Below are 57671 nucleotides of genomic sequence, written 5' to 3' on the forward strand. Positions count from 1 at the left end.
GAGTAAGCGGTAAGCAGTATCTGTGTAAGCATGGGACGTCCGGGTATTTCGACAAGAAGATCGAAGGCCGCTTCGGTTCACCTTATTCAAGATCGCTCGCCGCCTCCAACCTCACTTGGCGCCAGGATCCTGTTGAAGTTCACATACAAGGCATCTCTGAAAAACGCAAATGCCTCTTCTCTTGCGTCTGGATCGTTGAAAAGGCTGTCATATGCGTCACGTCCAATCTCAAAGCCCAGTGGGTCTGACCTTGCAGGCAAGCAGATGAAAGCAATCCTGTCGCCGACAGCACCTTCAAAAAGGATTCCCATGGCCTCGCCCTTCTCAAAAGGTTCCCCGATAGGGTCGTAACTCGACAGGGAGAGGACCTTCAGGAACTCGATAATCCGATCATCAAGCCCGGCATCAAAGATCAAGACCTTTTCACGAAGCTGTTCATATCCAAAGGCAAGCCGAGATATTCTGCCGGTCTCTCTGCCCTGAACGGCCCGGGCAAGCCCCGGATACTGCATCTCGTATGAATTGAGCATATCCTTGAACCTGGCTTCTTCCTTTGCCCATTCTTGCTCGTTTCCCCAGATGGCCCACAGCCAAAGGGCCCTTTCCATGTCGTGATAGAGCAGAGTGGCTCCAACCGTAAATCTCTCTCCGCACCCAGGGCATTGCACCACATTTATTTCTTTGCCCAACAATCTTTCCTTGAGTGACGGATCCAAGGATACATTAATGGATGAATAGATCGACGCCTCAAACCGACGGCCGCATAGTACACACTCTAAATCCTCTCGGTAGATGGCAGTCATCTCTCGCACCTCCAAGACCTCTTGAGCCCCTGATGAGGACCTCACAGAGGGCGCGTTCAAAAAGGGGAAAGCCGGTCCCATCTTTTCAGTCTAGTCGAGAACGCCCATCGAGTCAAACGGACAAGGGATGCCTGATCCACCATCTCTCTTCATCCAGTCCAGGCGATTGGGCTATTGTGTCACTCCTTCGCTTTGCTCGAGGGCCCGCCCTGAACTGCGTAAAGGGGCAGGTCTGAGCAATCACTCGCAAGGGGGAGGGCGTAGAATCTCTGTCCCTCGACTAAGTGACAGAAATAAAGGCGAGATTCTTCGTCGCTTCGCCCCTCAGAATGACAAAGCGTCGTCGTTGGGTTATATTAGACCGTAAGGTGAATCCGGGTTTTACCCATGGACTGAAGGCTACCCGGCTCGGAGGGGAGAGAGGGGCTTTTCCTGTGAGAATCCTGACCGTCTCTGACCGCGTCGTTGAGGCACTCGAGGATCGTTCCGACCCTGCCTCCTTCCCGGAGGTGGACCTCGTCCTCTCCTGCGGCGATCTGCCCCCCGAGTATCTCTCGTCCCTTGCCAGGAAGTTCAGTGCTCCTCTCTTCTATGTTCGGGGGAATCACGACATCAGGCACGACGGGTACAGGCCTGCGGGATGCATCGATGCGGACATGAAGGTCGTCCTTTACAGGGGGCTCCGCATCCTCGGCCTGGAGGGGTCGCAGTGGTACAACGGAAAGCCCCATCAGTACACGGAACGCCAGATGCGGCAGAGAATCCGCAAGGCCGGCGCGGGAATCCGGCGCCACGGGGGCATAGACATCGTCATCACCCACGCGCCTCCCCGCCATGTCCATGATGGAGAGGATCAATGCCACAGGGGCTTTGAGAGCTTCCACAGGCTCATCGAGCGATACGGCCCCCGCTATCTTATTCACGGCCATATGCATCTCGATTACAGCCATCAAGAGCAGCGAATGACCGTGGTTAACCGGACAATGGTGATCAATACCTATGGATACTACTTCTTGGAGATCGAGGATAGCCAAGATACAAAATAGGATACAGAATAGGGCCGCCTCGGCCTTGAAGCGCGGGCGTACAAAACAGGGGGTCAAGAGCTTCAGGGAGAAGCTCGAGGCGGAACAACCTGTTGAGCAGAGGGATCTCGGGTTCAGGAAGGTGCCGGTGAAAAAGATCGTGGGGAGCGTGGGACGGTACCTCGACTTTGACAGCCGATTCCGGCTGAAAGGCGACCGCGAGCCCGAGAGGCTGGAGAGGATCAAGGAGGCGATGCGCAGGGGCAAATCCCTTCCGCCTGTAGAACTCTACAGGATCAAGGACGAGTACTATGTGGCAGACGGCAATCACCGGGTCTCGGCTGCCAAGCAGTTCGGTTGGCCCGAAATCGATGCCCATATCCTCGAATTCCTCCCCTCCGATGAGACCCTGGAGAACATTCTCCACCGGCAAAAGTCAGATTTCGAGAAAGAGACGGGTCTTTACGACCTGATAGAGCTCACAGAGGTGGGCAAATACTCCCGGCTCCTGGATCAAGTCAAAGAGCACCGGTCGTATCTGGAAAAGGCTACAGGAGAGCCCCCCACCCTTGCAAGTGCGGCAAAAGACTGGTATGAAACGGTCTATAGCCCACTGATCGCCATGATCGAGCGAAGCAGGCTTCTCGAGGCATTCCCGCGGCGGACGGCCGGAGACCTCTATTCGTATATCTCCTTTCACCAGTGGCAGAGGGGGAGCATACAAAGATACGGCGCCGGACTCGATCAACTCATCCACAGGAGTATGGAGAGATTTCGGGAAGAGATGATGGAGAAAAAAGGATCCGAATTTCCGGAGATGAAGAGAATGACCACGGCCTTCCTGCTTGTCAATGTCGATACCAAAAGGCAGGACAGGATCATCGAGAGGCTCTTTGCCCTTGAGGAGGTAAAGGAGATCCACATCGTCCCCGGCGAGTTCGATATCATAGCCAAGATCGGCGTGGAGAGGGACCTGCTCTCTTCCGATTCAGAAGTAATAGGCCAGTTCGTCCAGGGCCGGGTCGCACGCATCCCCGGAGTCACCAAGACCCAGACGATTATCCCTTTCTCCTCAAGGCTGAAGGCGGAACCCGAATAAAAGGACAGAAAAAAGGGGGTCAAACCTTCCCGAGGTCTGGCCCCCTTTCCCGATCCTTTTGCCTGCCCTCAACCTCCCCGCATAAATGCGCCCAGAGGGATTCGAACCCCCGACCTACGGATTCGTAGTCCGTCGCTCTATCCAGCTGAGCCATGGGCGCAGAAACGCGCTTCCGGTCATCGCTCATCTTTATAGCCCTTTTGAGGGCTCCGGTCAAGTTGCGGTCCTATATCCGAGCCTCCATCCCCCCGGTTCTTTGTCCATGGCCAGGGTGAGGCGGTGGTCCCGGCTCTATCGGGCCAGGGGGGACCGGACCTTTCCCTATTCACAGATGCTCTCTGATCCTCTCGACAGTACAGTCGATGACCTCCCTGTAATCGCCCCTGCAAAGGGCCATCGCCTTTTCCAGTATCTCCCCGAGCTCCTCCGGGGAGACCTCGATTCCGTATTTCTCCCGGGCCAACTCCACGCCCAGTTCAACTATCGCCTTCTTGTCCATCGGGCTGGGCAAGGCCAAAGCCATGGCGTATCTTCCCACCAGATTTCGAAAGGAGAGTTCCACGAGGGCCAGGGTGATCCAATCGGTCCTCCTCTCTTTCCAGACAAGGACCCTGGCCAGAAGCCGCCGGTCCTGGGGGGAACGGAAAAGATCCGCTTTGAGCAGTTTCTCCCCGATTCCGGGATCATCCCCCTTGACGAGCAGATCGACCGCCACTTCAATCGCGTAATGGGCAAAGTCAGCCGTGAGATCGGGATTCCAGAGCACCAGTTCCTGGGACTTCTCAATCACATAGCCCAAGGAAGTCTTCCCGCAATACCCCTTGTGTGCCGAATGGTCGGCACCCCACGCCTCGTTGTGTGTCAGCCATCCCCTGGCAAAGGCCTTCTGAATCGAGCCCCGCGCATAGGGCCGCAGATCGATGTAGTTGTAATGGGTGTCCTGAAAAGGAGTTTCCCAGGACGCCGTATCCGGAACGGAAAGAGCCAGGTCCGGCGCAATGCTGCCGTAGTCGAGGTCGAGCCGTTCGGTAGAGCCCGGGAAAGCCTTTTCGGCGATGAAGATATGGGTGGCAGGGTTGAAGGCACGGGAAAGGCCCGGCTGCAGGAAAAAGCCGAGAAAAACCAGTATAATGGCTCGTCTCGATATGCTTTTCATCTCTCCATGTCCTCCTTTCAGACCGCAGTTTCGAGCTCCCTTCCGGGTCTCGATCCATTCTAGCTTATCTCTTCGAAAAATCAATCAGCCCACGCACGAACCCTCCGGTATTTCGAGGACTCGCGGAGATCGATCCTCAAAGGGCACCATACACGGGGAGAGGTGGTCGAAAATCATCAAAAATCATCGAAATGGCACCGAATTTTCGGAAAGGTTCGCCTCTCTGCCAACAGCCCTCGATTTCCTGGGGTTTCTTCCCTTGCATTTCGCCTCCCTTTGTTCATAATGAGATCGGAGGCCCGTGCAGAAGGGGGACTGCCGGGGGGGCTCATGCCAGAGAAAGGAGGCTTTGCAATGAAAACCAAACCTTTGCTTTTCGCCGTATTGCTGATCTTTTTTGCCATGGCCGCAGGAGCTGCGGCCGGAGAGAATCCCAAAGCCTATGAGCTGATTCAATGGAATTCTCCCAAGCCCATCAGCCAGCGGATCGGAGGTCCCACTTACATCCTCCCCGACGGCTGGAAACAGGCTGTTGCCGGAGTGAAGAGGATCAAGGTCTCCAATTTCGGCGCTCTGAAGCACGATCCGGCCACGGTTCAGAACGCCAAGAGGTTCGAGGAGTTGACAGGGATCAAGGTGCAGCTCCTGCCGTGGGCTGAGCCGCCCATCGTGGCCAAGACCATATCCATATTCGCTGCCAAGAGCCCGGCCGTGGATGTTCTCTGTTACGACCACCCTACCACATATGCCCAGATGGTGGCGGGTGGATGGCTCCACCCGATCGATCCCCTCTGGGATGATCCGGAAGTATGGAAGCTCTATGCCGCGCCTCTGAAGCAAGGGCTCAAGGCCCCGGACGGCCACATCTACGGCTCCATAGGCCAGACCAAGACGATGATGCTCTACTACAGGCCCTCGGTGGTCCCAAATCCCCCTGAAACATGGGTCGGCCTCAGGGAGATAGCAAAGGGGGTAACAACGGACAAGATGTGGGGGTATGTATTTTCGGCCGGCGGTGAGATGGACATCATCTATCCTCTCCGGGACATGATTTACTCTCAAGGGGGGAGGCTTGTGGACGTCAAGAGGCAGAGGATCGTCATCGATTCGCCCGAGGGAAGAAACGCCTGGAAGATGCTCAGCGATATGGTTCTCGTAGACAAGTCCGCTCCCACCTCCGTGCTCGAGTACTCGTGGATGGGTGTTTCGGACATGTTTGCAATGGGCAAGGCTGCCATGATCATGACCCACACGGTCGATGCCAACCGGTATCAGGACCGGAAAAAGGCACCCGGAATCCAGGGGGATTGGGCCGTCACACTGCCGCCCAAATGGGATGATGCGAAGCCGGACAGTGATCATGCATCCTATCTCGACATAGACGGTTATATGATCAACACGTACATAAACGACCGGCAGAAGGCCGCAGGCATGCTCTTCCTGGATTTCATGAGGAGCTATGAGGCGAGTTACAGGGAGCTCATCGTCGAGGGGAACGAGGCCGCTGTTCTGTCGGTATACAACAACTCCGATGCGAGCAAGATCCCCGTGCCAAAGGCAAGACAGGCTGCCATGAGAAACGCGGTGCTTGAGACCTTCCCGCCTGCCGGAAGGGCCCTCACAGACGTCCTCATGGAATACTTCGGCGAGACTATCGGGGGAAAGATGAAGCCCATGGAGGCACTGGAAAAGTGCCAGAAAGTGCTTGACGATTACGCTGTACCTGAATGAGAACGTTTCTTGAGCAGGGGGGCCCTTCCGGGGGACCGGGGGGCCTCCTCCTCCCGGAATGCAGGATTCGACTGAATGAGACTGTCCGACCGCTGGTACGGGTTCATCCTGAACCTCCCGGGGCTGGTTATCGTTCTGCTCTGGGTCCTTTTCCCCACCTTTCTCCTGGTCTACACGAGCTTCCTCCGGTATGACAACATCCATCCGGTCATCTTCAACGGCCTGGGCAACTACACCGCCCTCTTCAAACACCGGCTCTTCTGGCTCAGCCTCCGAAAAGTCGCCCAGTTCTGCGTCGGTACCACATCCCTCACACTGTTTGGGGGGATGGCCCTCGCTCTCTCCATGGTCAAGATCACCAAGGGGGCCTGGATCTTCAGGTCCCTCATGATACTTCCCTGGGCAGTGCCGGCGGTCGTCTCGGGAATCATCTGGAAGTGGATGTTCAACCCCGACTTCGGGGTGGTCAGTGATCTGCTCATGAAGGTGGGCCTGTTAGAGAAGCCGCTGAGTATTTACGGGAACTTCGACCTGGCCATGTTGGGGGTGATCATTGCCGACAGCTGGACCCGGATCCCCTTCATGGGCATCATCCTCCTGGCTGCCCTTCTGAGCGTCCCGCAGGAACTCTATGAAGCGGCGAAGGTAGACGGTGCAGCCACTCTCCATCGATTCGCCTTTATCACCCTTCCCCTAGTCAAGGGGCCCGCCATGGTGGGTCTGCTCATTACCACCATGTTCTCCTTCCGAACCATAGACATCATCATCCCCCTGACGGCAGGGGGACCCGGAAGGGCGACCTACGTCTTCGGTTACTACATCTGGGATCAGATAATAAAGACACTCAACTTCGGAATGGCCGCCGCCGCCGGGATGGTCCTCTTCTTTATGACCAGCCTGATAGCCGCTGCTTTCGTATACGTTTCAAGGGGAGAGACCTGACAATGATGGAAAAGATCTTTGGGGGACGCGCGCTGCCGTACACGACTGCCGTGATACTTCTGGGCCTCATGATGTTGCCGGTCTACTGGACCACGGTAACCGCATTCAAGCCTGATGAGGAAACATACGTCTTCCCGCCCGTCTACTTTCCCCACAAGCCGACCATCGAACCCTTCAAGCTGCTCTTTGAAGACTACCCATTCGGTTCGTACCTGAAAAACTCGATCGTCATGACCCTGACCACCACCTTGATCGTCACGGGGATCGGCGTACTGGCCGGATACGGGCTGAGCCAGTTCAGATTCAGGTGGACCAATACCCTCCTGTGGATACTCATCTTCACACGTATCATCCCGCCCCTCTCCCTGCTTCTCCCCTTCTACCTGCTGGTGAGTTGGCTCGGGCTTGTCGATACGCTCTGGAGCATGATCCTGGCCAACGTCTACCTCACCTACCCCTTTGCCGTTCTCATCATGAAAGCCTTCTTCGACAATTTTCCCAGAGATCTCATTGATGCGGCGGTGGTCGACGGATGCTCGAGAACAGGAGCGCTCTTCAAGATAGTCATCCCGGTGAGCGCAACGGCCATCGCCTCGGCAGCGATAATCACCTATCTGTGGACCTGGAACGAGTTCATCTACGCCTTTGTTTTTACCTCGACCCCCTCGGCCCAGCCCGTAACCGTCGGCTGCTTCGATGCGATAGGCGACATATTCGTAAACTGGAACCAGATGTGTGCCGGTTCACTCGTGGCCGCCCTGCCCGGGATAATCTTCGTCTTTATCGCCCAGAGATATCTCGTCAGCGGTCTTGCGTCCGGTGCCTTGAAGTTCTGAGGGGGGGAACGTTCGAGCTGTTCGGATTGTTCAGGAAGAAACTACGACTTCCTCAGCCAAACGATTCGAACGATTTCGGCAAAGACGAGCGGCCCAACAGCTCGAACAATTCGAACGCTCCGTTCAGTAACGGGAACCCTCGCCGGCCCCCTCAAGGCCGACCTCTCTCAGCGCATTCCTGGCAGCGCTGACGAGAAAGCGCAGGTCGCTTGCAATGGCGAGGAAGCGCCACCCCTGATCGAGGCGCCGCTTTGCCTGTTCCGGGGTGAGGGTGTGGATGCCCGGTGAGACCCCATGGGTAGCCGCTGTCTCCCGCAAGTGACGGAGGGCATCGACGAACTCCCGATCATCCGAGTCCATGACAGGGGTCTTGCCCATGGACTGCAGTAGGTCATTGGGGCCGACAAAGATCGCATCGACCCCCTCGACGGAACAGATCTCCTCGGCATTGCAGACCGAGTCGATGTGCTCTGTCTGGACCGCCACGAATATCTCGCCGCTCGCCTGGGCATAGTACTCTTCCGGGTTGACCCCGAAGTTGAGGCAGTGGAGGCTCCCGCCCACGCTCCTGTTGCCGGCCGGGTGGTAGCGCGTCGCAGCCACCGCGGCCGCGGCCTCTTCGGCCGTCTTCACCATGGGCACCACGATTCCAAAGGCGCCGTTGTCGAGTGCCCTTTTGATGTTCTCGTGGGAATTGGAGGGGATCCGGGCCAGGGGAACGCACCCGGCATCGGCTATCATCGCAAACATCCATGCCGCGGTCTCCCAATTGACAGAGCTGTGCTCCATGTCGACGGTAAGCCACCTGAAGCCCGCCCGCGCCATGAAGCGAGCACTGATGGGACTGCAAAGGGTCAACCAACTGCCGATCTGTGACTGGCCCTCCCTGAGTGCGGCTTTCAGGGGATTTTTCACGGGCGGCCTCCCTTCTTTCCCCGGATCCTCACCATTCCATGATCACCTTCATGGTGTCGGAGCCCGAAGTGTCTGCGAGCCTCATGGCCTCTTCGATCCGGTCCATCTTGAACCTGTGGGTGACGAGGCGCCTCACCTTGTCCTGGTTCTTCCCGTAGAACTCAACCACTTGGGGGAAGATTCCCGCACTGTTCCGAGAAGCCACGAGCTCGAGTTCCCTCCTTAGAAAGTGATCGGGCCTCCACCTGGGAGACTCCGCTGTCCAACCAAGAAAAACCATGCGGCCGGCCGCAGAGAGGACTTGAAGCCCCAACTCCAGGGTCTCCGGGCTTCCGGCGGCCTCGATCACCACGGTGGGGTTCGAGCCGAAGAGGCGGACGACCTCCTTTTCGACATCCCCCTCTGCACGGAGGCAGAAGTCGATCCCCATCTCCCTCAAAATACCGAGGCGGGACTCGACAGTATCGAGGGCGGCGACCCTGGCCCCTCTCTCCTTGGCAACAAGAGCCGCGCAAGACCCGACAGGCCCTGCCCCGATGACCAGGACATCGTCTCCCTGCCTCACCCTTCCGCGGTCACAGGCATGGTATCCGATGCTCAGGGTCTCTACAAGGGGCGCACAGGAAGGGTCTGCTCCAGGGGCCAGCCGGTAGAGGAGCCTGCCCGGCAGGACGATCTCCTCTGCCATCCCTCCGTCGACATGGACCCCCAAGACCTTGAGGTTTTCACAGCAGTTGTACCGGCCTATCCGACAGGGATAGCAATGGCCGCACGGCAAGAGGGGTTCGACGACGACCGTCTCACCCGGAGAGAATCCCTCTCCGGATTCGATCACCTCCCAGCACAACTCGTGGCCGGGAACGACGGGATACTTCGCCAGCAGATTCGATCCTCGATAGGTGTGGACGTCACTCCCGCAGATACCCACGTAGCGGACCCTGAGCAGGGCCTGGTCTCCCTCTCTTTCAGGTTCAGGCACATCTTCTAGCAATACTCTGCGCGGTTCCGGGATGACGACTCTCCGCACAAGAAACCTCCTCTTCCCTCTCGAACCGTGGTCCCCGGTTCTCCCGGGAACTCGACAATGTTCAGGCCCCGCCGCTTCTGCACCGACTCTCTTTGACAGCCGACTCCCTATCTCTAGCACGGCAGCTCAGAGCCTGTCAACATCCGGAAATCTCAGCCCCCCTTGCCCGGGGAAATTCGTTTTCCCCGCGCCGCCTCTGCGGGTCGCCGGTACATCCTCCGGGCGTGAAGGGAACCGGGGAAACCAGGGCACGGAAAAGCGAACCTCTGCCTGCCAGACCACCGCCTCACCTCCTCCACTGCACCAGACTGACCCCGGCCATGACCGTTATCATCCCGCCAATCTGTATGGTGGTGAGGCGCTCACCCAGCATCAATGCGGCCAGGCCGAAGGTCCCTATGGGCGAGAGATTGAGGATGACGTGGAGTTCAAATGCGGCCAGGACCCTGAGGGAACGGTAGAACAACAGATAGGCAACCACCGTGTTGACGACCGCAAGCCAGAGAACGACGGCGATTCCCGGCAGAGAGAGGGTGAAAGCCCCTTCTCCGAGGAGGCCTATCAGGAGGAGGATACCCCCGCCGAAACCCAGGGGGATGGCGGTCATCTGGGTGATGCTTACATCCCCTTGTCTGGCCAGTCTCCTGCTGAAAACACCGTAGAAGGAGAAGGCAAGGACCCCCATCGATACGACACCCACGGCGAGGGGCTCCCTGGCACTGAGGCCGCGGTAAAAGAAGACACCGCTTCCCGCCAGGGCGACGAGGAAGCCCGCAACCTGCCACGGGTTCGGCTTTTCCTTGAGCCATACGATACCGAGGAGAACCACGGGAAGGGGGAGAAGGCTGAAAAGAAAAGATCCGGTGACAGCGGGAAGATACCTCAGGCCCCAGAAAAGGGCGCCGTTGCCTATGGTGTAGGCGCACAGGCCCATTACGAAAAGGATGATCCACTGATCCCGGGCCAGGGGGCGCTTCAGGTCCCCCCGGTAGGCCATGATGGGGAGAAGGAGGAGGAAGGCCGTGAAGTAACGCATGCCCGCAAGAGTTATGGGCTTCAGGTAGGCAAGCCCCATCTTGATGAAGACAAAGGAAGAGGCCCAGATGACCGTTGTGAGCACCCCTTCGGTGAGGGCCAGGGAGCGGCTCGATCTCAAAGGACAAACCTCCCCTCTCCTGACTGGGGTCCCTGCCGGGCCGGGTCCTCAGCCCCGGCATGTCTCATCCCCTCGCGGAGATCGCGTCTTGAGTCTTCATGAAACGAGCGGGCCTGCTAGACCGGGGGGAGAGGCGGATTCCGCGATCCCCGCATCCCTTTCTATGCCTCTGTCTGGCGGGCCATACGTGCTCCCTCCTCCGGCCTCACCTTCAAGAGCAGGAGCCCTCCACCGATGAAGAACACGATCAGCGAGACGACGCTGAGGCGGCTGGTGCCCGTAATCTGGCCCACTATCCCGAAGATGAGAGGGCCGAGGATGCCGGCGAATTTTGAGCTCACATCATAGAATCCAAAAAACTCCGCAGTCCTGAACCGCGGAATCATACTCCCAAAAAGGGATCGACTCAGAGCCTGGGTGCCTCCTTGTACGGTTCCCACCAGGAAAGCGAGGATCCAAAAATGAAGGGCCGTCTTCAGGAAGTAGCCGCCGATGGCGATACCCGTGTAGACCACAAGGCCCAGCAGAATCGAGTTCTTGGCGCCAAGACGCCTTGCCAGAAGCCCGTAGAGGATCGAACAGGGAAACCCGATAAACTGAACCGCCAGGATCGCCCCGATGAGAGTGGATTGCCCTATGTTCACCTCTGCGCCGAAAATCACCGCCATGACGATGATAGTCCCTATCCCATCATTGTAAAGCCAGAAAGCGATGAGAAACTTGAACGCCTCTCTGAAGCGCCTGATCTCCCTCAAGGTGGAGGCGAGCCTCTGGAAACCCGCCCGGAGGGGACTGTCGCTCTCGCCCTCTATTCGGCGAGCCGGGGGCTCTCCCACGTTCTTGAACAGAGGGATGGAGAAGAGAGCCCACCAGAGGGCTACAGAGAGAAATGAGAGACGGGACCCCCATGCCGCACCGGGGAGCCCGAAGAGCGCCGGCTTCATGATTGCGAGCAGGTTGAGCAGGAGAAGCAGTCCCCCGCCGAGATAGCCGAAAGCATACCCGTATGCCGAAACCTGATCGATCCGATCCTCGTCCGCCACATGGGGTAGAAGGGCATCATAGAAGATGTTCCCCCCTGCAAATCCGATACGCCCGAAGATGTAAAGGAGGGAGGCCATCAACCAGTCGCCTGTCCCGATCAGAACCATGAGCCCGGTCGAAAGAATCCCCAGAGACGCAAAAGTCGCCAAGTACTTCTTCCGCGCCCCACCGTGATCGGCCATGGCACCGAGAATAGGAGCGAGAACGGCCACGGTGAACATGGCGATCGTGTTCGTGTAACCCCAGTAGCTGCTGGCAGTTGTTCTGCCCAGGCCGACTCCTGCAACAGAGCTGTAGTATGCCGGAAGGACCGCGGCCATGATCGTGGTGGCAAAGGCCGAGTTGGCCCAGTCGTACATGCACCAGCTCCAGACGGCCCGTCCTCTCTCTCCTTTCATCCGGTCCTGCTCCTGTCTGGACAAGGAATAGGATGCTCCCCCTCCTCTATACCACAGATTTCCTGAATCCCCAAGGAGATTGTTCGAACTCTGGGAAACTCCCCCTTTCTCACCGGCCAGCCGGTGCATGCCATGGGACTGCTCTATTTCTCGAAGGGCGTCTTGACACAACCAACCCGTTCTTTTTAGACTCTCCCATAGAAAGGACGGCTCGGCCGTGTTTCAGTTTCGAGGGCACGGCCGGCGGTAACCGCTTCCCGGGCCGTGCAACCGTACGGAGAAAACAAGCCTGTGCGATCCAGATCGTCACGTATGCGCCTGTCGAAGGCCGCCCTCCTGGTAGTCCTGATCTCGGCGTTGTTGAGTAGTCTGCCCGGATGCACCTCTTTGTCGTTCCGCCCCAAGAACGCTCTAAGGACCCTCTTTCATGTCTCACCGAGGCCGGATTCCGCCTCGAGGGAACGGATCGAGGGCTCCATGGACAGGGTCACAGCCACCCGGCTCACCCACGGGAACCTTGTGGAATTGCTTACCAACGGCCACGGAGCGTTTCCAGAGATGCTTTCTGCCATTCATGGGGCCCGGCAGCGCGTCTCTTTGGAGACGTTTATCCTGCGGCTGGACGAGACGGGAAAGCAGTTCCTTGATGCCCTTATCGACGCTGCCAGGCGCGGAGTGGAGGTTCGCCTCCTCATCGACTCAATCGGCAGCCTCTCGGTCAATCACGGGAATCTGGCGGGGCTGCTTCGGGCGGGCGGCGAGGTACGCTTCTTCAACCCGTTCACGAGCTGGACAATCGCCCGCATCAACAATCGCGACCACCGCAAGATCCTCGTCGTAGACGGCTGGGTAGCCTTCATGGGCGGGCAGAACCTGGCAGACAACTACGACGGCGACGGTTTTTCCGGGTTCCGCGACACGGCCGTACGCGTGGAAGGACCTGCCGCTCTCGAAGCCGAAAGAATCTTCGCCCAGTCCTGGCAGCAGGGCGGCTGGGGATGGTTCGGGAAGGACCTGCCCATTGTAGGGGCAGGCTTGATCAAACGTGGCATGGACACCCCCTTCAGGCTGCTGGGACTGGGAAATGACTTCAAGCCGCCGGTATCTCGGCAAGCCACCAGCGGAGGAGTGGGAGTTCGGGCAGTGTCGTCCTCACCGGATTGGATGGCCAGCCGGCTCCTCGACATGTACCTCCTCGCCATCAACAGCGCGCGGGAGCGAATCTATATCACCAACAGCTATTTCGTCCCGCCGGCTATCCTGGTAAGGGCTCTGATCGAGGCGGCTGACCGGGGTGTGGACGTCCGCCTCCTGCTGCCGGACAAACCCGACAAACCAGTCATCGGCGAGTTGAGCAGGGCCGCCTGGGGCCCGTTGCTCGGCCACGGGGTCAGAATCTACGAGTGGCACCATTCCATGCTTCACGCCAAGACCATTGTTGTAGACGGCGAGTGGTCCTCCGTGGGAAGTTGCAATCTCAACAGCCGGGGGTTCTTTCTCAACTACGAGGCCAACTTCGCAATAACCGACCGGGCCTTTGGCGCCGCAATGGAGCGGCAGTTCCTGAAGGACATCGAACAGGCCGAGGAGATCACCTTCAGACGGTGGCAACGCCGGTCACTCTTCGAGAAGATCAAGGAAAAGCTCTTCTTAGTCTTGAAGGGGCAGTTCTGAGGCTCACCTGTCTCATTCTTCCCATGCGTTCCAGAGCTCCTTCGGGTTGAAGCCTGCCGGGCGGTCCAAACCCCTCCCGACTGCTCCGGGCTCGGTCGTCAAAGGACCCCCATCTAACGGTCGAGCTTGACGAAGACCCACCTCCTGTGGTCGATCTGGAAGCTTCTTGTGATTTCCAGACCTCTGACGCCCTCGACAGATCCTGCCCTTGAAAGAGCCAGCCTGTGCCTGGATCCGAGAAACCCCATCAATTCTTCTGCATCACGGATTACCGGAACCTTCTTTTTCATATAGAATACGGCTGCTCCGCGGATCCTTTCCGACGGTTTGTAGAGAGCGACTTCCTTCCCCCCATTGTCGATCTTCCTGTAGTATTCAAAGAGTGGTTCATATGATTCTTTCCTGTTCCTCATCGGAAGGACCACGGTATCGGCGACCAGAAACCCCACCAGCAGCAGCAAGGCTGCCGTTTGGCATAGCCTCAACACTCGAAATCCCGTCGATCCTCTCCTCTCTTCGATAATGCTTCCTGTCGCTGCAGCCACGAAAAGAGCCGCTGCCGGATACAGGGGTAGAAGATAGAGAGGCCTCTTCCCCGAGGCAGCGGAGAGGAGGACAAAGGGAGGGACGAGCCAGCACAGCATGAAAAGAGAGTTACTATCCCCTTTTCTTATTCTTTTGTAATGATACACAAGACCCAAAGGAACGAGGATCGTCCACGGCAGAAACTGGGCTGGAAATTTCGGCAGATAGAAGTAGAACGGCGCCTTGTGACCGGGATGTTCGCCCGTAAACCGGCCGAAATTGTTCAACCAGACCACATCATAGACCGCGCCCCATCCCTGTTTCTTGTACAGGAGCAAGACCCATATTCCGGCCGGAACGAGACACAGCACCGAGCCGATAAGCAGAACCGCCCAGGATTTGACACAGAATTCCCTGTTCACCACCACCCTGGAAGTCAACCAGAACAAGAGGGCTGAGGCAGGCACGACAAGGCCTATCAACCCCTTGGTCATTACGGCACATGACAGGAAAAACACGAACCCCCCGCTCCACAAAAACCCTGCCTCCACTCTCTCCTTTTCCCGGAACCGGACGGCGGCATTGTAGAAACACAGCATGGCCCCCAGTACGGAGAAACAGAGCAACATATCGAGGATGCACCTCCGCCCGATGGCCCAGTATTCTCCGGAGGTGGCCAGCATCATTCCCGAGAGAAACGCCGACATGGGTGGGAACCCCATGTTCCGGCACAGGAAAAAGATGAGGATCACTCCGCCGATGGCCGCCAGAGCCGAGGGGAGCCTGGCGGCATACGTGTTCTCGCCCAACAGATGGAAGCTCGCCGCACTTATCCAGAAGTAGAGGGGGGGTTTTTCCAGAAAAGGCTCACCGTTGAGCCTCGGAACGAGAATCTCGCCTGATCTTGCCATCTCGGCCCCGATTCCGGCAACCCTCGGTTCATCCGAACCCCAGAGATCCCGCCGGCCGAGACCGACCAGGAACAACAAGACCGCAAAAACGGCAAGGGACAAGAAATATGCCCTGGCTGTGGCCCGATAGTCCTCGACGTCCATGATGTCGAGGTAGTATAGGGACAAAACCCCTCTCTGTCAATCAAAGGGATAAGACGGTTTGTTCAAACGATGGCCATGTCATGGTTCCAGGCTTTTTCGTCTTGACACACGATGTGGTTTCTCTTATACTTGCTCGATTCAAAAGGAAGTTCCTATCGCTTTTTCCTCTTTCTTCCAGGGAAGGAAGTCGTTCCTGCCTCAGCCGAGGAAGAAAACCATATGGCATTTTCTCCTTTACATCGACGGCACCGGGAACTGGAAGCGAAATGGAATCCATGACCGAGCTTGTGTAGCGACGGTATAGCTTGCCATCGGCTGAATCGATTGCGGTCTTTGTCGAGCTTCACAACCGGCGCGGAGCGGCTTGAAGAGCAGTCCAGCCAGTAGATCAAACCACTGCTCAGTGGACAGACGGACCGAAAGATTGAGCAAAAAGAGATTCTTCCCCCACGCCCTCGCCATCCTTCTGCTCCTGCTCTGTTTCTGTGGAAGCGGGATGGCCGGGGACGACCAACCGAAAAGGGAGAACTGGGCGGTCACCCTGTACGTGACAAAGCTCAACAGCGGCACCCTCAAGGATACCTTCTTGCTGCAGGCGGAGTACCTGGATTCCTACCTCGTGGATGCCGCCCTCTCCAGGAGGATATACACATACAAGCGTTATCTTGATTTCGAAGTTGAGGCAAACGTGGCGAAGCATTTCGGTGAACAGCATCAGTGGGAGCTAAACGGGCTCATCACGGTCCGCTGGCTTCTCTTTCCCTGGAACAAGTATCTCAACACAACGGTGGCAATAGGGCAGGGTCTCTCCTATGCCACCGAAATCCCGGACCTCGAGGCACAGCTCCACGAAGAGACGTCTCAGTTGCTCGTCTTCAGTATGTATGAACTCACCCTGGCCCTGCCGAAACTCCCCCGCTGGGTTCTGGTAACTCGGATTCATCACCGCTCCGGATTCGCGGGCTTTTTCGGCGGAGTTCACGGGGCCTCCAACTCTGTCGGCATCGGGCTCCGCTACAGGTTTTGACAGACAAGAGAGGATCAGAATCGATGGGCACAGAGCCGCCCGCCACATGGAAAGAAGCCTTCCTGGCCAGCCCAGGGCCGCGATCCACCAGAGAGGCTGCCGTACTGTCTCTTAAGGGACTCTGCATGGGATCGGCAGACGTGATCCCGGGGGTTTCAGGCGGAACCATCGCCCTCATAACCGGGATCTACGAAAGACTGATTCTGGCTATCAGGTCGATCGACGGGGAGGCGGTCAAGAGGCTGGTCCTTCTCGATCCGAAGGGAGCCCTTGCCCGGGTTCATGTCAGGTTTCTTCTTCCCCTTTTTTTCGGTATCGCCCTTGCCGTGGTCAGCCTCGCCCGCCTCATGAACTATCTTCTCCATCATCACCCCGTGGAGACATGGAGCCTCTTTTTCGGTCTCATCGCCGCCTCGATCATCGTCGTGGGCAGGAGGGTGACCGGCTGGATCGGCTATGCCGGCCTGTCTTTTGCCGCAGGAGCGCTCGCCGCCACGGTCATCGTCAACCTGATACCGGTTGCCACCCCCGAGGATCTCTGGTTCATATTCCTCAGCGGGGTGGTGGCAATCTGCGCCATGATCCTGCCGGGCATAAGCGGTGCCTTTGTTCTCCTGATCCTCGGCAAGTACGAGTTCATTACCGGCACCCTCAAGAGCCCCTTCGTCCCGGAAAACCTCCTTGTCATCCTGGTCTTCTGCGGCGGATGTGCTGCGGGACTAGCCGGGTTTTCCAGGGTGCTCAACTACCTGCTCCGGCGGTTCCACAACCTCACCCTGGCATTACTGACGGGCTTGATGGCAGGTTCCATGCAGAAGATATGGCCCTGGAAGGAGGCCCTGGAGACCCGGCTCATCGGCGGAGAACCCCGCGTTCTGCGGACGCGGAACCTCATGCCTCAGGGCCTGGACATGGAGCTCTTGACGGCGGTCTCCCTGGCTGTTGCAGGCTTTGTCTTGGTGATGGTCATAGAGCGGCTGTCAAGAGAGAAGACCTGACCGGGATTTCCGATTTTTTCATCCGGTATTTTCTTGTCGCTTGAATTGAAACGAGCATTGGAAGGCAGCAAGTGAGAACGGAGCCTCAACTGCCCCCCGCCTTTGGAGAACACTCTCGGGGGGAGGCCGTCCCGGCCTTGCTCTTGAGCCGCCAGGCCACCAGCAACTCCGAGGGGTCGTCGAGCCACGGGGAACTCCTCTCCACCACCACGGAGTCGCCCTGGGCTCCTTCAGGAAGCATGGCCCGGAGACGGTCGAGGTCGCCGACAGGGAGGATGATAACCCCCCTCTCCCCTCGACTCTCCAGGAATCTCACGATCTCATCTCTTCCCGAAAGCACGGGGCTGGGCACCTGGCAGTTCATGTAGAAGATCACGTCCGTCCGACTCTCTTCGAAAAAGGCGATCTCGTCGGCCCGCCTCCCTGTCGAGGCCAGCCTCCTGGCAAAGTCCGGCGTGGTAGCGAAACACTCCAGGGTTACCTTCTGGAAGCAGAAAAACCCGCCCATCAAGAAAACCACCGTTACCATGAGAGGGGCGATCCTGCCGCGCATACCGGTAATCCTTTCGATCGGGCCGGAAAGGCGCGAATGGAACAGCCATGGAGCCAGCCCCAGGAGGCCCACGAGGCCGGTCCCTGCAATCAGGGATGCAGGCAGCTCTGTTCCCACGTACCTCTTGGCCAGGGGCCAGACAACGGGTGTAACCGCCTCGAGGGCCGCCAGACCCACGAACAGGAGACCCTGGATTCCCAGGCCCACCTGCTTCCATCTCTCTCTGCCCGGACCGGCGAGGAAGAGACCCAGAAAGAGTGCGCAGAAGGGGAGCATTGGGAGGATGTAGTAGATCCTGCGCGAACCGGAAGCGGTGAACATGACAAAGACCAGTGTCGCCGAGGCGGCAAGCCATTGGGTATGGGCTCCCAGCCTGCGCCAGCGCACGGTGAAAATCGCGCTGGTCACCCCAACGAGAAAAAGGGGCGACCAGGGAAGAAGCAGTGTGGGAAGGTGGATCAGATAGACATAGAAGGGTTCTCTGTGGTCAAAGGGTTTGAAGTAGCGCTCGATGTTCTCCCGGAAGACCAGGGCCAGGCCACTCGACTCATACCCCTCCCTGGTCAGAGCAGAATAGACAAACGGACCGAAATAGATGCAGAGCCCGATAACCAGGGCGAGCAGATGCGAGGGGCCCAGCAGGTACCGCCACCGCTTCTCCCGGAGAAGATCGGGAATCACGGCGGCAAGGGGCACGGCCACGGCGGTAAGCCCCTTCATCTGCGCACCCGTGGCTAGGATGACATAGAAGACCAGATATGTCAGGAAGCACGGCCGATCCCGGCGGCTCCAGTACCATGCGAGGGCCAACATGATCGCAGCCATGTTCTCCATGTTGGCCTGGCCGGTTCTCGCCCAGAAGAGAAAGCCATAGGAGGTGAGCAGTATCCAACCTGCCAGGCGACCCACTTCCCTGGACCAGAGCCTCCGGCCGAGGTAGACCGTGGCCCAAAGGCAGACGACCCCTGAGATCGCACTGGGCAACCTTACGGTCCACTCATCGAGCCGCCCGGTAAGGACCCTCACAAGAGCCACAAACCAGTAAGTCAGCAGGGGTTTGTCGAAATAGGGCTCTCCATTGATGGTTGGATGGAAAAACCGTCCTGTCAGGAACATCTCACGGGTGACCTCGGCCCAGCGGTCTTCCGAACCCCAGAGGCTGATGCTTCCCAGGGCCCAAAACATCAGGATGAGAGCGGCGATCCAAAAAAAGAGGTCGGAAAACTCTCTGTTCCCTCTCTTTGAAGATGAGATAACTCCGGCGTTCACGGGAGAAGACATGGCTACAAGGCTCTTCTGAGTATCTCTTCGAGTTCCGAGTCCCTCAAGGGAAGGGGATTCCCCCTCATGCTGCTCGCCTTCTGGGATCTTTCAACCACAATGGGGAAGTCCTTCTCCCTCAAGCCCAGCTCCGAAAGGCCGGGCACTTTCAGCCTGACAGTGAGATCCTTTACCCACCTCACCCCCTCACCCACCTCGGCGGTATCCCTGCCCGTGAGAATCCGGGCTATCTCTCGGTATCTCGCAAGCCCCTGGGAATCCGAACCGCGGATCTGGAGGCAACGCACATTGGCTTCCATCACGTAGGGCAAGAGCCGTGCGCATATGGCACCGTGGGGAGCACCCAGCAACCCCCCCAAAGGCCCGGCCAGGCCATGGACCGCTCCGAGTTTCGCATTTGCCAGGGCCATTCCACTAAAGAGGCTTGCCAGGGACATGTCCTCCCGTGCCCCGGTGTTGCTCCCATCTTCATAGGCTCTCTGCAAGGAGGAAGCGGCCCGTCTGAGACCCTCGCGGCATAGGGCGTCTGTAAGGGGATTGGCCTGAATCGAGACGAATGCTTCCATGAGCTGGGTGAATGCATCCAGACCGGTCGAGGCCGTCACCGCCGGCGGCATGGAACAGGTGAGTGCGGGATCCACCACGGCCAGGCGGGGCAGCATCAGGGGACTGCGCATGCTTACCTTGACTCTCTCTTCCGGCGATGTGAGCACGGCGTTCCGTGTAACTTCCGCACCCGTACCGGCAGTGGTAGGAATCGCTGTGTACGGTGCGGGCCTCTCCGCGAGCTTCTGCCCACGGCCGATCACCTCGAGGTAATCCATCAGCTCTCCACGGTTGGTGAGGAGTGCGGCGACTACCTTGCCAGTGTCGAGGACACTGCCCCCGCCGATCCCTACGACCGAGTCGCATCCCGACCGGCGGGCCAGTTCCACCCCTGCATGGGCCGTTGTTATGGTCGGTTCTCCAACCACATGATAGGTGACGGATTCTATCCCCCCCTTGTTCAACCTTTCCAGCAGCGGGGCGGCACGTTCAAGGGTACGGCCGACAACGACCAGCGCCCTCTTGCCCATCTCGGCCACAAGGGGAACGACTTCTTCCATCGTACCTGGGCCAAAAACGATGCGTGTGGAGGTTGCGAATTCAAATCGCATGGTTCTCCTCTTGCGAATCCAATGGGGTATCCCTCCATCTTACCGGGCCGAGCAGCCATCAGGCCCGGATCACTCGGTCGGGTTCCTCCCGCGGCGCCCCTCAAGCCGGGACCGCTTGCCTCTGTCCCGCACTACTGTGCGCTCACCGTGCGTCCTTTGGCCCACCTCCGCAAGAACTCGACATGCTCGGCCCGGGTTTTTGACAGAGGCAGGGTCCTCTTGCATTCTTCCAGCAGGAGATCGGTGCTGAGAGGACCGCTGTTCGAAAATGCGGTATACAGGGCCGAAACGATCACCTGTTCGATCTCGGCCCCGCTGAACCCCTCGGTGGCCGCTGCCAGACCGGCCAGGTCAAACCGTCTCGGGTCGCGCCCACGACGGGTGAGATGGATCCTGAAGATCTCTTCCCTCTCTTTGGAGCCGGGCAGATCCACGAAGAAAATCTCATCAAAACGGCCCTTGCGCAAGAATTCCGGTGGGAGCCTTGCAACGTCGTTCGACGTCGCCACAACAAACACATCCCCTTTCCGCTCCTGCATCCAAGACAGAAACATGCCCAAGACCCTTTGGGATACGCCGCTGTCTTCTCCTCCACCAGAGGCAAAGGCCTTTTCGATCTCATCGATCCAGAGTACCACCGGGGCCATCTTTTCGGAGGTCGCGATGGCCCGTTTGAAGTTCTTTTCGCTCTCACCGATGTACTTGTTGTACAGGTTGGAAGGATCCATCTTGAGCAGGGGCAGTCCCCATTCCATGGCCACAGCCTTGGCGCACAGGCTCTTGCCGCAGCCCGGAACACCGAGGAGCAGAATACCCTTTGGAAAAACCAAGCCGTAATGCTCGGCCCGCCTGGGTTCGGCGATGATCGCCTTGCGCTTGGCCAGCCATGCCTTCAGCCGTCCCAGCCCTGCAATAGCCGACATGTTCTGTTCAACGGGAAAGTATTCCAGCAACCCCTCACGCTCGACAACGGCCCTTTTAGCCTGGATAACGAGTTGGAGATCCTCACGACTGAGCCGGCCGTCTTCGATGATGGCCTTGGTGAGGATCTTCTCGGCTTCAAGCAGGGTCAGGCCCCTCAGGTTATTGAGCAGCCGGTTCATGTCCTCTCTGCTCATCTCCACCTTGACGTGCATTCGGGTAGAGACGTCCTGGAAGATACGGTGGAGCAGGGCCGCGTAGTCCTGCCGTCCTGGAGGAGGGGGCTTCAGGTAGGCGGTATGTGGTTTTGCCCCTTCTGGAACCCTGAGGTCTTTCCCGGTCAGTATCACGGCTCCTTCAATCCGAGTAAACCTCCGTGCGACCTCAACAAGCTTCGCCCCCAAAAGCCTATCCTCGAGGAGCGGCCCCAGACTCTGCAGATGATAGATCGCCGGATACTTGGAGACCTCCATGTGGTCGAGCGCCAGGCCAGGGTCTGTGGTACCATAGATGGTTTTCTCTATATCCGCCCGTCGAAGCCCATGACTGAGGGTCCAGATGAAAAACGGCAGCTTCATGTGGTCGGCCAGATGCTTCAACAGGCTCTCGGCTCGTTCTTCCTCCTCGGTATCCAGGCAGATGAGGCCGTAGCGCGAACGGATCAGCAGTTTGAGCTCCTTTATCAGGTCGTCCTCTCTGCAGGTCTTCCCTCTCCCCGATTCCTCCATACCACCCGCACCTGTCCCGCGCCGGACCGGTTCAGTCTTCGATTCCTGCTCTTTCTTTGATTGCAGCAATGTCAAGATCCTCGATGAACCGGACAAGGTTGCCCCAGATCCTGTGATACCCGAAACCGCCCTCGGTCATCTCCGCTATCGCCTCGTTCTTGGTCCAGCCACAGATCGCCATCCGATAGACCGCACACATGAGTCCGGTTCGATCCGCGCCGTGCTTGCAATGGACAAAAGCCGGGGTTAGACCGTCGTCCGTAACGACCTGCAGGAAGCGAACAACCTCTCTCTTTTCCGGATGCCAGGCTTTCATGTAGATGTGTACATATCCCAGCCCCGTATCGCCGATCTCATCCCGGTCCGAATGGAAAGAGCGGAGGTTGACCACCGTCTTGACCCCCATGGCCTTGAGCCGGCGCATACCGGCCGCTGTGGGCTGCGCACCCCTGTACAGACTCTCTGTCACTCGGTGAAGGTTCGGCAGGCCTTCTCGCTTGAGGGGCTTTGCCCAATGGCCGGGCCGAGGCGTTGCCCTTGAATGTCCGGCAGAGCATGCAAGATCTGCGCCCAGGAGAGCCGGGACGATCAAGAGAAGAAAGAGCGCGATGTACCGTGCATTTCTTCTGTTTCTTTTCATGGGCATCCGGAAAATCCAGGAGGGTGTCTCCTTCCCTAACGGCCGCACACCTTGGAGAAACTGTACGTCTTTGTATGCTTTCTCAACAGTTCGAACAAACCCCCGCCTGTCACCTTCGACACTACCTGCTCTTCTCTCAAATGGTGGTCGCTGAACGAGAGGATACCATCCGGTTTCAGTATTCGATGCAACTCCTCCAAGACTCCATCCGGGTCACTCAACTCGTGGAAGGTGTCGTAAAGCAGAACCACGTCTACGCTCCTGTCCGGCAGGCCTGTCTTGCCTCCCGATAGGATGGCCTCCACGTTCTTCAATCCCCTCACAGAGGCTATTCTCCGCGCCCTTTCAACCGCAAGGGGATGAATATCCAGGGCATAGACCTTCCCCGCCTCACCCACCAGTTCCGCAAGAGGCGCGAGATAGCTGCCCGGGCCGCATCCATAGTCGAGCACATGGAATCCCGGCTTTATCCCCACCTCATCAAGGATTCTCATGGGCGGCACCAAGATGTCGCGAACCCTGAAGGTAAGGGACATGAGCATGAAATGTAGGTTCGACTTCGGCATCTCCATGGATCTCCCCTTTCACCGGGCCCTGCCCGGAACGAGGTTGGCGCCCCCCTGTCTTGGCCCGCCCTTCTCCGCCGGCCCCTTCCCTTCCGTATCGACAGAGACGGGAGAGTACCATATATTCCCACAGTGCCCAAGGGCTCGTCAAGCACACGCGAAGGCCCTATCAGAGTTCGCCGGTGGGCAGTCCTCGTCCTTTTCCCGGCAAAAAGCTTTTCCAATTTCCCGGAATTTGTGCTATCAGTATAGAAACCCTCGGGACAACAGGGAAAAACCATGAGCAAGGCCAAGACTCTTTATGTCTGCCAGTCCTGTGGCTTCCAGTCCCCCAAGTGGCTCGGCAGGTGCCCGGATTGCGGAGAGTGGAACACGCTGACAGAGGAACAGATTCTTGATCAAACCAGCCCGATGAGGCGCCCTGCCGACCTCGGGTCCGGGCAGCCGCCCCTTCCGATCAGCCAGATCCGGCCCGAGGGCGGGGAAAGGCTGAGATGCGGGATCGAGGAGTTCGACCGGGTCCTCGGGGGAGGAATCGTCTCAGGCTCGGTGGTTCTCATCGGTGGAGATCCCGGGATAGGAAAGTCTACGCTTGTTCTCCAGGTTCTCCATGGTCTGGCCATGCAGGACCTGAGGGCCCTCTATGTCTCGGGCGAGGAGTCGGTCAGGCAGACCAAGATGAGGGCCGACCGGCTCGACGTCAGGGGGGCCGGCCTCCTTGTCATGTGTGAGACCTCCCTCGACAGGGTGATCCAGGAGATAGGCCGGACCAGGCCCCAGGTGCTCGCCCTCGACTCGATCCAGACGGTGTGGACATCGGATGTCCAGTCGCCACCGGGGAGTATAAGCCAGGTCCGGGAGAGCTCCAACCGGATCATAGGGATCGCGAAATCTTCGGCTCTTCCGGTCCTCCTCATCGGCCACGTGACCAAGGACGGAGCCATTGCAGGACCAAGGGTGCTCGAGCACATGGTCGATACGGTCCTCTATTTTGAAGGCGACCGGGGCCATCCCTACCGGATCCTCAGAGCCGTCAAGAACCGTTTCGGTTCCACAAACGAGATCGGTGTATTCGAAATGAAAGAGTCCGGCCTCGAACAGATTCGAAGCCCCTCTGAAATATTCCTTGCAGAGCGGCCGTCAGGCGCCTCAGGCTCGGTTGTGGTGCCGAGCATGGAAGGAACCCGCCCGGTTCTCGTGGAACTCCAGGCCCTGGTCACGAGAAGTCCTCTGGCCGTCCCAAGACGGACGACCATGGGAGTCGACTATCACCGTGTGGCCATTCTGGTGGCGGTCCTGGAGAAGAAGGCGGGGCTCACCCTGTTTGACCAGGATATCTTCCTGAACGTGGCTGGAGGAGTAAGGGCGGCCGAGCCCGCCGTGGACCTGGGCCTCGTCGCATCCATCGCTTCGAGTTTTCTCGACTCTCCGGTGGAGGACGGCACGGTCCTCTTCGGCGAGGTCGGGCTGACGGGAGAGGTGAGGGCCGTGGGCCATTGGGAATCGAGACTCAGAGAATCGGCCAAGCTCGGCTTCACACGGGCCGTGGTGCCCAAGGCCACCCTGGAGAGAATCCGAAACATGGAGGGGATGGAGCTCGTGGGGGTGGAATCGGTGAGGGATCTGATGGGCCTGTTGTTCTGACTTTTTCGACCCCCTGAGAGGGGTCCCCACCTCTTCATGCCTGGAGGAACGGCCGCCCAGGGCTGGAGTCTGAAGGAGGTTCGAACAGACCATATGACAAGATCACGGCTTCTTGGCGCCCTGCTCTCGGTGGTCCTCGTCACTGCGTGGGCTCCCATCTGGTCAGAGGATGCCACGCTCGCAAAAACCGCGGTCGGACCGGCTTCTCTCAAGAGGTTCGGGCCCCCAACCAGACCCGGGAAGGAAGAGATAGTGGCCGTACAGGCCGGCCTTCTTTATTGCCAGAATCTCAAACAGGTAGACGAGACAATCCGCCGCCTGGCAAGGGGGGGAGTCAACACCCTGATCCTCAGGGTTTTCCAGAACGAGGGTGACCGGCCTTACGGATTTGCGGCTCCCCGGCGCCTCTCCGGGGTCTACTTCCGGAGCTCCCATGCACCCCTGGTGGATGATCTCCTGGGCCCAGTGGCCCGCATCGCCCACCGGCAAGGCCTGGACGTTTTTGCCTGGATGACCACGCGCCACGCCAACTACGGTTTCGAGGAGAACCCGGGCCTTCGAACGATCCTCTACGATTTCGAGAAGAAGGCCCTGGTCCCCGGCAGGGGGTTCAACCTGTTCCGCCCTGAGGTGGTCAACCGGCTCAAGGGGATCTATGCGGATCTGGCCCGGTACCCCATCGAGGGAATCCTATTCCAGGACGATCTCATTCTCAGACACAACGAGGGATTCAGCCTCGAGGCAAGAGACCTCTTCCTCCAGGATCACGGTTATCTGCCGGATCCGTCCATCTTCTACGGGCCGGCCTCGAGGAATGAGGAGGGGAGAATCGTCGTCTCAGGGTACACGGATCGGTTCTGGGTGTGGAGCCGCTGGAAGAACCAGAGGCTCCTCGGTTTGGCCGGGCAGCTCATGGGCGCGGCAAGGCGGGTGAAGCCGGATCTCGTCTTCGCCACCAACCTCTACTACGAGTCGATATTGGATCCTCGAAATGCGATGGCCTGGTATTCCCAGAGTCTCGAGGCGGCCCTGTCCCGTCCCTTCGACTACTTCTCTGTTATGGCCTATCACAGGCAGATCCAGGAAGAGCTCGGCCTGACCCTTGAAGAGGCCCTCGATCTCATGCCCCTCCTTGCCCGGCGAGCCACCGAGATGGTGGGAGACCAAAACAGGGTACTCATAAAGGTCCAGGTGGCAGACTGGAAGGATTCGAGGCTCCTCCCCGAGGAAGAGATACAAGGGATCTTGAGAGACCTCGGAAAGGAATCCGGCGCGAGCATCGCCCTTGTGCCTTACAGGCCCGGTCTCGCTGCAGGCTCCTTGATACACGCTTTCACCTCAGCCCGCCTCAAGGCCGAGCGCGGGCAAGGTCCCCTGGCTTCCAGCAGGACTCATGACGACCCTCCCTGAGACCGAACCGATCCCGTAATATCGCCATCCATACCACGAGACCTCAATAACCACTTGGGCAGGGCAAAGCGCATGGTCTTGAGAGGGTCAACCACCTGGCACACCTGGAGATGGCCGACCAGGCTCATGATCCTCGCAGCCTCGTTGGGCCTCAACCCAAGCATCTCTGTCAGGTAGGTGTGGGTCTTCCCCAGAACCGCCCTTTCACATTCATCGAGGGTCAGTGCAGAGCTTATGAAATAGACGCTTTCATCCGTTTCCACACAGGGGGTGGGCAGGGACGATGCGACCGGATCTACTCGTAATGCCACCTCGCCCGAGACCTCTGCCCCACAGATGCAGACCTCTCCATCCCCCATGAGGGCGTGAAGATCGCCCACACAGAGGAGAGCCCCCTCGACGTTGACAGGGAGGTAGACCCTGGAGCCCGCGGTGATCTCCCTGCAGTCCATGTTGCCGCCATGCTCTCCCGGGGTTCCGTTGAGTATGACTCCGCCCTCCGGTGCGGTGCCTATGACGCCGATCATGGGCCTGATGGGAATCGAGAGCCCCTCTCCCGCGTGGAGTAAGCCATCCCTTATGGGGTAGATGCTCGTTTCGACACCCTCGATGTAGTCACCCAGAGCCCCGCTTCCCTTTTCCACGCACATGACGGCGTAATCACGGATCTCTATCTCCTCTATCTCCACACGGAGAACATCACCGGCCCTTGCCCCCTCCACGAAGACCGGCCCTGTGGCAGGATTGACCGTCCCCCACATCTCCTTGGTAAACACGTCCTCCGGGGTCCGAAGATTGCCGCTGTAACAGTCCTCTACTTCAAGCCGGAACGGCTCACCGCCGGAGACGCGAAGAACCGGCTTGTTATCGGCCGACATGGCATAGCATACCCTCTCCTTGGTGGCTCTTTTCATTTTTTCCTCCTTTGCCTGATCCGCCCCATGAGAACCGGCATCCAGTTGGACGACTGCCAAAGGGATACTGCCTCTCGTGCCGATCCCCATCCCGGCCCCGAACGCCGCTACCGATCGCAGAGAAAGCAGGAAACGAGGTGGGACTCCCCGACGGACTTCAGTCGGGGCTCCTCTTTCTTGCACCTGTCAAAGCAGTAGGGACATCGTGTATGGAACCTGCAGCCTTGAGGAGGATCTATGGCAGAGGGGAGTTCCCCTGTCAGACGTATCTTCTCGCCCTCGAAGAGTTCGCTCAGCATGGGGCTCGACGACATGAGAGACCTGGTATAGGGATGAGCGCTGTTCGACCCCAGCTCGTCCGCCGGGAGGAATTCCACCATCTTTCCGAGGTACATCACACCGATCACGTCCGAGACATGCCTGATCACGGAGAGGTCGTGTGCTATGAAGAGATAGGTCAATCCCTTTTCCTCTTGCAACCGCATGAGTAGGTTAAGGATCTGCGCCTGTATCGATATGTCCAGGGCTGTCACAGGCTCGTCGAGTATGATGAACCGGGGCTCGGTCGCGAGCGCCCGGGCTATGGCCGCCCTCTGGCGCTGGCCCCCGCTCAGGGTCTTGGGCCTGCTATTGAAGAATTTCCCGTCCAGCCCCACCTGCTCCAGGATCGAAAGACAGTACTGGCCGGCCTCTTTCCCATCGACGACTCTGTGGTAGTCGACTACCTCCTTCAGCATCCTGCCGATCGTCTTGTGCGGAGGCAGGGTGGAGTAGGGGTTCTGGAATATCATCTGTGCCCTTTTCCTGAAGTGCCTGAGTCCGTTCTCATCCAGGCCGCCGATATCTTGACCAAAAACGGTTATGGTACCGTCCGTGATCGGCTCGAGCCTGAGTATGCACCTTCCCAGTGTAGACTTCCCGCAGCCGCTTTCCCCCACGAGACCGAAGGTCTTGCGTTCACCTATTTCGAGAGAGACGTCGTCTACCGCCTTGACGTACTTCTGTTCTTTCATGAACATCTTGTCGACAAAGCCGGTTCTCAGCCTGTAGTACTTCTTCAAACCCTCAACAACCACTACATTCTCGGAAACCGTCGCTTCTGTCATCACCTTCTGCTCTGGCGAGTGCTCACTCACGAGAATTCCCGCGGGCTTCTGTCTTCCTGCAACGAACCCAGTGATCCCCTTCAAACCGAACCCATCCTATGTCCCCTTCCACGCATTCTCCATCGGCCATGGTGCAGCGCGGATAAAAGCGGCATCCCTTGGTCGGCATCTGGCTCAGTTCACCCCTGATTGTCGGGATCTGGCTCTTGGGCTTGTGGTATATGGGATTCGATCGAAGCAGCCCTTCTGTGTAGGGATGCAGGGGATTTCGGAAAACATCCTCCCCATTTCCCCGCTCCAGTATGGTCCCGGCATACATGACGTAAACGTAATCGCTCACCCGCCTGATCACCCCGAGATCATGGGCTATCCAAAGCACGGATACACCGGCCTCCCTTACGAGCTTCTCGAATTCGTTGAGGATCTGGTTTTGAATCGTTACATCCAGTGCCGTCGTGGGCTCGTCGGCAATGATCAGAGAAGGCTGGCAGCTCATGGCCATGGCTATGACGACTCTCTGGATCATTCCCCCGCTCAGCTCGTGGGGGTAGCTGTGGAAGCGTTTTTCGGGATCGGAGATACCGACCTTCTTGAACAGCTCAACCGCCTTTGCCCTGGCCTCCTGAGTTCCCAGGTTCTGGTGGAGCCTGAGGACATCGACTACCTGCGCCCCCACGGTGAACAGAGGGTTCAGCGATACCATGGGATCCTGGAAGATCATGCTGATCTGCTTGCCCCTGATCTCATGCTGCATCTCCCTTTCCCCGAGCCCCCTCAGGTCGACCCCCTTGAAGCGAATCACTCCGGAGGGCATCCTCCCCGTCTCGGGCAGAATCCCGAGTATCGAGTTGGCGATCGTGCTCTTGCCGCTTCCCGACTCGCCCACCAGCCCGACGGTCTGCCTCTCCTTGACCACGAGGTCGACATCGTCGACGGCCACAACCTCGACACCGTCTCCCACGAATCGAGTGGAAAGACCCTCTATGACCAAGACATCCATCACTGGCCCGCCAATCTGTCTCTCAGACCGTCCCCGAGCATGCTGCACCCGATGACGGTATACATGATGCCCAGTGCCGGAAAGGTTGCAACCCACCAGGCCACCTGCAACAACTGCCTCCCCTCTGCTATCTGCGCTCCCCACTCCGGCACCGGTGGTTGTGCGCCCACACCGATGAAGCTCAGGGAAGCCGCAAGCAGGATGACAAGGGCACAGTCCAGGGAAGCGTAGACCACGGTCGGTGAGATCGCATTGGGCAGAAGGTGCCCGAATATGATCCTCTTGTCGGGAAACCCCACGGCTCTGGCAGCCATTACATAATCGGCCTCCTTCTCGGAGATGTACCTGCTCCTCGCTATCCTGGCGTACTGGCACCAGCTCACGACGGCTATGGCAAAATAGAGGTTCCTCAGGCCGGGTCCGAAAATAGCCATTATGGCGATGACGAGGACGAGGAAAGGGAAGGCCAATATGGAATCGACGATGCGCATGATGATGGAGTCGATCCAGCCGCCATAGTAGCCTGCAAAAGCCCCTGCCAGGTTCCCTGCAACAAAGGCGATCCCCACGCCTATGACGCAGATCTTTATGGCTATCCATGCCCCGTACATGACCCTCGACATGACGTCCCTGCCATAGAGATCCGTCCCAAAGGGGTGCCTGAGGCTCGGAGGCTGAAGGCTCTCCATCAGATTCTGTTGAAACGGATCATAGGGTGAAATGAGAGGCGAAGACACTCCCACTACCGTCAAGATGCCGATCATTATCAAGCCGACCCTGATACTCGGGTTCTTGGCGAACTTCCTGAACTTCGCCATTCCGCTCCTGCCGTTCAACTTGGGTATGAATCCGTCGAGATTCATCTGCCCTTTTCCCCCCGATACAAACCCGCCCTCTTCTTTCACTCCCTGTATATCCTGGGATCTATGATTCCATAGAGTATGTCGACGACGTAGTTGTTCAACAGAATCGCCAGGGCAAACACGAGACTTATCCCCTGTATCAAGGGATAATCCCTCACTATCACGGCATCCAGCAGCATCGCCCCTATTCCGGGCAATGAAAATACCGTTTCGATTACGACGGAAGAACCTAGGAGCCATCCCAGGTTCAGACCGATTACGGTGATGGTCGGGAGGAGCGCGTTCTTGAGGGCGTACTTCGTGTAGATCTTCAACTCCGAGAAACCGTAGGTCCTCGCCAATCTTATGTATTCCTTCTGGAGGACTTCGAGCATGTCGGATCTCAAGGTCCTCGTGACCAGAGCCGTCAGGAACAGCGCCAGGATCAGGCTCGGCAAGAACAGGTGGTAGAGATTGTTCAGGGCGCCAGCCCCCCACCCGCCTGTAGGGAACCACCCGAGCTTCAGGGCGAAGAGGTTCAGGAACAGGAGACCCGTCCAGAACTCGGGCATGGAGAAGATGAAAAGGGAAGAGACTCCCACGGCATAGTCCGGCAATTTGCCGTGGTTTTTGGCCGCGTACAGACCAATGGGCAGCGAGAAGATGACACAGATCATCCCTGACATCATCACCAGTGCCAGGGTCACCTTTATTCTCGAGAATATCAGGGTGGTAATCGGGGCCATGTATCGTATCGAACGCCCCAGATCCCCGTGCAAGAGCCTGCCGATGAACCGGTAAAACTGCTTGTAGACAGGTTCGTTCAGGCCCAGGGTCTCGCGCAACTGCTCGAGTCGCTCAGGAGTGGCCATGATACCGAGGATGTTCTTCGCCGGATCCCCCGGTATGAGATGAAGCATCAGAAAGACTATGAACAAGACGATGAAGAAAACGGGGATTATCTCGAGGAATCTTTTCAGTGCGTATTTTTCAAGAGTCATATCCCAAGCAACCTTGAAAACATAAGGCTCCCCTCCAGCCTGCGAGAACCCCGCTGCATTCCTGGACCTTGTGAAGAAGAGCCTTATGTTTGTCTTTTTTCTCTCGCCGTGCGGCCCGAATCGTCATGCCATCGGGCCTCGTCCCACAGGTGATCCCGGGGAAGAAAAGCCCCTTAATCTCCTATGGACACATACTCCCATCTGTAGTAGTTGCTGGCAGGAACGATGAGTCCCTGGACATTGTCCCTCATTGCAGTCGCCGTCGGGGTTGTGGTCAGGAAGATCTGGGCAGCATCCTCCATTACGATCCTCTGGAGCTCGTAGTAGATCTCCCTTCTCTTCTTCTCATCCAGTGTCTTCCTCCCCAGGGAGGCGAGCTCCTCGACTTTCGGGTTGTGATAGTCGGAGAAATACGCCTGATTCCCGGCATAGGAGATGCCGAAATCCGTCAGCAAGTCGTCATCCAGGATGTCGCTCGTGTAATAGTCGGGTGAAAGCTGGTATTTTCTGGCAATCAGCCTGTCCCAACGGGTACCCTCTTCAACCTTCTCGATGGACGCCTCGATCCCTATGTCCTTCAAGTTCTGCTGCAAAATGGTGGCGATACTGACCATCATGGGCTCGCCCGCGGTAACCAGTATCGATGTCTTGAAACCCTTTTCGTACCCGGCCTCCTTCAGCAGGCTCCTGGCCTTTTCCGGATTGTACGGGTAGCCCTTCAACCTGTCGTTGTAATACTTCACCGGCGGCATATACGAAGGGGCCACCTCGCCGAAGCCGAAAAGCACGGCCCTGATTATGCCCTTCTTGTTCACCGCGTAGTTAAGGGCGCGCCTTACCCTCACATCCGTGAACGGCTTGATCCCACAGTTGATCTTTATGAAATCGTGCCGCCATATCCTGTCGATGGAGACCTTCACATTCGGGGCGGCCTTGAGGCTCTGGACCTCGCTGAAGGGAACATATACGGCAACGTCGATGCTCCCCCCTCGAACGGCGATGGCCCTCGAGGTCGCGTCCGGCATTATGAGGTACCTGAGTTCGTCGACCTTCGGGAGTCCTTTTCTCCAGTAGTCGTCGAACTTCGAGAAGAGTATCTCCTCGCCGGGCTTCCAATATTCGAACTTGAAGGGGCCTGCCCCCATGGGATGCCTGCCGAAGTTCTCGGTCCCCCCGACCTTCTGGAAATACTTCTTGGGAATGATGGCGGCGTTGAACATGGCCAGATCCGCAAGTATCGGGGCATAGGGGGCGCTCAGAATCAGCTTGACCGTATACCTGTCGACGGCCTGGATATCCTTGATAGGTTCAAACATCGAGGAATAGGGGCACTGCTTCGGGTCACGGGTCCTGTTGAGCGAAAACACCACGTCCTCGGCGGTGACCTCCTCCCCGTTATGGAACTTCATGCCCCTCCGGAGATGGAACGTATAGGTGAGATTGTCGTCGGAAACCTCCCATGATTCGGCCATATCAGGCTCAATGCTCTGGGAGTCGTTAGAGACCCGGACCAGACTGTCCTGGACATTATGGAGTGCCCACAGCGAAGGATTGTCCGACGGCCCGACCGGGTCGAGAGTCTTGGGTTCTGAGAGCCATCCCACCTTGAGGACCTTCTCCCCAGCCCAGCAGACCTGGAGGCCGAAAAGCATGACCAGGGCCAACAGCGAACACAAAACCAGCTTGTACCTATTCATTTCCATACCTCCCTTCGATAGACGTCAGTCTCAAGATCCCGCCTTTTCTCACACAGACCCGAGCAACCCCTCCCTCCGGCCTGCAACTCCTTCAGGCGAGCATTCACCGGACGCTTTCCCGACCCCCCAAGCATCGAGGGAGGGCTCCGCGACACGGCACCCTTGTACGCCTCTGGAGTCATGGCGTCTCCGGCTCATCCGAAAGATTGAAACAAGAGACGGAATCGTGGCACTGGGTTAGGTGCTCGGAAGACCACACCAGGCTTGAAACCATCAAAGTCGAAATCTATTTTAGGTAATCTCCGGGATATGTCAAGAGAAAAATCCCCGGATGAGTCATCTCATCCGGGGATTCATCTGTTTCTGTGCGGAAATATCGAGGCGACCCCCGCAGGCCTGTCAGGCCGTCCGCTCTCTCTCGCCTTTTTCGATCTCCATGAACACCCTCCCCCGGTTGAATATCCGCACGTCCCCCGTCGACTCTGAGATCACGATGGCCAGGGCGTTGGTCACGGCGGTGATCCCCGCTGCCGAACGGTGTCTAGCCCCGAGGCCCCTGGGAAGGTCGGTGTCCTCGGCTGACGCCTTGAGATGGCGGCCGGCGGCCAGAACCACCCCGTCCTCCCGGATCACGAACGCACCGTCGAGAGCAGCAAACTCCCGGATCGTCTCCTTGAGGCCCGGGTCCATGATGTTCCGCTCCCCTTCGGGGACACCTTCAAAGGGGTTGATCACCATCTGGCTGGACAGGCTCATCACCTTCTCATGATCCCCCAGGACAAAGATGGTGCCCACGGGTTTGCCCTCCCTGCCCTCCTCCGCAAGTTCCAGGGCAAGGGTGAGGAGCCGGTCGAAGACGTAGGGAGATTCGATCTGGCTGGCTATGTCGAGGCTCTTGGAGGAGAAGATCTCAAACTCGCGGTTCACGTCTGTGACTGTGAGGCTGTCCAGTATGCCGTACCTCGGCGAGCCGGACAGACAGACGAGTCGGTCCCCGCTCTGGATCAACCCGTTGGATAGAGCGAGAATGGCCGCAACCTTGACCTGACTGGTCCGGGTCAGGTTCATGTATGGAACCCGGATGATCCGGTCCTCCGATCCACCCATCAGGGCAAGGTCGTCCAGCACATTCTCGCTTCTTGCGGCCAGGATGCAACGCCCGCCCTTGATGAGATTCTCGAGGTTCTCCCGAGACTTGATCACGTCGACATAGACCAGGACCGCCGTCGCCCCGATCTCCTCGGCGATCTCCCGGGCGTGGTTGATCATGGCCGCGTTGATCTTCTCCATGGACCTGAGTTGCTCGATATCCGGTTTCTTGACCATCGTGGAGTCACCCATGGCTCTCCCTCCGGCCGATCCCTTACTGGATGGCGAGATAGAGCACGGCCCCTCTCCGGTAGATGAGGAGGAGGAGCCCGGATCCACTTCTCAAAGCCGCCCCCAGGGCATTCGAAAACTCTGAAAGACTCGGGACACGCCTCTTATTCACCTCCAGAATAACGTCCCCCGGGCGTACACCGGCTGCCGAGGCGCGGCTTCCCGGTTTCACCTCGGTTACCACGATGCCGGAGATCTCCTCTCCGACGCCCAGCTTCTGTCTGATCTCATCGGTGAGTTCCGCCACGGCCATGCCCTCCAGTGGGCTCCTGTTGATCAACTGCTTGATCGAAGCCTTCTCCAAGGGCATCTCCTCTACCACTACATTGAGCTCCATGATCCTCCCCTCGCGGAAGATCTTGACAGGAACCTTCGTGCCGATGGGCGTGAGGACCACCATGTTCCGAAAATGGGCCGCATCCTGAACCGATCGCCCGCCGTACTCCAGGATGATATCGCCCCGGCGAATACCCGCCTTATCGGCAGGACTCTGCGGTATCACATCCGAGACCAGAGCCCCCTTCACCTGATCCAGGCCGAAAGCCTTGGCGATTTGGGGTGTAACCTCCTGGATCTTCAGACCGACCTGACCGCGGATCACCCTGCCGTACTTCTTCAGACTCTTCATCACCACCCGGGCCATGTTGGAGGGGATGGCGAAGCCTATACCCTGATACCCCCCGGATCTGGAAATGATGGCCGTATTGATCCCGATCAACTCCCCTTTGAGGTTGATCAAGGCACCCCCGGAGTTGCCGGGATTGATGGCCGCATCGGTCTGGATGAAATCCTCGTAGTCGGCGATCCCCACAGCCGCGCGGCCCTTGGCGCTGACGATACCCATGGTCACGGTCTGCCCGATGCCGAAGGGATTGCCGATGGCCAGAACGACATCGCCTACATCGAGTCGGGCAGAATCGCCAAGGGGCAGGAATGGGAACCCCTCTCCATCGATCTTAAGGAATGCCAGATCGGTCTTCGGATCGGCCCCTATGACCTTCGCCTTGAACTGCCGCTTGTCGGTAAGGAACACGGTGATCTCCGTTGCCCCGGCGATCACGTGGTTATTGGTCAGTATCTGGCCGGAAGGATCGACAATGACTCCTGACCCGAGGCTCCGAGCACGCCGTTCCCTGGGAATCCCCCCGAAGGGGAGCATTCCCTCTCCGAAGAATCTCCGGAAAAAGGGGTCGCTGAAAAAGGGGGACATGGGAGTCTCCTCGGTTCGGATGATCTTTTCCGAAGAGATGTTGACCACGGCCGGCATCGCCTTCTTGGCAACGGCCGAATAACTCGCCACCACTGCCGGCTGGGAATCAGCAGCACCTGCCCGGGCCGGACCAAGGGCGATCCCCCCCCAGACTACCAGTGCCATTACCACCAAAAGAACGATTTTACTCTGCCTCTTCATCGTATCCTCCTTTCCAGCCCTACAGGGCTCGGTGCAGCATGCCGTCTCCTTCCTCATATCCTTACCGATCCTCTCCTCCGGGATGGGAGTCATGCCAGGATCGCGGCCAGAAGCACGGCGAGTATCCCATTGAGAAAAATCCCATCAAAAGTTCCGGCCCCACCGATGGAGGCCACCGGCGCCCCGAGGTTCCCGATCCTCTTCAAATTGAGCAGGTCGGCTCCGATAAGGGTGCCGAGGGTCCCTGAAACGTAGGCGACCACCGGCGCATTGCCGCCAGCGATCATGATCGACACCAGGGCGGCCACGACCGGGGGTACAAAGGCCGGAAGGGCGATACCCACCCCCCGAACGGGTTTTGCCAGCTTGAAGGTCACAAAGCTCATTATTGCTGTGGCGACGACAGCCCCTCCCCAGAGCCCGGTCTTCAAGAGGAGATACATCGACAGCAGGGTAGGGATCACGGCCCCTCCCAGGTTCACGGCCAACACCGTATCTTTCTGCCGCCACACGGGGACAACATGTCTGAATCCAAAATAGCTCACCCATGTCTCGGTGGTCATGGTCTCCTGGGGGATCTTCTTCAGGGGAATGTTGATGAAGCTGCCGAAAAGGCTTGCAAACATGGCCATGAAGACATGCTGGGACGGGATGCCCAGCCTGGCAAAGGCCAGGGCAATGATGTTGATCTGGACCGTGATAAAGAAGAAGACCAGAACGAAGAAAAAGACGATCATAAACAGGAATGTGAGAGGATTGAAAAACACGACCGACCCCTTTCCAGGCAAGGATTCCCCGCTTGCCCGCCCGCTACCGGTTCTTAGGCTTCTCCACAGCCAAGTCGATGGCCTCCTCCATCCGCTTGACCCATCTGAAGGTCATCCCCCTCCGCCCGCTCTCCGGCACCTCCTCCAGATCCTTCTCATTGAGCTGGGGAAGCATGACAGACCCTATACCTGCCCGCTTGGCAGCCAGGACTTTCTCCTTGATGCCCCCAACCGGCAGCACGTCTCCCCTGAGCGTAATCTCCCCGGTCATGGCTATGTCCCGGCGAAGGGGTCTCCCCGTTACAGCCGAGAAGAGAGCACAGAGAATGGCCAGGCCGGCCGAAGGCCCGTCCTTGGGGGTCGCCCCGGCCGGCACATGGATATGGATGTCGTGATGGTCGAAAAAGTCCTCCTCGATACCGAAATCCCTCGCCCTCGACCTCAGGTAGCTCAACGCAGCCCTGGCCGACTCCTTCATCACCTCGCCGAGTTGGCCCGTCATGGTAAGCCTCTGTTTCCCTTTCATCTTCGATACTTCAACGAAAATGATCTCCCCCCCTGCGGGCGTCCAGGCGAGACCCGTGGCAAGCCCGGGCCCCCAGGTCCTTGCCCGGCTCTCGGGGATGTACTTATCCGGCCCGAGAAAGGAGGAGAGATCCTCCCGGGATACCCTCACAGGCCGCCTTTCCCCTCTGGCCACCCTGGCAGCCACGGCTCTGCAGACAGCGGCTATCTCACGCTCCAGATTCCTCACCCCTGCTTCCCTGGTATAGGACCTTATGATCGCCCGAACGGTTCCCTCCTCAAAAGAGAGAGCCTCCCCTGTCAATCCATGCTGCTCCAACTGGCGGGGGATGAGATACTTTCGGGCTATTTCCACCTTTTCCTCTTCCGTGTACCCGGGAAGCTCGAGTACCTCCATCCGGTCCCTCAACGCGGGAGGAACCGTGTCCAGCATGTTGGCCGTGGTGATGAACATCACCCTGGAAAGATCAAAGGGAACCTCGAGATAGTGGTCTGAAAAGGCGTGGTTCTGCTCAGGATCCAGGACCTCCAGAAGGGCGGAGGCCGGATCGCCTCGAAAATCGGTCCCGATCTTGTCCACTTCGTCCAGCATGAATACGGGATTGTTGGCCCCGGCCTTCTTGATGCCCTGGATTATCCGACCCGGAAGGGCGCCCACGTAGGTCCTCCGGTGGCCCCGGATCTCGGCCTCGTCCCTCACCCCTCCCAGGGAAACCCGGACGAATCTCCTTCCCATGGCGCGGGCGATCGACTGGCCGAGAGAGGTCTTCCCCACACCCGGGGGACCCACAAAACAGAGAATCGGGCTACGACTGTCTGCTTTCAACTTACGGACGGCCAGATACTCCAGTATCCGTTTCTTCACTCGCTCCAGATCGTGATGGTCCTCGTTGAGAATCAGTTCGGCCCTGTCCAGGTCGAGATCGTCCTCCGTGGAGACCGACCACGGAAGATCGAGAATCCAGTCGAGATAGGTCCGTGAGACCGTGTATTCCCCTGCAGCCGGCGGCATCTTGGAGAGGCGGTCCAGCTCTTTTTCGGCAACCTCCCTTACATCTTCGGGAAGTCCGGCTTCATCTATCCGTTTCTTCAGGCCGGATATCTCGACCGTTCTCTCATCACCTTCTCCGAGCTCCTTCTGGATGGCTTTGAGCTGCTCCCGGAGCAGATACTCGCGCTGGTGTTTCTCGGTGCCTTCCTGGATCCTCTTCTGGATTTCGGCGCTCAGTTCGAGCCTCTCCACCTGCTCGTTGAGAAGGATCATGACCCTCTCGAGGGCTTGTTTCAGACTCGTAACCTCCAGCACCTCCTGCTTCTTTTCCACGGGGATGTCGAGATTGGATACCACCAGGGAGACGAGCCGGTGGGGCTCCTCCACGTTCATGACCGCTACGCCCAACTCCGGAGGAAGGGGAGAAAGCTCGATGACCCGGCCGAACAGCTTCCTGATATTCAACGCCATGGCTTCGGTCTCTCTGCCTTGTCCGAGGTCTTCCTCCAGAAGGAGAATCTTGCCCCGTAGGTAAGGGGCCGTCTGGCTGTAGGAAAAGATGTTGACCTTCCTTATGCCCCGGAAAATGACCTGGTAGGTCCCATTGGGCAGGTTGACCTTCTTGACGACTTGGGCCGCAGTACCAATGGAGTAGAGATCCTCGGGGCCGGGCTCTTCCACGGTCTGGTTTCTCGCGGCCACGACCGCCACGAGTTTGTCGCCGACAAGGGCGTCATCGACCAGTCTCTTCGAGCGGTCCTTCCCCACGAGAACGGGGGCGGTCATCTCTGGGAAGAGAACCATCCCCCTTACAGGCAGCACGGGAAGTTCGTTGGGAATCCCTCTGTCCGTCTCCATGGGGATAGTCACGATCTGTCCTGCCATCTCATCGCCCCGTACCCGGGTCGGCCCGCGGAGGGCTCCGCAGGAATCGACGAAGCTCTCCGCAAACCCGTCCCCCTAGGCCTTTTTCACTTCCGGTTCCCGGACCGGCTTGGAATCTCCGGTACCGAGGGCCTTGATCTCCTGCTGGGTGAGAAGCCTTCTCAGTTCCTCTCCCTCGAGAACCTCCTTTTGAAGGAGAATCTTGGCGATCCGATCCAGGGCCTTCCTGTTCTTGTGCAGGATCGACTTTGCTGTCTCATAGCAACCGTGGACCAGACCTCTCACCTCTTCGTCTATCTCCTTTGCAGTCTCCTCGCTGTACTCCTTTGGAGGAGTGTACCCGGTTTCGAGGAAAAGAGGCCGCTTGGCCTTTTCGAAAGCTATCGGCCCCTGGCGGTCGCTCATCCCGTATTCCGTGACCATCCTGCGGGCTATGTCGCTCGCCTTTTCCAGGTCGTTGGAAGCCCCCGTCGAGATCTCCCCGAAGACGATCTCTTCGGCTGCCCGGCCGCCCAAAAGGACCGTCATCCTGTCTATGAGCTCCGACCTGGTCAGCAGGAACCGCTCCTCTGTAGGTAGCTGCTGAGTATAGCCCAGTGCGGCGATGCCCCGGGGAACGATCGATACCTTGTGGACCGGATCCGCATGGGGCAGGGATTCCGCGGTGATCGCATGGCCGAGTTCATGGTAGGCCACGATCTCCCTCTCCTTGTCGCTCATGACCCGGTTCTTCTTCTCCAACCCCGCCATCACCCGGTCTATCGCCTCTTCGAAGTCGGTCATTTCCACGGACTGCTTGTTCTTTCTGGCTGCCAGCAAGGCGGCCTCGTTCACCACATTGGCAAGATCGGCCCCTACCATACCCGGTGTCCGGGCAGCCAGGATCTTCAGGTCCACCCCAGGGGCGAGTTTTACCTTTTTGGTGTGAACCCTGAGGATCTCTTCCCGTCCCTTCAGATCAGGCCGGTCCACCAGGATGTGGCGGTCGAACCGTCCCGGTCTGAGCAATGCCGGATCGAGGATCTCCGGCCTGTTGGTGGCCGCCATGATAATCACTCCTTTTTTGGGATCAAAACCGTCCATCTCTACCAGGAGTTGGTTGAGGGTCTGCTCCCTCTCCTCGTGGCCGCCCGTAGGCCCCACGCCTCGTGCCTTGCCCAGAGCATCCAGCTCGTCTATGAAAATGATGCAGGGAGCCTTCTGGTGGGCTTGGGAAAAGAGATCCCTCACCCTGGCCGCTCCGACTCCCACAAACATCTCGACGAAATCCGAACCGCTCATGCTGAAAAACGGAACACCGGCCTCTCCGGCCACGGCTTTTGCCAGGAGGGTCTTCCCCGTTCCCGGAGGGCCGACCAGGAGGACGCCCTTGGGGATCTTCCCTCCCAATGCCTGGAACCGCTGGGGAACCTTGAGAAAGTCGATGATCTCCTTCAACTCCTCCTTGGCCTCATCTACACCGGCCACGTCATTGAAGGTGACCCCGAGGTTCTCCTGGGCATAGAGCTTGGCCCGGCTCTTTCCGAAGGTCATGACCCCCGCCCCAGGACCCATCTTCTTGAATACGAAGCCCCATATGGCAAAGAGAATCAAAAGGGGAAGAACCCAGCCCAGGAGCCCCTTGACCCAGGGGCTCTCGTAGTGGCCGGAGAACTGCACCCCATGGGCCTGGAGATCCTTGACCAGTTCCGGATCGTCCACACGGACCGTCTTGAAATACTTGGGCGCCCCCGGGGGCTGCTCTCCCTCCCTGTAGGTCCCCATGATGAGGTTCGGATCGATGACCACTTCCTTGACCTTCTCCTCCTGGACGAGCTGCTTGAAACGACTGTAGGGAACCTCTGCCTGGGGGGGAGGGATCAGATACAGCTGGAGCAGGCTCATGAGGATGAAAGCCCCCACCACGTACCATATGGAAAAATGAGTCCTGGGTTTCATGGTCTCTCTCCTTTCCCGGAGTTCTTTCTCTGCCGGGCTCCTCTCAAACCGGATCGAGCCGCCACGTGGAAACAGGGACCCCCCTTCAGGGGTGCTCGCCTGGGGAGGTCCCTTTTGGGGGCTTCCATCGTTCCGAAGGGAGGCCCGGGTTCAGAACCTGCCCGTCTCAGCTCTTCTCCTCGAACTCGGCATCCACCACATCGTCATCGGTCCCCGTGGCTCTCTGGGTGCCCGAGTATCCCCCTTGTCCGGCCGCCCCTCCGGAGGCCTGCTGGTAGGCCGCGGCACTCATTCCGTGGGCGGCCTGCTGCAGGTCACTCGTAAGGGAGCGCAGCCGTTCCACAGGAGCTTCCTCTTTGATGGCCTGCCTTATCTCGGCGATGAGCTGTTCGCACCGGGCCTTCTCATGCACCGGGACCTTTTCACCTAGTTCACGGAGCTGCCGTTCCACCTGGTAGGCAAGGCTGTCGGCCTGGTTGGCGGCCTCCACCCTCTCCCGTCTCTTCCTGTCCTCGGCGCTGTGGGCTTCGGCTTCGCGGATCATCCGATCGATCTCGTCCTTGTTGAGACTCGTGGAACCGGAGATGGTGATCTTCTGCTCTTTCCCCGTGGCCTTGTCCCTGGCGCTCACGTTCAAGATCCCGTTAGCATCGATATCGAAGGTCACCTCTATCTGCGGCACCCCTCTCGGGGCAGGAGGAATCCCCTCGAGTTTGAACATGCCTAGGGTACGATTGTCCCGGGCCATCTCCCGTTCTCCCTGGAGCACGTGGATATCTACCGCTGGCTGGTTGTCCTCTGCCGTCGAAAAGATCTCGCTCTTTCGGACCGGGATGGTGGTGTTCCGGTCGATGATCTTGGTCATTACACCGCCCAGCGTCTCAACACCGAGGGAAAGAGGCGTCACATCGAGAAGGAGGACATCCTGGACCTCGCCCTGGAGCACACCCGCCTGGACCGCGGCTCCCACTGCCACCACCTCGTCCGGGTTTACAGACTGGTTGGGCTCTTTGCCCCCTGAAAGCCTCTTGACCAGCTCCTGGACCGCAGGGATCCGCGTCGAGCCCCCGACGAGAACAACCTCGTCGATATCGTCGGCGGTCATCTTCGCGTCCTGCAGTGCCTGTTTGAACGGCCCCTCCAAGCGCTGGATCAGATCCTGTGTCAGGCTCTCGAACTTCGCCCGGGTCAGCTTCATATCGAGGTGCTTCGGCCCCGAGGCATCGGCTGTGATGAAGGGGAGATTTATGGAGGTCTCCACCATGCTCGAGAGTTCGCATTTTGCCTTTTCCGCGGCTTCATAGAGCCTCTGGAGGGCCTGTTTGTCCTGCCTCAGGTCGATGCCGTAACTGTTCTTGAACTCCGTTGCCATCCAGTCGACTATGCGCTTGTCGAGGTCGTCTCCACCAAGGTGGGTGTCACCGCTTGTCGCCTTGACCTCGACCACACCCTCTCCCACCTCGAGGATGGAAACATCAAAGGTCCCACCCCCAAAGTCGAAGACCAGCACCTTCTCGCTCTTCTTCTTCTCCAGACCGTATGCCAGGGACGCTGCCGTGGGCTCGTTTATGATTCTCAACACATTGAGCCCGGCAATCGTCCCCGCATCCTTGGTTGCCTGCCTCTGGGCATCATTGAAGTAAGCGGGAACCGTGATCACCACGTCCTTGACCTTCTCGCCGAGGTACTTGGAAGCGTCGTCGACGAGCTTGCGCAGGACCTGCGCGGAAATCTCTTCCGGGGCATAAGTCTTGCCGAGGATTTCGAACCGTACGGCTCCGTCCTTGCCCGGAACCACCCGATAGGAAACATTTTCAATCTCCGAGGAAACCTCGCTGTACTTCCTACCGATGAATCGTTTGGCTGAGTGGATCGTATTCTCCGGGTTCAGGACTGCCTGGCGCCTGGCGATCTGCCCTACCAGCCGCTGACCGTCCTTTGTAAAGGCCACAACCGACGGGGTTGTTCGGGAACCCTCGGCATTGGCAATGACCGTCGGTTTCCCGCCTTCCATTGCGGCGACCACCGAATTGGTGGTGCCCAAATCTATTCCCACTGCTTTTGCCATATCTGGTCGCCTCCTTTCTTATGGATGAAAAATGAGACCGATTTGAGAGATGTCGATACTATGATCCTTAATGAATAGTACGACTGCAGATGATGACTCGGCTCCTGAAAAACCGGAGGAACCCACCCGGATCGGGAGGGGGGAAGCAGAATCCAAGGTGGACCTTATTCGACCTTGATCTTGACTTCCTTCCTTTTCGCCTCTTCGGACTTGGGCAAGGTGATCTTCAACACGCCGTTCTTGTAGCTGGCCTTCACCTTGTCGTTCTGGATGTCATGGGGCAACCTGATCGACCTTGAAAAGGACCCGTATCTCCTCTCGATCATGTGGTAGTTCTCGTCTTTCTCCTCCTGCTCTTGTTTCTTCTCACCCTTGATGGTGAGAACCCCGTTGGCTATGGAGATATCGATGTCCTTTGGGTCGATCCCGGGAACCTCCCCTTTCACGACGATGTTGTCCTTTGTCTCGGACACATCCAGGGAAGGCGCCCATTCGGTCCGGAACGGCTCAAGAGTGGGCCACTCCCCAAAGAAACGGCTCCAAAGCTTGTCCATCTCATCTCTGAGAGTCGTCAACTCCTTGAAAGGTCTCCACGGGGTCAGATCCATTGCCATGAGCTTTCACCTCCTTTCGGCTGGTCCCTCCCGATCCGACTCGTTCCTCCTGCTTTGATGGTAACCACGGAAAGGGGAATTTCAAGGCCCGGCGGTAGAGGGAGGAGTGTTTTCCCAGGAGGGACTGACATCCCCCATGGCCTCATGCACCGGATCCGTTCGCTGGAGGGAGGCCTTCCCCCTTAATGAGATACCTGTCCTGGAAGTGTATAATGTCTATGTGATCGGCCGGACCACCAGAGGGGGCGATTCTGGAGGGCAGCGGCCGGCCAGGAAAAAGGGGATCCTTCTCGCAAAGACGATGCTGTCCATAGAAGAAGCCCTATCGAACTTTTCCCCGGAACGCTTTGTTGGCGAAACAACGGAAAGACTTCAAGAGAGGCTCAAAGAGGGCCGGTTCGCAGGAGCGGTCTTCGGCGCCAGTGGAGGGATTGACAGCCTCCTCACCGGGACTCTCTGCTTAAAGGCGGCCCGGACTGGGTGCCCCCGTCCGGTCGTGGGACTCCAGATGATCGATTCCAGGGTCAAGGGGGAGAATTACAACCCCCATCTCTACAGAGGGCTCGGAGTTAAACTCATCGGAATCGACATAACCGGGGAAGCGATCCGTGTCGAGAGGGATCGCCGAATGCCACCCCACTGGCTGACCACCTGCCTGATGAAACTCACGCTCCGACGAACCCCTCTAACAGTGAGGAGACGTTTGATACTGGCAGTCAAATCCGGAGGGGCCCCGGGTTGGGCCCTTACCCATTTTGAACGGCTTATCCTCCTCCATCGCCTCCGGATCCGATTACTCAGAGAATATGCACGGCAGAGGGGACTCATGCTTATTATCTGCGCCAACCGGACCGAGGCTGCACTCGGCTACTTCGTGGAAGGGGGAATCGACGATCCTCTGATGGGTGACTTTGCTCCCCTTGCTTCCATCTACAAGGTGGAGGTCTTTCGTGTCGCCCGTTACCTGGCTCTTCCCGAGGAGGCCTTAAGACAGAAGCCCTCTCCTGGTTTCGGCGGAATCCACGACGAGGAGATCGTCGGTCCTTACGACCTGGCAGACCGGGTTCTCGTCGGTCTGGAGCTTGGATACTCAGACGCTCAGATCGCCCGAGCCCTGCAACCCAGAGTCTCCGAGGAGAAGGGAGGGGGAGCCCTCAGGCAGAGTCGTCTCTACGACATTCCATACGTCCGCTTTCTCAGGAGCTTGGTGGAGCTGAATGCCCGCAAGAGCGGAACGGAAGCAGAATGAGCCTCGTGAGGCAGGGACTCTTCCCGCTCTGCCTCCGGCAGATGTAGCCATTGCTCTGCTCCTTCAGAGAACTAAACTCCCAAGAGCCAGGCGGCTGTAGAGAAATAGATCAACAGACCCGTTATGTCGAGAAAGGTCGTGAGGAGGGGGCTGCTTATGACTGCAGGATCGAGCTTCAGCCTCGTAAGGATGATCGGGAGGAGGCTCCCGATGATATTCGCCCAAAGGACGATTACGACCGTCGATATGCCCACCACCAGCCCAATCCGCGGGACTCCCTTCCAGAGATAGCTCCACACAAAGAGGATGATACCGAGAGTCAGTCCGAGGGGGAGTCCGACGAGCAGTTCTTTCTTTATTGCCTCGAACCAACTTCCCAGAGTCAGGTCGCCCGTTGCCAGAGCCCTTATTATGAGTGTGGCCGATTGGCTGCTGGTGTTGCCGCCGGTGTCGATCAGGACGGGTATGAAAAAGGCGAGACTGATCACGGTCGCCAGGGTTCTCTCGAAGTAGGAGATGACGCTTCCGGAAAGAAAACCCGACACCGCAAGGAGAGAAAGCCAAACAACGCGCCTGTTGTACAGGGTCCACACGGATGCACCGCTGTAGTTCGTCCGGAAGGGAACGACACCCGATCCCTTATGCAGATCCTCCGTGGTCTCCTCTTCCAACACATCGAGAATGTCGTCCACCGTGACGATTCCCAACAGTACATTCTCCGAATCCACAACAGGTATGACGCTCAAATCGTACCGCTTAGTTACTGCCACGGCCTGCTCCTGGTCCTCAAAGGCCGAAATGGAGATGACTCTCCGGTCCATGAGAGACTCTACTCTTTGGTGCCCGTCGGCCAGGATGAGTCTTCTCAGAGGTATTTCATCGACAAGATGCCAGGCGTCGTCGACCACGTAGATCATATTGATCGTCTCCGCATCGCGTCCGTACCGACGGACATGGGCCATGGCCCGCTCGACGGTCCAGTGAGGCCGGATCGCCACATAGTCCGGGGTCATGAGGCGGCCCACACTACTGTCGGGAAACCCGAGCAGTCTGAGAGACTCTTTTCTGTCTTCAGGAGGAAGCAGGTTGAGGAGCCTCTGGGTCACCTTTCCGGGAAGCTCTTCGAACAGGCCTGTTCTGTCATCGGGGTCGAGTTCCGATAGGATACCCTGGACGTGCTCCTGGCCCATCCGCTGGAGGAGATCCACCTGCTCATGGAGATCGAGTTCGGTGAAAACGTCGGCAGCCAGTTGCTTGGGCAGAAGTCGGAGGAGAAGGGACATGTTTTCCTGCCCGAGGCTGGTGGCAAGATCGGCTATGTCTGCAGCCGGCCAGTCCAGGAGTCCCTCCTTCAGCTCGTGCCACTTCTTCTCTTCGATCAGTTCCCGGATTTCGGGCGTGAGAAGTTCCCTCAACATTACCCTTTTCTCCCTGTACGATGGAATTTACTCAACGGGAAGGAGACTCATAAGGACGGCCGAGAAGGTAGACCCGGACCGGCTCTCTCACTCCCTTCAGGTCGATCCGTGTGGAGGAAACCCCACCTGGCGGATGGCGGAGCAGGCGAAACGCAGCCTCTGAGACGAGGAAATCGTTGTTCACCTCTTTTGTGGCAGCCTGGATCCTCGCCGCCACGTTGACGGGATGGCCGATGACACTGAGGGCGCCCTCCACTCCTATCCCTATGTGACCAACGATAACCCTGCCCACGTGAACCCCTATGCCTACGGAGATACGCTGGCCGAAGAGGGGTTCCACGTAGGAATCATTGAACCTCTGGATCCTGTCGAGAATCCCCAGGCCCGCCCCGACAGCGGACTCCACCCCCGCCGGCAGCTCCCCCTCCATTCCGAATACGGCGTACAGACTGTCACCTGCCACCTCGATGGTTCTCCCACCTTTCTCCTCCACGGCCTCCCGCACAAGGTTGAAAAAACGGTTCAGGATATGTATGACATCATAGGGTAGATGAGATTCGGCGAAGGGGGTGAAGTTGCGGATATCGACAAAGAAGAGGGCGAGGCGGCGTTGCTCGCCGAGGCTGTAGGAGGCCATGTCAGCACCGGATTTCACGAACAATCTGCGGTCTGTCTCGTCACGGAGGAGACGGTGGAGCCTAACCGGGCCACCCCTCACCCGTGTCTGGCACGCCAGGCGGACTCCCCTGGGAAAACCCATCCTTTCGGCCACGGCACGCTCCGCTTCGTTCGGGGGACTCAGCAACTCGGCCCCCTCCTCTACCAGGATCCGGCATGTGGAGCACTGGGCCCTTCCACCGCAGACGTGGTAGTGGGGGATGCCGGCCCTGAGGGAGGCCTCGAGTATGGTTTGATCAGGGGGCACGGCAAGACGTATCTCATTGATAAACTCAACCTGGAAGGAATCTCTCTTGGACATAATCCCACACCGCAACAAGGAATCAGCCACGCCTCCGGTAGGAAAAGGGCAAAAACCGGGAGACCCTCTCACCGGGACACATGCGATTCTAGCACGCTCAGGACCCATGTCAAGAAAAACCCATCCGGAATCCCGTGACTTTTGGAGAACCTCGTCCTGGTTCTCGGGGAGGTCGCCGGAGCCCCGGGGCACCCATTCAGGCCGACCCTTGAGCCGGACCGATCGATTGGTGGTATAATAATGGGTTTTCCTCTGGGACCACCCGGAGGCGGGGTTTTCTTAACGAGGGGAGGGGGCTTATGAAGGAAGAACGTGACTCCGCCGGCAGAACAGTTCCCATCCGGGAGGGTCTGTTCGCGGTACCCGGTGAAAAACCCGAGAGGCCATACCTCCTCGGGAGTCGCTGCAGGAGGTGCGGATCCGTCTACTTCCCCCGGAGAGCCGTGTGCGCGAACTGCCTTGGCGAGACCATGGAAGAGATCCCCTTGAGTAGAAGAGGAAGACTTTACACCTACACGATTGTAAGGTATCCCGCCCCAGGGCTGAGAGCCCCCTATGCCGTCGGGTATGTCGACCTGCCGGAGGGAGTGAGGGTTTTCTCAGTGCTTACCGGTTGGGATGACGAGAATCTGGGGCTGGGGATCGACATGGAACTGGTTGTCGAGAGATTCGGTGAAGACGCCGAAGGAAACGAGGTACAAACCTATAAGTTCAGACCCCTTCAGGGATGATGGGAGAAAATTATGGGGGATGTTTGCGTCATCGGGGTGGGTATGACGAGGTTCGGCAAATTTCCCGAGAGGACCCTCACCGATTTGGCTTTGGAGGCCCTTCTCAATGCGGGCAGGGATGCAGGGGTCGATCTGAAAAGGATTCAGGCGGCCTTTGTCGGCCATGTCCGTCAGGCCGGCCAGGGAGCCATGCTGGGCCAGCGTATCATGAGGGACATCGGAGTGACGGGAATCCCTGTCTTGAACGTGGAGAATATCTGCTCCAGCGGCTCGAGTGCAGTCTGGTGCGCCCGTGGCCTTATCTCCTCAGGTCAGTTCGATCTTGTGGCCGTCGTCGGGGTCGAGCAGCTCTCCATCCTGGGAAAGGGTGTGATACCGCCCAGGCGGGAGGATCTTGAGGGGCTGCAGGGTATGACCCTCCCCGCATACTTCGCCATGGTGGCGAGGCGACATATGTACGAATACGGGACGACCCTGGAGCAACTGGCAAAGGTATCTGTCAAGAACCACAAAAACGGCTGCCTCAATCCTTACGCCCAGTATCGAAGGGAGATAACCCTGGAACAAATAGAGAACTCCGCCATGGTGGCGGATCCACTTACCGTGCTCCACTGCAGCCCCACCGGAGACGGTGCGGCAGCGGCGATCATCTGCAGTGAAAAGGTCGCGCGAAAGTACACGGCCACACCCGTCAGGATCGCCGCCTCGGTGCTCACCTCAGGCACTTACAATGGAAACTGGAGGGATCTGACGACCAACGATCAAACAAAGAGGGCTGCCGGGCAGGCCTATGAAACCTCGGGGATCGGTCCTGAGGATCTCGACCTGATCGAACTTCACGACTGCTTCACAATAGCGGAAGTCACACATTATGAGAATCTTGGGCTGTGCAGACAGGGGGACGGCGGAGCCCTGATCGATCAAGGGGCGACCGAACTCACAGGGAAGATCCCGGTGAATCCCAGCGGAGGCTTGCTGGCCAAAGGCCATCCCCTTGGAGCGACCGGTGTGGCCCAAATCGTTGAAATCGTCTGGCAGCTTCGGGGGGAGGCCGGAGACCGGCAAGTTCCGGGGGCCAGAACAGGTCTTGCTCACTGTCTCGGCGGGGTTATCGACGGCCTCGATCTGGGGGCCTGTACTGTCCACATTCTCAAGAAATAGTCACGGAAGGCGGCGATCTCAAGGGCGCTGGCCGGCTTTCGAGGCAGTCGGGCCGGGGAAGGCCTGCCAGGCAATTGCCCGGATTCATTGAAAAAGGGGGTAGAATCTTATGGAGGAGACGAGGTTCTGGAACAGAGAGGTGGAAACTCTGCCCCTGGAAGAAATGAGAAAGATCCAGTTCAGGAAGTTGAAAAAACAGATGGACTACATCTACGAGAACTCTCCTTTCTATAGGAAGAAGTTCGACGATTCAGGGGCAAAGCCTCAAGATATAAGGAGCCTGGATGAGTTCAGGAACCTCCCCGTCTTTATCACCAAGAAGGAGCACAGGGAGTGCCAGGACGAGTCGCTGAGGACTCTCGGGCATCCCTTCGGCACGATCCTGTGTGCACCCCTGGAAAAGGTCATCGGCGTGTCCGCGACCTCCGGCACGACCGGGCTGCCGACCTTTTATGGGTTCACGCGGCACGACATCGAAGTGACCAACGAGGTTCTTGCAAGGGGTTTCTGGAGGGCAGGCGTGAGGCCTGGAGAAACCGTGGCTCACGGATTCGGGCTCAGCATGTGGGTTGCAGGAATACCTGTGATCCGGGCCCTCGAACACATGGGGGCCCGACCGGTCCCGATCGGGGCAGAGGCCGGCTCCGAACGATTGCTTCGATTCATTGATCAGACAAGGGCCACCACCCTTATGTGTACCCCCTCTTATGCAGAAAGCCTCATCGAGAAAACACCCAGGGTTCTTGGAAAAGAGGCGAGCCAACTCGGCATCCAGAGAATCGTCTGTGCAGGAGAACCGGGGGCGGGTCTCCCGGAGGTGCGCCGGAAGCTGACAAGCGCCTATGGAGCGAGGATCTTCGACTCCGCCGGGATTCCGTGGGGCATCTTTGTCATATCCTGTGATTGCGATGAGTACCACGGCATGCATGTAGTCTGTGAAGATCACCATCTGTACTACGACATCATGGATCCGGAGACGGGGAGACCGGTTGAATGGAAAGACGGGGCAAGGGGAGAGAAGATACTCACGTCTCTTGACTGGGAGGCCGCCCCTCCGTTCAGATATGCCAGCGGGGATATCATTGAGATCCACACCGGGCAGTGCGAGTGCGGTCTCGAGGGCGTGCGGGTCAGATTCCTCGGCAGGATCGATGACATGCTGATCGTCAAGGGCGTAAATGTCTTTCCATCTGCCATAAGAGATCTCATCAATTCATTCGTTCCGAGAGTAACCGGTGTTTTCAAGATAGTCCTCGATGCCCCTCCACCCAGGGTGTTACCTCCCCTGAGGCTGATCGTGGAAAAAGGCCGGGGAATCAGCACCGAGCAAGGCGAGGCACTGAGGCGCCAAATCGAGGAGAAAATGGCGAGTCTCCTGAGAGTAAGGCCCTCCATCGGATTTGTTCCACCCGGAACCCTGGAGAGGAGCAAGGGGAAAGCCGACCTCTTCGAAAAGAGATTCCAGCGGGAATCACCGGAGAAAGGACGGTGAACATGCTGAAAAGGATAGACCACATAGGCATAGTGGTAAAAGAGCTCGAGGGCGCGATAGAGCGATTCCAGACCTTTGGACTCCCGGCGAGTGAGGTCACCGAACTGAAGGCGATAGGTGTAAAGATCGCCCTCCTTCCCCTGGGCGGTTCATCCATTGAGTTGATCTACTTTACGGAGCCTCAGAAGGGGCCACAAAGCGTGGTCCGTTCACAACAGGGGGCCATCAACCACATCTGTTTTGAAGTCGACCACCTGGAAGCCTCGATCAGGGACTTCGAGTCAAAAGGAGCGAGACTGGTGGAAGGTTACCCGAAGCAGGGAGTGCACGGCCGGGTGGCCTTTTTCGATCCCCAAACCACGGAGGATGTTCTCATAGAACTCTGTGAGCACTAAGGGAGAAAAGGGGGCCGGGGATTCAGACCAACCCTCGCGGCCTCAGGAGGGGAGGAGAAAGAGGTTTTCCCCTGAGAATCCGGGAATGTCCTTGGAGACAGAGAGGCCTGAGGAGAAATCCTTCCAGGGGTGGAGGAACTCCTCCGTGTGCCGAGCTTGACAGGAAGTCCTAGATTCCGGATAATGGCATAACCTTATACCAAAACTCGAGGCCAGAGCAAGAGGAGTCTCTTTCGTCTCAGCGGAGACACCCATGGACGACTCCCGGGACCGGGAAGAACTGATCGCTCTCTGCCGCCGGGCAAGGCAAAACGGACTCGTAGGGGAGAGGTCCGGCAATTTTAGCGTCCGCCTTCACGGCGGCGAGCGTGTGCTGATCACCCCCTCGGGTGTCCCCTATCTGGAGATGACACCTGACGACCTCCTGGTCCTTTCCCTGGACGGCACGGTCCTCTCGGGCGGTCTGCGTCCCTCCAGCGAGCGGCCCATGCACCTGGCCATATACAGAAACCGGCCCCATATCCGTGCGATCATCCACTTCCACGGGGATTACGTAACCGCCATGGCAGTGGCCGGGAGATCTCTCCCAGTTGTTACCCTCGGCCTTGCCCTCGCCGTTGGCTCTCCCGTGCCCCTTGCGGATTACGCAAGGCCTGCTTCCGAGGAGCTGGGCCAAGCGGTTCTCCGGGCCACAAGGGGGGACCAACCAGCGGCCATTCTTAAACATCATGGGGCCGTGGCCATGGGGACATCCCCGACAGAGGCTTACGCCGTCGCAGAGGCCGTGGAGGAAGGGGCCAGACTGTTCAACCTGGCCTCCCAGGTGGGTCGGCCTCTCGAACTGCCCCCTGAGGAGATACCTTTTTACAGGAGCTTCTTTTTGAAGAACCATCGCATGATATGAGGCTTCTTGCCATTTGGGCTGCGCGAGTGGAAAGCGGCCGGTGAACCGTCCCGATGCATGCTGTGAGAAGAGTACGTGCTCTCAAGGCTTACGGTCCAGGGGATTTTCGGCTGGAAACCTTTGATCAGGCCGGCCCAGGACCGGAGGAGGCCTTGCTTCGGGTGGTCGGAGCGGGAATCTGCGCCGCCGATCGTAGGGTCTACGAGGGGACAGCACCCTGGCCTCTCAGGTATCCCTTTGTCCCCGGACATGAGATCACAGGAATCATAGAGGAAATCGGAGAGGAATTCGGCTCACGGGGCCTGTCGCCGGGCGATGCAGCGGTGGTGGAGCCGATTGTGTCCTGCAACCGCTGCAGGTTCTGCCGGGACGGCCGCTACCACCTCTGTTCGAACCCTCGGTTCTTCGGGTTCCACATCGCCGGTGGCTTCAGTGATTACCTTGTTCTCCCTCGAGGCGCGCGGATCCACCGGCTGCCTCGAAACGAAGACCCTCTACCTGCTGTCCTGGCAGAACCGCTGGCCTGCGCATTACACTGCCTGGACAAGGCACGGGTCGACTCGAAGGAGGCGGTGGTCGTCGCAGGAGTGGGGAGTATCTCCCGAATGATGTTGACCCTTCTCGCCGCACGGCGGCCCAGACTCCTCATCGCCCTTTCCAGGCACCAAGAGGGGCTCGCCCTGGCGCGGAAACTCGGGGTGGATTCGGCTCTCGACGCCGGTTCGAGGGATATTGTGGAGCGCATCCTGGAGTCGACCGGGGGATTCGGCCCCGATGTCTTCATCGAGGCCTCCGGTGATCCCGAATACCTGACCCTGGGACTCAGGTCTCTCTGCAAAGGAGGGCGGCTCGTCCTTTTCGGGGTCTACACGCGATCCGTGGATCTGGATGCAAACCTGGTGGCCGACTTCAAAGAGCTGACGATCCAGGGGGTACACCTCGGCCCTAACGCCTTCCCCTCTGCAATACGGCTCATCTACGACAGAGTGGTCGATTTCCACCGAGAGGTGGTATGTACGTATCCGCTCAGTCGGGCAGTGGAGGCCTTTTCCGCCAGGGACAGGGTCGGAACCCCGGGGAAAATCGTAATCACTCCCCAGGACGAACCATAGGGGCTCGGCCTCAAGGGAAACTCCGCTCGCCCTCGGCGAGGGAGGGAGGCTCATTCGATGGGAGTAATGGTCTTGGACATAGGGACCTCTGCTGTCCGGGCCACGGTCTTCGATGCGGCGGGTAATCCCACCGGCCATGCCAGGCGGGCCATCGAGTCCGCCTGTGTCGAGAGCGAGGTACCCGGAGGTCGACAGTTCATTCCCCATCGGCTGTGGCGGGCTATCTCGTCAACGGCAAGGGCAGCCCTGAAGGAGGCAGGGACCTCAGGGAGAGGGGACTCCCTGTGCGCCCTGGGTGCTACCGCTCAACGTTTCGCCTGGTTCTTCCTGGACGGCCGGGGGGATACCCTCTATGCAGGTCCCTTCTCGGACCTCCGGTCGAGCCGGGAAGCGAAGGAGCTCTCCCTGAAAAAGGGTCCCGAGCTCTTGAAAGAGACAGGGCAATGGCCCTCGCCGATCCGCGCCCTCCCTCGTCTCATGTGGTTCCAGCGGCATAGGCCGGAGATCCTGGACAAGACGCGCTCGGTATTGAGCCTGGCCGATTGGGTCAATTTCCTCCTCACGGGCGAGAAGGCCATGGAGATCGGGGCACTTTCCGAGGGACTGTTGTGGAGCCTGAGAGAGGCTCGCCCTCTCGATGATCTTCTGGCCGGGCTGGGGCTACCTTCAAATCTCATTCCGCCGGCTGTCTCAGCCGGGACCGTTCTCGGCTCCCTGACCCCGAAAGCCGCCCGGACCTTGGGTCTGCCAGGGGGTCTGCCCGTGGTCGTAGCAGGGGGCGACTCTCCGTGTGCTCTCCTGGCTGCAGGCGGAACCAAACCCGGAAGGACCGCTGTCGTCGCAGGGACCAGTGCGCCGGTCATGAAGCTGATCGGGCGCCTTGAAATCGATTCCGATTTCCATGTCACCACTACCCCCCATCTCATCCCTGAGACCTGGATCCTCGAGGGTAATACTCAGAGGGCGGGGAGGACCCTGAGTTGGTATGTGGAGACCTTCCTCTCTCCTTCCGGCCGGAAAAGACGCTCCCAGGTATACGATCGGCTTGAACACGAGGCTCTGAAGGTCGAACCCGGCTCGAGGGGCCTTAGAGCCTATCTCGGTCCCGTGGTGGGCCACCTCGATCGCTTCCAGGGGCCCGTGAAATCCACCTTGATGGGCATCGACACCATGGACAATTCCCGTTTCACCCTCTATGCCCTGGGCCGCGCGGTCCTGGAGAATATAGCCATGGCCATTCGGGGAAACCTCCTCAATCTGGAGCGCGTGGGAGGTGGAGGGGACTGCCCCATCGGCCTGACCGGCGGGCTGACCCGGAGCGGCTTGTTCAACCTGATCCTCGCCTCTGTGTTGAACCGGCCTGTCCGGAAGACCCCCTTCGTCGAAGGGAGTACCCGTGGAGTCCTTGTTCTCTGTCATTACGGCCTGGGCAGATACTCGAGCATTGAGGAAGCAGGGAGAAACCTGATCCCCTCTCCTGAGGAGATCCTACCCGATCCCGATTGGGCTCGAAGGTATGCCGAAGTATTTGAAGAATGGACCGGAAACTACCGCATCCTGGCCGGTTTGCCGGACTCCTGGCCGGGGGATACGGTAACAACCCAAAAGGAAAGGAGAATGATATGAAAGGTGTGAACAGGCGGGAGTTTATGAAGTTGTCTGCCGGCGGCTTGGGCTTTCTGGCCCTGGACGGGCTGGGCTTTGGGAAGGCCTCGGCTGCGACAGACCAGGTCCTCAATGCCCATATCCCATCGGCCCTGAACAGCATCGATCCGGCTCACGAGATCTCAACAGGCGACGAGGGACGGGTGAGCATCCTGCTGAACAATGCTCTGATGCGTTACGCTGCCGGCGAGAGGTTCAAACTCATCCCCGATCTCGCCACCGGGTACGAGGTCTCGGAGGGCGGCAGGGTCTACACCTTCCATCTACGGGAAAACGTCAAGTGGCACAAGGGATACGGGACCTTCTCTGCCAGGGATGTCAAATACTCGGTCGAGCGGATCCTGGATCCAGCCACAAAATCGAGGAACGCGAGGATCTTCGGGCTCGTCGGGAGGGTTGAAGCAGTCGACCCCATGACCGTCCGGTTCCACCTGAAAACCCCTTCGGCCATCTTCCCACACAAGGTGGCCACCTTTCGCGCTGGATTTCTGCTCAGCGAGGCGGCTGGAAAGGAGTTGGGGACCGATGTGGGCAAGAAGATTGTCGGCACCGGGCCCTTCTGGCTCGAAAAGGCGGTTCTGGATCAGGAACTGATTCTCCGCCGCAACGAAGAGTTCTTCGGCGAGCGGCCGAGGCTCGAGAAGATCGTCTTCAAGATCATCCGCGAACCCAGCACAGCCAATCTTGCCTTTGAACGCCGCCGGCTCGACCTGATCGATGTCAACGACCGGGAATCCATCGAACGTTACCAGCATAACCCGGACTACCGCTTTCTGGTGGGAACGGCCAGCACAGGGCTCTTCCTTATTACCTTCAACTCGAAGAGGCCGCCCTTTGATAACAAGACCGTACGAAAGGCGTTCCAGTACGCCATCGACAAGAAACCCATCGTCCAGGCCGTTTACGGCCCAAGGGGCAGGGTGATCGATACGGTCGTACCCCCTGGTGTCGAGGGCTGGACCGACGATGTTCCCAAGTATCCCTATGACCCGGACAAGGCGGCCGAAATGCTGGCCAAGGCGGGGTTTCCAAAGGGACTCACCTGTACACTCACCGTACCTACCAGCTACCAGCGTGAGGCTGTTCTGCTCCAGAGCCAGCTGAAGAGGGCCGGTATCACCCTCAAGCTCGACATGATAGACCGACCCACCTGGTTCAGATCACTCGGCGGGACGGGTCATGAGCTCTTGTGGAACGCTCACTTCAGGGCACCGGTGGCCGATGCTTTCCTCTTTGTGAGCTACCACTCGGCCAACATGGCCCCAAGGGGAATCAACTGTGCCATGTATGATGGTGTGGACGACCTGATCGACAGGGCACGCGTCACCTTCGATGAGGAGGAACGGGCAAAGATCTATGCCACGGCCATCAGGCGTATCGCCGACGACTCTCCTGCCATCCCTATCGTGCAGGAGCTCAATACCTTTGTTGCCCAGAAATATGTGAAGAACATAGACACCTTCCGGGTACCCGAGAATGCGCCGGTACTCGAGCGTGCCTACATAGAGAAATAGGCAGATCCGAGGAGGCATCCCGATGGCTGATTCCCCCACCCCCCAGGACCGGTTCTACTTTGACCGCGACGCCGATCTGACCCATCTGCGCGGCCGAACCGTGAGTATCATCGGATATGGAAACCAGGGGCGAAGCCAGGCCCTCAACCTGAGAGACAGCGGCATAGAGGTGGTGGTGGGAAGCCAACGGGACACCTCCTTCGACCGGGCCAGAGACGACGGATTCGAGCCTCTCTCGGTCCCCGAGGCGGTTCGGGCCGGCCAGATCGTCGTGCTTCTCGTACCCGACGAGGTGATGCCCTCCCTCTATGGCGAATCCGTGGCTCCCCACCTGAGCCCCGGAGAGATGCTCGTCTTTGCCAGTGGGTACAACGTCTATTTCGGTTTCATCAGCCCCCCCGCTCATCTGGATGTCGTGCTTCTCGCCCCGAGGATGATCGGAAAAGGGGTGCGAGACCGGTTCCTGGACGGGAGGGGTTTCCCCAGCCTGGTGGGTGTCCACCAGGACGCCACCGGAAGGGCATGGTCCCTGCTTTTGGCCCTGGCCAAGGGAATCGGCTCCACGCGGGCAGGGGCCTTGAAGTCGAGCTTCGAGGAGGAGACGATCCTCGATCTCTTCAGCGAACACGCTCTCGCAGGGGTGCGCCTCTGGTCGATTCGGACGGCCTTCGACGTGCTGCGAGAGTACGGCATCGGCCCCTCGGCCATACTGCTGGAGCTCTATGCCTCCGGGGAGGCACAGGCAGTGACACAGGCGGCCGCGGATCTCGGCCTCTGGGACCAGCTCCTGCTCCACTCCCGTACAAGCCAGTACGGCCAACTGACCAGAGGCCAGGCCGCAGCCACGGAGGAGACGCGCCGGCACTTCCGATCGATTGTGGACCAGATCAGGGACGGGCGCTTTGCCCGCGAATGGACCCAGGAGCAGGAAGCGGGATTCCCCGTGATGCGGAGGCTCATGGAAATGGCCTTCAACCACGAGAGCGTGAAGGCGGAAAAACGCCTTTTCGAGATGATGCGCAAGAAGCAGGGGTAGAACGGCCGTGGTCTCCTTCTTTGTCCGGCGGATCCTCCATGCCATACCCGCCCTCATAGGGGCGGTGACGCTTCTCTTTCTCCTCCTCAGGCTGATCCCCGGGGATCCGGCCCAGGCCATGCTGGGCACTCAGGCCACGGCCGAGGATCTTGCCAGGTTGCGGCACCAGCTCGGCCTCGACCGGCCCCTGATCGTCCAGTACGGTATCTATCTCGCCGATTTCGCCAGGGGCGACTGGGGCGTATCCCTGGCCACTCAGACCCCCGTGCTCCACCGGGTCAGGGAGGCTCTTCCCCATACCCTCAGTCTATGTGGTGCGGCGGTTCTGGTCATGATCCTCATCAGCGTGCCTGCAGGTGTTCTCTGTGCGGTCAAGCGGGACAGTTGGGTCGACTATTCGATCTCGGTGGCGGTCTTCCTCTTCATGTCCATGCCCCAATTCTGGTTGGGACTCCTGATGCTTCTCTTCTTCTCATACTACTTCGGCCTCTTCCCCATCTACGGCATTGGACAGGCCGGAAACATATTCGATCAACTCCATCACCTGGTACTGCCGGCCCTCTCT

Annotated in this window: 48 protein-coding genes and 1 tRNA gene (1 of these 49 running past the window's edge); 21 read left to right on the plus strand and 28 right to left on the minus strand. The window is 58.6% G+C overall.

Going from position 1 to position 57671, the window contains the following annotated elements:
• Positions 1 to 86 precede the first annotated feature (86 nt).
• Positions 87 to 803 carry a CpXC domain-containing protein gene (locus JRJ26_03840; protein MBW2056610.1) on the minus strand — a complete coding sequence of 239 codons (717 nt, stop codon included), beginning with the start codon at positions 801 to 803 and terminating at the stop codon, positions 87 to 89.
• A 434-nt stretch (positions 804 to 1237) separates the two neighbouring features.
• On the opposite strand from JRJ26_03840, the gene JRJ26_03845 reads away from it, so the two are divergent.
• Positions 1238 to 1849, plus strand: coding sequence for a metallophosphoesterase (locus tag JRJ26_03845; GenBank protein ID MBW2056611.1), 612 nt, complete (start codon positions 1238 to 1240; stop codon positions 1847 to 1849).
• Positions 1803 to 2927, plus strand: coding sequence for an Lrp/AsnC ligand binding domain-containing protein (locus JRJ26_03850; GenBank protein MBW2056612.1), 1125 nt, complete (start codon positions 1803 to 1805; stop codon positions 2925 to 2927). The genes JRJ26_03845 and JRJ26_03850 overlap by 47 nt, the downstream gene beginning before the upstream one ends.
• A gap of 86 nt (positions 2928 to 3013) precedes the next feature.
• Here the strand turns inward: JRJ26_03850 and JRJ26_03855 are convergent.
• Together JRJ26_03855 and JRJ26_03860 are read right to left on the minus strand one after the other, a co-directional pair.
• Positions 3014 to 3087 (minus strand) — tRNA-Arg (locus JRJ26_03855).
• A 165-nt stretch (positions 3088 to 3252) separates the two neighbouring features.
• A complete protein-coding gene (locus JRJ26_03860; protein MBW2056613.1) occupies positions 3253 to 4083 on the minus strand; it encodes a hypothetical protein in 831 nt (276 codons plus the stop codon).
• A gap of 354 nt (positions 4084 to 4437) precedes the next feature.
• Here JRJ26_03860 and JRJ26_03865 point away from each other — a divergent pair, with 354 nt between their 5' ends.
• From JRJ26_03865 to JRJ26_03875, 3 genes are all read left to right on the plus strand, one after another.
• Complete coding sequence (locus tag JRJ26_03865; protein ID MBW2056614.1) at positions 4438 to 5814, plus strand: extracellular solute-binding protein; 1377 nt, start codon at positions 4438 to 4440, stop codon at positions 5812 to 5814.
• 75 nt (positions 5815 to 5889) lie between these two features.
• Positions 5890 to 6756: a sugar ABC transporter permease gene (locus tag JRJ26_03870; GenBank protein ID MBW2056615.1), complete on the plus strand. Its 867-nt coding sequence runs from the start codon at positions 5890 to 5892 to the stop codon at positions 6754 to 6756.
• Positions 6757 to 6758: 2 nt separating this feature from the next.
• Positions 6759 to 7592, plus strand: coding sequence for a carbohydrate ABC transporter permease (locus tag JRJ26_03875; GenBank protein ID MBW2056616.1), 834 nt, complete (start codon positions 6759 to 6761; stop codon positions 7590 to 7592).
• A gap of 123 nt (positions 7593 to 7715) precedes the next feature.
• Here JRJ26_03875 and JRJ26_03880 read toward each other — a convergent pair whose 3' ends face one another.
• From JRJ26_03880 to JRJ26_03895, 4 genes are all read right to left on the minus strand, one after another.
• Positions 7716 to 8507: a 2-dehydro-3-deoxyglucarate aldolase gene (locus JRJ26_03880; protein MBW2056617.1), complete on the minus strand. Its 792-nt coding sequence runs from the start codon at positions 8505 to 8507 to the stop codon at positions 7716 to 7718.
• 28 nt (positions 8508 to 8535) lie between these two features.
• Entirely contained in the window at positions 8536 to 9534 is a 999-nt protein-coding gene (locus JRJ26_03885) for an alcohol dehydrogenase catalytic domain-containing protein (protein ID MBW2056618.1), read from the minus strand.
• Positions 9535 to 9820: 286 nt separating this feature from the next.
• Positions 9821 to 10690: a DMT family transporter gene (locus tag JRJ26_03890; GenBank protein MBW2056619.1), complete on the minus strand. Its 870-nt coding sequence runs from the start codon at positions 10688 to 10690 to the stop codon at positions 9821 to 9823.
• Between the two features lie 161 nt (positions 10691 to 10851).
• Positions 10852 to 12132, minus strand: coding sequence for an MFS transporter (locus JRJ26_03895; GenBank protein MBW2056620.1), 1281 nt, complete (start codon positions 12130 to 12132; stop codon positions 10852 to 10854).
• Positions 12133 to 12609: 477 nt separating this feature from the next.
• Here JRJ26_03895 and JRJ26_03900 point away from each other — a divergent pair, with 477 nt between their 5' ends.
• Positions 12610 to 13806 (plus strand): cardiolipin synthase ClsB, encoded by a 1197-nt coding sequence (locus tag JRJ26_03900; protein MBW2056621.1) that lies wholly within the window; start codon positions 12610 to 12612, stop codon positions 13804 to 13806.
• A gap of 113 nt (positions 13807 to 13919) precedes the next feature.
• Here the strand turns inward: JRJ26_03900 and JRJ26_03905 are convergent, their stop codons facing one another.
• Positions 13920 to 15410 (minus strand): glycosyltransferase family 39 protein, encoded by a 1491-nt coding sequence (locus JRJ26_03905; GenBank protein MBW2056622.1) that lies wholly within the window; start codon positions 15408 to 15410, stop codon positions 13920 to 13922.
• 400 nt (positions 15411 to 15810) lie between these two features.
• Between JRJ26_03905 and JRJ26_03910 the strand changes: the two genes are divergently transcribed.
• The gene (locus JRJ26_03910) at positions 15811 to 16413 is read left to right on the plus strand and encodes a hypothetical protein (protein ID MBW2056623.1); all 603 of its coding nucleotides are present in this window, start codon (positions 15811 to 15813) and stop codon (positions 16411 to 16413) included.
• Between the two features lie 23 nt (positions 16414 to 16436).
• A complete protein-coding gene (locus JRJ26_03915) occupies positions 16437 to 17411 on the plus strand; it encodes a DUF368 domain-containing protein (GenBank protein MBW2056624.1) in 975 nt (324 codons plus the stop codon).
• An 85-nt stretch (positions 17412 to 17496) separates the two neighbouring features.
• Here JRJ26_03915 and JRJ26_03920 read toward each other — a convergent pair whose 3' ends face one another.
• The 5 genes from JRJ26_03920 to JRJ26_03940 form a co-directional block, all read right to left on the minus strand.
• On the minus strand, positions 17497 to 19245 hold the full coding sequence (locus JRJ26_03920) for a glycosyltransferase family 39 protein (protein ID MBW2056625.1): 1749 nt from the start codon (positions 19243 to 19245) through the stop codon (positions 17497 to 17499).
• A gap of 2 nt (positions 19246 to 19247) precedes the next feature.
• Complete coding sequence (locus JRJ26_03925; protein MBW2056626.1) at positions 19248 to 20402, minus strand: iron-containing alcohol dehydrogenase; 1155 nt, start codon at positions 20400 to 20402, stop codon at positions 19248 to 19250.
• 131 nt (positions 20403 to 20533) lie between these two features.
• Entirely contained in the window at positions 20534 to 22051 is a 1518-nt protein-coding gene (locus tag JRJ26_03930; GenBank protein MBW2056627.1) for an AAA family ATPase, read from the minus strand.
• A 31-nt stretch (positions 22052 to 22082) separates the two neighbouring features.
• The gene (locus JRJ26_03935) at positions 22083 to 22691 is read right to left on the minus strand and encodes a tyrosine-protein phosphatase (protein ID MBW2056628.1); all 609 of its coding nucleotides are present in this window, start codon (positions 22689 to 22691) and stop codon (positions 22083 to 22085) included.
• 35 nt (positions 22692 to 22726) lie between these two features.
• The gene (locus tag JRJ26_03940; GenBank protein ID MBW2056629.1) at positions 22727 to 23263 is read right to left on the minus strand and encodes a class I SAM-dependent methyltransferase; all 537 of its coding nucleotides are present in this window, start codon (positions 23261 to 23263) and stop codon (positions 22727 to 22729) included.
• A gap of 273 nt (positions 23264 to 23536) precedes the next feature.
• Here JRJ26_03940 and radA point away from each other — a divergent pair, with 273 nt between their 5' ends.
• Both radA and JRJ26_03950 read left to right on the plus strand, forming a co-directional pair.
• On the plus strand, positions 23537 to 24901 hold the full coding sequence (radA, locus tag JRJ26_03945; GenBank protein MBW2056630.1) for a DNA repair protein RadA: 1365 nt from the start codon (positions 23537 to 23539) through the stop codon (positions 24899 to 24901).
• 93 nt (positions 24902 to 24994) lie between these two features.
• Positions 24995 to 26311, plus strand: a complete 1317-nt coding sequence (locus JRJ26_03950) for a hypothetical protein (protein ID MBW2056631.1) — start codon at positions 24995 to 24997, stop codon at positions 26309 to 26311.
• Here the strand turns inward: JRJ26_03950 and JRJ26_03955 are convergent.
• The 13 genes from JRJ26_03955 to JRJ26_04015 form a co-directional block, all read right to left on the minus strand.
• Positions 26293 to 27225, minus strand: a complete 933-nt coding sequence (locus JRJ26_03955) for an acetamidase/formamidase family protein (GenBank protein ID MBW2056632.1) — start codon at positions 27223 to 27225, stop codon at positions 26293 to 26295. The genes JRJ26_03950 and JRJ26_03955 overlap by 19 nt on opposite strands.
• A gap of 107 nt (positions 27226 to 27332) precedes the next feature.
• Positions 27333 to 28331: an ATP-binding cassette domain-containing protein gene (locus JRJ26_03960; protein MBW2056633.1), complete on the minus strand. Its 999-nt coding sequence runs from the start codon at positions 28329 to 28331 to the stop codon at positions 27333 to 27335.
• 22 nt (positions 28332 to 28353) lie between these two features.
• Positions 28354 to 29331 (minus strand): ABC transporter ATP-binding protein, encoded by a 978-nt coding sequence (locus tag JRJ26_03965; GenBank protein ID MBW2056634.1) that lies wholly within the window; start codon positions 29329 to 29331, stop codon positions 28354 to 28356.
• The gene (locus JRJ26_03970) at positions 29331 to 30236 is read right to left on the minus strand and encodes an ABC transporter permease (protein MBW2056635.1); all 906 of its coding nucleotides are present in this window, start codon (positions 30234 to 30236) and stop codon (positions 29331 to 29333) included. The genes JRJ26_03965 and JRJ26_03970 overlap by 1 nt, the downstream gene beginning before the upstream one ends.
• Positions 30233 to 31174, minus strand: a complete 942-nt coding sequence (locus tag JRJ26_03975) for an ABC transporter permease (GenBank protein ID MBW2056636.1) — start codon at positions 31172 to 31174, stop codon at positions 30233 to 30235. The genes JRJ26_03970 and JRJ26_03975 overlap by 4 nt, the downstream gene beginning before the upstream one ends.
• A 173-nt stretch (positions 31175 to 31347) precedes the next feature.
• Complete coding sequence (locus tag JRJ26_03980) at positions 31348 to 32871, minus strand: ABC transporter substrate-binding protein (GenBank protein ID MBW2056637.1); 1524 nt, start codon at positions 32869 to 32871, stop codon at positions 31348 to 31350.
• A gap of 399 nt (positions 32872 to 33270) precedes the next feature.
• Positions 33271 to 34212, minus strand: coding sequence for a DNA integrity scanning protein DisA nucleotide-binding domain protein (locus JRJ26_03985; protein MBW2056638.1), 942 nt, complete (start codon positions 34210 to 34212; stop codon positions 33271 to 33273).
• 22 nt (positions 34213 to 34234) lie between these two features.
• Positions 34235 to 35662: a DegQ family serine endoprotease gene (locus tag JRJ26_03990; protein MBW2056639.1), complete on the minus strand. Its 1428-nt coding sequence runs from the start codon at positions 35660 to 35662 to the stop codon at positions 34235 to 34237.
• An 89-nt stretch (positions 35663 to 35751) separates the two neighbouring features.
• Positions 35752 to 36429, minus strand: a complete 678-nt coding sequence (locus JRJ26_03995) for a DUF1614 domain-containing protein (GenBank protein MBW2056640.1) — start codon at positions 36427 to 36429, stop codon at positions 35752 to 35754.
• Between the two features lie 43 nt (positions 36430 to 36472).
• Entirely contained in the window at positions 36473 to 38830 is a 2358-nt protein-coding gene (lon, locus tag JRJ26_04000; protein MBW2056641.1) for an endopeptidase La, read from the minus strand.
• Positions 38831 to 38905: 75 nt separating this feature from the next.
• Positions 38906 to 40768: an ATP-dependent zinc metalloprotease FtsH gene (gene ftsH, locus JRJ26_04005; protein MBW2056642.1), complete on the minus strand. Its 1863-nt coding sequence runs from the start codon at positions 40766 to 40768 to the stop codon at positions 38906 to 38908.
• Positions 40769 to 40934: 166 nt separating this feature from the next.
• Positions 40935 to 42836, minus strand: a complete 1902-nt coding sequence (gene dnaK / locus JRJ26_04010; GenBank protein ID MBW2056643.1) for a molecular chaperone DnaK — start codon at positions 42834 to 42836, stop codon at positions 40935 to 40937.
• Between the two features lie 164 nt (positions 42837 to 43000).
• Positions 43001 to 43444, minus strand: coding sequence for an Hsp20/alpha crystallin family protein (locus JRJ26_04015; GenBank protein MBW2056644.1), 444 nt, complete (start codon positions 43442 to 43444; stop codon positions 43001 to 43003).
• A 142-nt stretch (positions 43445 to 43586) separates the two neighbouring features.
• On the opposite strand from JRJ26_04015, the gene JRJ26_04020 reads away from it, so the two are divergent.
• Positions 43587 to 44699 carry a hypothetical protein gene (locus JRJ26_04020; GenBank protein ID MBW2056645.1) on the plus strand — a complete coding sequence of 371 codons (1113 nt, stop codon included), beginning with the start codon at positions 43587 to 43589 and terminating at the stop codon, positions 44697 to 44699.
• 71 nt (positions 44700 to 44770) lie between these two features.
• On the opposite strand, the gene mgtE is transcribed toward JRJ26_04020, so the two are convergent.
• Positions 44771 to 46117, minus strand: coding sequence for a magnesium transporter (gene mgtE, locus JRJ26_04025; GenBank protein MBW2056646.1), 1347 nt, complete (start codon positions 46115 to 46117; stop codon positions 44771 to 44773).
• 31 nt (positions 46118 to 46148) lie between these two features.
• Positions 46149 to 47096 (minus strand): adenylate/guanylate cyclase domain-containing protein, encoded by a 948-nt coding sequence (locus JRJ26_04030; GenBank protein ID MBW2056647.1) that lies wholly within the window; start codon positions 47094 to 47096, stop codon positions 46149 to 46151.
• Positions 47097 to 47395: 299 nt separating this feature from the next.
• Here JRJ26_04030 and JRJ26_04035 point away from each other — a divergent pair, with 299 nt between their 5' ends.
• The 10 genes from JRJ26_04035 to JRJ26_04080 form a co-directional block, all read left to right on the plus strand.
• Entirely contained in the window at positions 47396 to 47827 is a 432-nt protein-coding gene (locus tag JRJ26_04035) for a Zn-ribbon domain-containing OB-fold protein (GenBank protein ID MBW2056648.1), read from the plus strand.
• Between the two features lie 12 nt (positions 47828 to 47839).
• A complete protein-coding gene (locus JRJ26_04040) occupies positions 47840 to 48988 on the plus strand; it encodes a thiolase family protein (GenBank protein ID MBW2056649.1) in 1149 nt (382 codons plus the stop codon).
• Positions 48989 to 49097: 109 nt separating this feature from the next.
• Positions 49098 to 50480: a phenylacetate--CoA ligase family protein gene (locus JRJ26_04045; GenBank protein MBW2056650.1), complete on the plus strand. Its 1383-nt coding sequence runs from the start codon at positions 49098 to 49100 to the stop codon at positions 50478 to 50480.
• On the plus strand, positions 50477 to 50875 hold the full coding sequence (locus JRJ26_04050) for a VOC family protein (protein ID MBW2056651.1): 399 nt from the start codon (positions 50477 to 50479) through the stop codon (positions 50873 to 50875). Before JRJ26_04045 ends, JRJ26_04050 begins: the two co-directional genes overlap by 4 nt.
• 253 nt (positions 50876 to 51128) lie before the next feature.
• Complete coding sequence (locus JRJ26_04055) at positions 51129 to 51779, plus strand: class II aldolase/adducin family protein (GenBank protein ID MBW2056652.1); 651 nt, start codon at positions 51129 to 51131, stop codon at positions 51777 to 51779.
• A gap of 62 nt (positions 51780 to 51841) precedes the next feature.
• On the plus strand, positions 51842 to 52891 hold the full coding sequence (locus tag JRJ26_04060) for an alcohol dehydrogenase catalytic domain-containing protein (protein ID MBW2056653.1): 1050 nt from the start codon (positions 51842 to 51844) through the stop codon (positions 52889 to 52891).
• Between the two features lie 57 nt (positions 52892 to 52948).
• Entirely contained in the window at positions 52949 to 54517 is a 1569-nt protein-coding gene (locus JRJ26_04065) for an FGGY-family carbohydrate kinase (GenBank protein MBW2056654.1), read from the plus strand.
• A complete protein-coding gene (locus JRJ26_04070) occupies positions 54514 to 56070 on the plus strand; it encodes an ABC transporter substrate-binding protein (GenBank protein MBW2056655.1) in 1557 nt (518 codons plus the stop codon). Before JRJ26_04065 ends, JRJ26_04070 begins: the two co-directional genes overlap by 4 nt.
• A 22-nt stretch (positions 56071 to 56092) precedes the next feature.
• Positions 56093 to 57106: a ketol-acid reductoisomerase gene (gene ilvC / locus JRJ26_04075; protein MBW2056656.1), complete on the plus strand. Its 1014-nt coding sequence runs from the start codon at positions 56093 to 56095 to the stop codon at positions 57104 to 57106.
• 7 nt (positions 57107 to 57113) lie between these two features.
• Positions 57114 to 57671, plus strand: the 5' portion of a protein-coding gene (locus JRJ26_04080; GenBank protein MBW2056657.1) for an ABC transporter permease. Its footprint extends 384 nt past the window's final position; the window shows 558 of its 942 coding nt (coding positions 1–558); the start codon lies at positions 57114 to 57116; its stop codon lies beyond the right edge, outside the window.

It is taken from the genome of Deltaproteobacteria bacterium, from assembly GCA_019308905.1.
GTDB lineage: Bacteria > Desulfobacterota > BSN033 > WVXP01 > WVXP01 > JAFDHF01.

What these genes read in the sequence shown, in the direction of transcription:
- JRJ26_03840 (MBW2056610.1), bottom strand. Translation starts at nt 803, where the DNA reads ATGACTGCCATCTACCGAGAGGATTTAGAGTGTGTACTATGCGGCCGT.
- JRJ26_03850 (MBW2056612.1), top strand. Translation starts at nt 1,803, where the DNA reads ATGGATACTACTTCTTGGAGATCGAGGATAGCCAAGATACAAAATAGG.
- JRJ26_03860 (MBW2056613.1), bottom strand. Translation starts at nt 4,083, where the DNA reads ATGAAAAGCATATCGAGACGAGCCATTATACTGGTTTTTCTCGGCTTT.
- JRJ26_03865 (MBW2056614.1), top strand. Translation starts at nt 4,438, where the DNA reads ATGAAAACCAAACCTTTGCTTTTCGCCGTATTGCTGATCTTTTTTGCC.
- JRJ26_03870 (MBW2056615.1), top strand. Translation starts at nt 5,890, where the DNA reads ATGAGACTGTCCGACCGCTGGTACGGGTTCATCCTGAACCTCCCGGGG.
- JRJ26_03875 (MBW2056616.1), top strand. Translation starts at nt 6,759, where the DNA reads ATGATGGAAAAGATCTTTGGGGGACGCGCGCTGCCGTACACGACTGCC.
- JRJ26_03895 (MBW2056620.1), bottom strand. Translation starts at nt 12,132, where the DNA reads ATGAAAGGAGAGAGAGGACGGGCCGTCTGGAGCTGGTGCATGTACGAC.
- JRJ26_03900 (MBW2056621.1), top strand. Translation starts at nt 12,610, where the DNA reads ATGGACAGGGTCACAGCCACCCGGCTCACCCACGGGAACCTTGTGGAA.
- JRJ26_03915 (MBW2056624.1), top strand. Translation starts at nt 16,437, where the DNA reads ATGGGCACAGAGCCGCCCGCCACATGGAAAGAAGCCTTCCTGGCCAGC.
- JRJ26_03920 (MBW2056625.1), bottom strand. Translation starts at nt 19,245, where the DNA reads ATGTCTTCTCCCGTGAACGCCGGAGTTATCTCATCTTCAAAGAGAGGG.
- JRJ26_03925 (MBW2056626.1), bottom strand. Translation starts at nt 20,402, where the DNA reads ATGCGATTTGAATTCGCAACCTCCACACGCATCGTTTTTGGCCCAGGT.
- JRJ26_03930 (MBW2056627.1), bottom strand. Translation starts at nt 22,051, where the DNA reads ATGGAGGAATCGGGGAGAGGGAAGACCTGCAGAGAGGACGACCTGATA.
- JRJ26_03935 (MBW2056628.1), bottom strand. Translation starts at nt 22,691, where the DNA reads ATGAAAAGAAACAGAAGAAATGCACGGTACATCGCGCTCTTTCTTCTC.
- JRJ26_03940 (MBW2056629.1), bottom strand. Translation starts at nt 23,263, where the DNA reads ATGGAGATGCCGAAGTCGAACCTACATTTCATGCTCATGTCCCTTACC.
- radA (MBW2056630.1), top strand. Translation starts at nt 23,537, where the DNA reads ATGAGCAAGGCCAAGACTCTTTATGTCTGCCAGTCCTGTGGCTTCCAG.
- JRJ26_03950 (MBW2056631.1), top strand. Translation starts at nt 24,995, where the DNA reads ATGACAAGATCACGGCTTCTTGGCGCCCTGCTCTCGGTGGTCCTCGTC.
- JRJ26_03955 (MBW2056632.1), bottom strand. Translation starts at nt 27,225, where the DNA reads ATGAAAAGAGCCACCAAGGAGAGGGTATGCTATGCCATGTCGGCCGAT.
- JRJ26_03960 (MBW2056633.1), bottom strand. Translation starts at nt 28,331, where the DNA reads ATGACAGAAGCGACGGTTTCCGAGAATGTAGTGGTTGTTGAGGGTTTG.
- JRJ26_03965 (MBW2056634.1), bottom strand. Translation starts at nt 29,331, where the DNA reads ATGGATGTCTTGGTCATAGAGGGTCTTTCCACTCGATTCGTGGGAGAC.
- JRJ26_03975 (MBW2056636.1), bottom strand. Translation starts at nt 31,174, where the DNA reads ATGACTCTTGAAAAATACGCACTGAAAAGATTCCTCGAGATAATCCCC.
- JRJ26_03980 (MBW2056637.1), bottom strand. Translation starts at nt 32,871, where the DNA reads ATGAATAGGTACAAGCTGGTTTTGTGTTCGCTGTTGGCCCTGGTCATG.
- JRJ26_03985 (MBW2056638.1), bottom strand. Translation starts at nt 34,212, where the DNA reads ATGGGTGACTCCACGATGGTCAAGAAACCGGATATCGAGCAACTCAGG.
- JRJ26_03990 (MBW2056639.1), bottom strand. Translation starts at nt 35,662, where the DNA reads ATGAAGAGGCAGAGTAAAATCGTTCTTTTGGTGGTAATGGCACTGGTA.
- lon (MBW2056641.1), bottom strand. Translation starts at nt 38,830, where the DNA reads ATGGCAGGACAGATCGTGACTATCCCCATGGAGACGGACAGAGGGATT.
- ftsH (MBW2056642.1), bottom strand. Translation starts at nt 40,768, where the DNA reads ATGAAACCCAGGACTCATTTTTCCATATGGTACGTGGTGGGGGCTTTC.
- dnaK (MBW2056643.1), bottom strand. Translation starts at nt 42,836, where the DNA reads ATGGCAAAAGCAGTGGGAATAGATTTGGGCACCACCAATTCGGTGGTC.
- JRJ26_04015 (MBW2056644.1), bottom strand. Translation starts at nt 43,444, where the DNA reads ATGGATCTGACCCCGTGGAGACCTTTCAAGGAGTTGACGACTCTCAGA.
- JRJ26_04020 (MBW2056645.1), top strand. Translation starts at nt 43,587, where the DNA reads ATGGCCTCATGCACCGGATCCGTTCGCTGGAGGGAGGCCTTCCCCCTT.
- mgtE (MBW2056646.1), bottom strand. Translation starts at nt 46,117, where the DNA reads ATGTTGAGGGAACTTCTCACGCCCGAAATCCGGGAACTGATCGAAGAG.
- JRJ26_04030 (MBW2056647.1), bottom strand. Translation starts at nt 47,096, where the DNA reads ATGTCCAAGAGAGATTCCTTCCAGGTTGAGTTTATCAATGAGATACGT.
- JRJ26_04035 (MBW2056648.1), top strand. Translation starts at nt 47,396, where the DNA reads ATGAAGGAAGAACGTGACTCCGCCGGCAGAACAGTTCCCATCCGGGAG.
- JRJ26_04040 (MBW2056649.1), top strand. Translation starts at nt 47,840, where the DNA reads ATGGGGGATGTTTGCGTCATCGGGGTGGGTATGACGAGGTTCGGCAAA.
- JRJ26_04045 (MBW2056650.1), top strand. Translation starts at nt 49,098, where the DNA reads ATGGAGGAGACGAGGTTCTGGAACAGAGAGGTGGAAACTCTGCCCCTG.
- JRJ26_04055 (MBW2056652.1), top strand. Translation starts at nt 51,129, where the DNA reads ATGGACGACTCCCGGGACCGGGAAGAACTGATCGCTCTCTGCCGCCGG.
- JRJ26_04065 (MBW2056654.1), top strand. Translation starts at nt 52,949, where the DNA reads ATGGGAGTAATGGTCTTGGACATAGGGACCTCTGCTGTCCGGGCCACG.
- JRJ26_04070 (MBW2056655.1), top strand. Translation starts at nt 54,514, where the DNA reads ATGAAAGGTGTGAACAGGCGGGAGTTTATGAAGTTGTCTGCCGGCGGC.
- ilvC (MBW2056656.1), top strand. Translation starts at nt 56,093, where the DNA reads ATGGCTGATTCCCCCACCCCCCAGGACCGGTTCTACTTTGACCGCGAC.